The sequence below is a fragment of the Vibrio lentus genome, from assembly GCF_002875945.1.
Taxonomy (GTDB): domain Bacteria; phylum Pseudomonadota; class Gammaproteobacteria; order Enterobacterales; family Vibrionaceae; genus Vibrio; species Vibrio apostichopi.
In genome coordinates, this window is the sequence record NZ_MCZK01000143.1 from 1 (window position 1) to 57,671 (window position 57,671).

The 57,671-nt window shown below is 44.1% G+C and carries 42 protein-coding genes and 1 pseudogene (1 of these 43 running past the window's edge); 16 read left to right on the forward strand and 27 right to left on the reverse strand.

The window, feature by feature from the left end:
• Positions 1-63 precede the first annotated feature (63 nt).
• On the reverse strand, positions 64-426 hold the full coding sequence (locus tag BCT49_RS15775; protein ID WP_102436449.1) for a DUF3024 domain-containing protein: 363 nt from the start codon (positions 424-426) through the stop codon (positions 64-66).
• Positions 427-678: 252 nt separating this feature from the next.
• Here BCT49_RS15775 and BCT49_RS15780 point away from each other — a divergent pair, with 252 nt between their 5' ends.
• The gene (locus tag BCT49_RS15780) at positions 679-1,494 is read left to right on the forward strand and encodes a phosphate ABC transporter substrate-binding protein (RefSeq protein ID WP_102436451.1); all 816 of its coding nucleotides are present in this window, start codon (positions 679-681) and stop codon (positions 1,492-1,494) included.
• Between the two features lie 191 nt (positions 1,495-1,685).
• On the opposite strand, the gene BCT49_RS15785 is transcribed toward BCT49_RS15780, so the two are convergent.
• The 3 genes from BCT49_RS15785 to BCT49_RS15795 all read right to left on the reverse strand — a co-directional run bounded on the left by BCT49_RS15785 (position 1,686) and on the right by BCT49_RS15795 (position 7,016).
• The gene (locus BCT49_RS15785; RefSeq protein WP_065111383.1) at positions 1,686-2,372 is read right to left on the reverse strand and encodes a MaoC family dehydratase; all 687 of its coding nucleotides are present in this window, start codon (positions 2,370-2,372) and stop codon (positions 1,686-1,688) included.
• Positions 2,373-2,711: 339 nt separating this feature from the next.
• Positions 2,712-5,864, reverse strand: a complete 3,153-nt coding sequence (locus BCT49_RS15790) for an efflux RND transporter permease subunit (protein WP_102436453.1) — start codon at positions 5,862-5,864, stop codon at positions 2,712-2,714.
• A 12-nt stretch (positions 5,865-5,876) separates the two neighbouring features.
• Positions 5,877-7,016, reverse strand: coding sequence for an efflux RND transporter periplasmic adaptor subunit (locus BCT49_RS15795; RefSeq protein WP_102436455.1), 1,140 nt, complete (start codon positions 7,014-7,016; stop codon positions 5,877-5,879).
• A gap of 258 nt (positions 7,017-7,274) precedes the next feature.
• Between BCT49_RS15795 and BCT49_RS15800 the strand changes: the two genes are divergently transcribed.
• Entirely contained in the window at positions 7,275-7,718 is a 444-nt protein-coding gene (locus BCT49_RS15800) for a dCMP deaminase family protein (RefSeq protein ID WP_102436457.1), read from the forward strand.
• Positions 7,719-7,788: 70 nt separating this feature from the next.
• On the opposite strand, the gene BCT49_RS15805 is transcribed toward BCT49_RS15800, so the two are convergent.
• The 3 genes from BCT49_RS15805 to pepT form a co-directional block, all read right to left on the reverse strand.
• Positions 7,789-8,661, reverse strand: a complete 873-nt coding sequence (locus BCT49_RS15805; protein WP_102436459.1) for a mechanosensitive ion channel family protein — start codon at positions 8,659-8,661, stop codon at positions 7,789-7,791.
• Positions 8,662-8,808: 147 nt separating this feature from the next.
• Entirely contained in the window at positions 8,809-9,276 is a 468-nt protein-coding gene (locus BCT49_RS15810; protein WP_102436461.1) for a DM13 domain-containing protein, read from the reverse strand.
• A 76-nt stretch (positions 9,277-9,352) separates the two neighbouring features.
• The gene (gene pepT / locus BCT49_RS15815) at positions 9,353-10,585 is read right to left on the reverse strand and encodes a peptidase T (RefSeq protein WP_102436463.1); all 1,233 of its coding nucleotides are present in this window, start codon (positions 10,583-10,585) and stop codon (positions 9,353-9,355) included.
• A 349-nt stretch (positions 10,586-10,934) separates the two neighbouring features.
• On the opposite strand from pepT, the gene BCT49_RS25920 reads away from it, so the two are divergent.
• The 3 genes from BCT49_RS25920 (at position 10,935) to BCT49_RS15825 (ending at position 13,429) form a co-directional block, all read left to right on the forward strand.
• Positions 10,935-11,081, forward strand: a complete 147-nt coding sequence (locus BCT49_RS25920) for a hypothetical protein (protein WP_198595871.1) — start codon at positions 10,935-10,937, stop codon at positions 11,079-11,081.
• 349 nt (positions 11,082-11,430) lie between these two features.
• Positions 11,431-12,483, forward strand: a complete 1,053-nt coding sequence (locus BCT49_RS15820; protein ID WP_102436465.1) for an aldo/keto reductase — start codon at positions 11,431-11,433, stop codon at positions 12,481-12,483.
• A gap of 211 nt (positions 12,484-12,694) precedes the next feature.
• Entirely contained in the window at positions 12,695-13,429 is a 735-nt protein-coding gene (locus BCT49_RS15825; protein WP_017099786.1) for an RNA methyltransferase, read from the forward strand.
• Between the two features lie 96 nt (positions 13,430-13,525).
• Here the strand turns inward: BCT49_RS15825 and fdxA are convergent, their stop codons facing one another.
• The gene (fdxA, locus tag BCT49_RS15830; RefSeq protein WP_050650887.1) at positions 13,526-13,849 is read right to left on the reverse strand and encodes a ferredoxin FdxA; all 324 of its coding nucleotides are present in this window, start codon (positions 13,847-13,849) and stop codon (positions 13,526-13,528) included.
• Between the two features lie 258 nt (positions 13,850-14,107).
• Here fdxA and BCT49_RS15835 point away from each other — a divergent pair, with 258 nt between their 5' ends.
• On the forward strand, positions 14,108-15,739 hold the full coding sequence (locus BCT49_RS15835; protein WP_102436466.1) for an NAD(P)/FAD-dependent oxidoreductase: 1,632 nt from the start codon (positions 14,108-14,110) through the stop codon (positions 15,737-15,739).
• A gap of 119 nt (positions 15,740-15,858) precedes the next feature.
• Here BCT49_RS15835 and BCT49_RS15840 read toward each other — a convergent pair whose 3' ends face one another.
• The 3 genes from BCT49_RS15840 to bluB form a co-directional block, all read right to left on the reverse strand.
• The gene (locus BCT49_RS15840; protein WP_102436468.1) at positions 15,859-17,319 is read right to left on the reverse strand and encodes a hypothetical protein; all 1,461 of its coding nucleotides are present in this window, start codon (positions 17,317-17,319) and stop codon (positions 15,859-15,861) included.
• Between the two features lie 199 nt (positions 17,320-17,518).
• On the reverse strand, positions 17,519-19,174 hold the full coding sequence (locus BCT49_RS15845; RefSeq protein WP_102436470.1) for an ABC transporter substrate-binding protein: 1,656 nt from the start codon (positions 19,172-19,174) through the stop codon (positions 17,519-17,521).
• 136 nt (positions 19,175-19,310) lie between these two features.
• The gene (bluB, locus tag BCT49_RS15850) at positions 19,311-19,967 is read right to left on the reverse strand and encodes a 5,6-dimethylbenzimidazole synthase (protein WP_102436472.1); all 657 of its coding nucleotides are present in this window, start codon (positions 19,965-19,967) and stop codon (positions 19,311-19,313) included.
• A 167-nt stretch (positions 19,968-20,134) separates the two neighbouring features.
• On the opposite strand from bluB, the gene BCT49_RS15855 reads away from it, so the two are divergent.
• The 3 genes from BCT49_RS15855 to BCT49_RS15865 all read left to right on the forward strand — a co-directional run bounded on the left by BCT49_RS15855 (position 20,135) and on the right by BCT49_RS15865 (position 22,539).
• Complete coding sequence (locus tag BCT49_RS15855) at positions 20,135-21,331, forward strand: DEAD/DEAH box helicase (RefSeq protein WP_010431064.1); 1,197 nt, start codon at positions 20,135-20,137, stop codon at positions 21,329-21,331.
• Between the two features lie 112 nt (positions 21,332-21,443).
• Entirely contained in the window at positions 21,444-21,848 is a 405-nt protein-coding gene (locus BCT49_RS15860) for a PPC domain-containing DNA-binding protein (protein ID WP_102436474.1), read from the forward strand.
• 67 nt (positions 21,849-21,915) lie between these two features.
• Positions 21,916-22,539 (forward strand): 3'-5' exonuclease, encoded by a 624-nt coding sequence (locus BCT49_RS15865; protein WP_102436476.1) that lies wholly within the window; start codon positions 21,916-21,918, stop codon positions 22,537-22,539.
• A 70-nt stretch (positions 22,540-22,609) separates the two neighbouring features.
• On the opposite strand, the gene BCT49_RS15870 is transcribed toward BCT49_RS15865, so the two are convergent.
• Positions 22,610-23,446 (reverse strand): DUF6279 family lipoprotein, encoded by an 837-nt coding sequence (locus tag BCT49_RS15870; protein ID WP_102436478.1) that lies wholly within the window; start codon positions 23,444-23,446, stop codon positions 22,610-22,612.
• A 294-nt stretch (positions 23,447-23,740) separates the two neighbouring features.
• Here BCT49_RS15870 and BCT49_RS15875 point away from each other — a divergent pair, with 294 nt between their 5' ends.
• Positions 23,741-23,914: a hypothetical protein gene (locus BCT49_RS15875; protein WP_017077429.1), complete on the forward strand. Its 174-nt coding sequence runs from the start codon at positions 23,741-23,743 to the stop codon at positions 23,912-23,914.
• A gap of 84 nt (positions 23,915-23,998) precedes the next feature.
• Here BCT49_RS15875 and dbpA read toward each other — a convergent pair whose 3' ends face one another.
• From dbpA to BCT49_RS15920, 9 genes and pseudogenes are all read right to left on the reverse strand, one after another.
• Positions 23,999-25,378: an ATP-dependent RNA helicase DbpA gene (gene dbpA, locus BCT49_RS15880; protein WP_102436480.1), complete on the reverse strand. Its 1,380-nt coding sequence runs from the start codon at positions 25,376-25,378 to the stop codon at positions 23,999-24,001.
• A gap of 148 nt (positions 25,379-25,526) precedes the next feature.
• Positions 25,527-26,435: an aldo/keto reductase gene (locus BCT49_RS15885; protein ID WP_102436482.1), complete on the reverse strand. Its 909-nt coding sequence runs from the start codon at positions 26,433-26,435 to the stop codon at positions 25,527-25,529.
• A gap of 217 nt (positions 26,436-26,652) precedes the next feature.
• Positions 26,653-27,246: a hypothetical protein gene (locus BCT49_RS15890; protein WP_102436484.1), complete on the reverse strand. Its 594-nt coding sequence runs from the start codon at positions 27,244-27,246 to the stop codon at positions 26,653-26,655.
• Positions 27,247-27,456: 210 nt separating this feature from the next.
• Complete coding sequence (locus BCT49_RS15895; RefSeq protein WP_102436486.1) at positions 27,457-28,401, reverse strand: PstS family phosphate ABC transporter substrate-binding protein; 945 nt, start codon at positions 28,399-28,401, stop codon at positions 27,457-27,459.
• Positions 28,401-29,039, reverse strand: a complete 639-nt coding sequence (locus BCT49_RS15900) for an OmpA family protein (protein ID WP_102436488.1) — start codon at positions 29,037-29,039, stop codon at positions 28,401-28,403. The genes BCT49_RS15895 and BCT49_RS15900 overlap by 1 nt, the downstream gene beginning before the upstream one ends.
• Entirely contained in the window at positions 29,039-30,352 is a 1,314-nt protein-coding gene (locus tag BCT49_RS15905; RefSeq protein WP_102436490.1) for a TolC family outer membrane protein, read from the reverse strand. Before BCT49_RS15905 ends, BCT49_RS15900 begins: the two co-directional genes overlap by 1 nt.
• 34 nt (positions 30,353-30,386) lie before the next feature.
• Positions 30,387-31,711: pseudogene (locus tag BCT49_RS15910) on the reverse strand (HlyD family type I secretion periplasmic adaptor subunit).
• Positions 31,704-33,863, reverse strand: a complete 2,160-nt coding sequence (locus tag BCT49_RS15915) for a type I secretion system permease/ATPase (RefSeq protein WP_102436492.1) — start codon at positions 33,861-33,863, stop codon at positions 31,704-31,706. Before BCT49_RS15915 ends, BCT49_RS15910 begins: the two are co-directional and overlap by 8 nt.
• Before the next feature lie 33 nt (positions 33,864-33,896).
• A complete protein-coding gene (locus tag BCT49_RS15920; protein WP_102436494.1) occupies positions 33,897-43,067 on the reverse strand; it encodes a type I secretion C-terminal target domain-containing protein in 9,171 nt (3,056 codons plus the stop codon).
• Between the two features lie 254 nt (positions 43,068-43,321).
• Here BCT49_RS15920 and BCT49_RS15925 point away from each other — a divergent pair, with 254 nt between their 5' ends.
• On the forward strand, positions 43,322-45,169 hold the full coding sequence (locus BCT49_RS15925) for a M3 family metallopeptidase (RefSeq protein ID WP_102436496.1): 1,848 nt from the start codon (positions 43,322-43,324) through the stop codon (positions 45,167-45,169).
• Between the two features lie 106 nt (positions 45,170-45,275).
• On the opposite strand, the gene BCT49_RS15930 is transcribed toward BCT49_RS15925, so the two are convergent.
• From BCT49_RS15930 to BCT49_RS15940, 3 genes are all read right to left on the reverse strand, one after another.
• Positions 45,276-45,587 carry a hypothetical protein gene (locus tag BCT49_RS15930; RefSeq protein ID WP_102436498.1) on the reverse strand — a complete coding sequence of 104 codons (312 nt, stop codon included), beginning with the start codon at positions 45,585-45,587 and terminating at the stop codon, positions 45,276-45,278.
• 201 nt (positions 45,588-45,788) lie between these two features.
• The gene (locus BCT49_RS15935; RefSeq protein ID WP_102436500.1) at positions 45,789-46,820 is read right to left on the reverse strand and encodes a porin; all 1,032 of its coding nucleotides are present in this window, start codon (positions 46,818-46,820) and stop codon (positions 45,789-45,791) included.
• Between the two features lie 158 nt (positions 46,821-46,978).
• The gene (locus BCT49_RS15940) at positions 46,979-47,899 is read right to left on the reverse strand and encodes a DUF3187 family protein (RefSeq protein ID WP_102436502.1); all 921 of its coding nucleotides are present in this window, start codon (positions 47,897-47,899) and stop codon (positions 46,979-46,981) included.
• Between the two features lie 297 nt (positions 47,900-48,196).
• Between BCT49_RS15940 and BCT49_RS15945 the strand changes: the two genes are divergently transcribed.
• Positions 48,197-48,955, forward strand: coding sequence for a response regulator transcription factor (locus BCT49_RS15945; RefSeq protein WP_372166409.1), 759 nt, complete (start codon positions 48,197-48,199; stop codon positions 48,953-48,955).
• A 31-nt stretch (positions 48,956-48,986) separates the two neighbouring features.
• Here the strand turns inward: BCT49_RS15945 and BCT49_RS15950 are convergent, their stop codons facing one another.
• Entirely contained in the window at positions 48,987-49,820 is an 834-nt protein-coding gene (locus BCT49_RS15950) for a RecX family transcriptional regulator (RefSeq protein ID WP_102436506.1), read from the reverse strand.
• Positions 49,821-50,030: 210 nt separating this feature from the next.
• Positions 50,031-51,635 (reverse strand): mechanosensitive ion channel family protein, encoded by a 1,605-nt coding sequence (locus BCT49_RS15955; protein ID WP_102436508.1) that lies wholly within the window; start codon positions 51,633-51,635, stop codon positions 50,031-50,033.
• Between the two features lie 251 nt (positions 51,636-51,886).
• On the opposite strand from BCT49_RS15955, the gene BCT49_RS15960 reads away from it, so the two are divergent.
• The 4 genes from BCT49_RS15960 to BCT49_RS15975 all read left to right on the forward strand — a co-directional run bounded on the left by BCT49_RS15960 (position 51,887) and on the right by BCT49_RS15975 (position 56,633).
• Positions 51,887-52,135, forward strand: coding sequence for a hypothetical protein (locus tag BCT49_RS15960; RefSeq protein WP_102436510.1), 249 nt, complete (start codon positions 51,887-51,889; stop codon positions 52,133-52,135).
• Positions 52,136-53,157: 1,022 nt separating this feature from the next.
• The gene (locus BCT49_RS15965; RefSeq protein ID WP_102436562.1) at positions 53,158-55,221 is read left to right on the forward strand and encodes a protein-disulfide reductase DsbD family protein; all 2,064 of its coding nucleotides are present in this window, start codon (positions 53,158-53,160) and stop codon (positions 55,219-55,221) included.
• Between the two features lie 3 nt (positions 55,222-55,224).
• On the forward strand, positions 55,225-55,794 hold the full coding sequence (locus BCT49_RS15970; RefSeq protein ID WP_102436512.1) for a protein disulfide oxidoreductase: 570 nt from the start codon (positions 55,225-55,227) through the stop codon (positions 55,792-55,794).
• Between the two features lie 119 nt (positions 55,795-55,913).
• Positions 55,914-56,633 carry a DsbA family protein gene (locus BCT49_RS15975; RefSeq protein WP_102436514.1) on the forward strand — a complete coding sequence of 240 codons (720 nt, stop codon included), beginning with the start codon at positions 55,914-55,916 and terminating at the stop codon, positions 56,631-56,633.
• A 311-nt stretch (positions 56,634-56,944) separates the two neighbouring features.
• Here BCT49_RS15975 and BCT49_RS15980 read toward each other — a convergent pair whose 3' ends face one another.
• Positions 56,945-57,671, reverse strand: partial view of a succinylglutamate desuccinylase/aspartoacylase family protein gene (locus BCT49_RS15980; protein ID WP_102436516.1) — the 3' portion only. It continues 293 nt past the right edge of the window; 727 of the gene's 1,020 nt are visible here — the last part of the coding sequence; its start codon lies beyond the right edge, outside the window — the gene reads right to left on this strand; its stop codon occupies positions 56,945-56,947.

Genomic DNA, 57,671 nt, shown 5'->3' on the forward strand with positions numbered 1-57,671 from the left:
ATTCACTATGCCACTTCAGTTGGGTGAACCAAGACTCAACCACCGCCAGAACCAAGACCGTGACTAGGACCAAAAATAAGACTTAGGATCTTTTTCTATTTCAGACAGAATAGCATCAAGGTCCTTAGATTTAGGAAGGTAGGGATAAGGTCCCCAATTAACGGAATCGGTGCTGACTTCAGTTTCAAGTGGCACCATCACCAGCCAACAAGATAATGACTCATCAAAGGTAACGCAGGCGATCTCGTTGGTATAATCACTATGGGATGAGTCGAGCAGATAATGCGCCTGAGAGAACAGCACACCGCCCTCACACTCTTCAAATAGGGATTTGCCTAGCTCGACAGGTAAACTGCGATTTCGAGAAGTACAGAGCCTTTCAGCCCCAATTAAAAGCCGGTTAAGTTCTATATGAATGACGGACATAACACCCCTTCTAACTTCATAGAAATTCAATAAGTCGCTAATTTCTCTCATTAGCTTAGGACTCAACCAACATTTTAGCGAACAAGGGCGAACAAAATACCAACCTTGCTCTCATATCCTCTCTTATCTGGTAAAGCAGTCCTACGTTCATGAACCAGCCCAGCTCTCATAAAGCATGAGTATAGAATTTCACAAAAGTGTCATATAACCGACCTATCATATGCGACAAATGTTATTAATTAGGAGTTGTTTATGTTACGAGTCGCGCTTGCCTCTCTTTTATCCTTGGCCCTGTCTTCTCACGCTGCTTTTGCACAAGAAACCAATATTTCGGGCTCCACTTCTGTTGCGCGAGTGATGGATGTATTAGCAGAGGAGTACAACAAGACTCATCCTGATAATTACATCGCGGTTCAGGGCATAGGCTCGACAGCTGGCATTACCATGGTGAATAAAGGTGTGGCGGATGTTGGTATGAGCTCACGCTACTTAACTGATCGTGAACAGAACGAAAAGTTGAAGGTATTTCCAATTGCCTTTGACGGCCTAGCAGTCGTAACAAACCGTTCAAACGGTGTGAATAACATCACTCGTGAACAGCTGTTCGATATCTACAAAGGTAAGGTAACCAATTGGAAACAAGTGGGCGGAGCGGATCAACCTATCGCGGTTGTGACTCGTGAAGCTTCTTCTGGTTCACGCTACAGCTTTGAAAGCTTACTGGGTTTAACGAAAATCATTAACGACCGTCTAGTGTCTGACATCAACCCAAATAACTTGGTTGTAAACAGCAACAGCATGGTAAAGACGATTGTTAACCATAACCCACACGCCATTGGTTTTATCTCTGTTGGTTCTGTAGACCATTCGATTAAAGCGATTACGTTTGAAGGCATTGAACCAACATCAAAGAACATTGCTAACCACAGCTACGAATTGGCTCGTCCATTTTTGTTACTGCACAAAACAGATGAAGTTTCAGATGAAAGCAAAGATTTCATTAAGTTCGTGAAGTCAAAGCAAGGGCAAGATCTGATCGAAGAATACGGCTACACACGCATTAAGTAGCTACACGCGTATTAAGTAAGATAAGGGCTTTTGGGCTTTTGGGCTTTTGGGCTTTTGGGCTTTTGATTATGTGAATAACGCTGTGATGTCGATTTGATATGACACAAACAAAAAAGAGAGAGCATTAAGCTCTCTCTTTTTTTTGGAATCTATAATCTTCGTTTGAGAATCATTTATCTTAAAACAGAGTATTAGAAATGAAGTTGAATCACCGACACAATCACTGCACCAGGGCGACGAACCCCTTCGATTTCTACGCGGATTTCGCGTTCAATCTCTAGACCCTTTTTAATCGGCGTTACTTTTGTCAACGTGCTCTTAGCGCGAACGTTGCTGCCTGACTTAACAGGGTAAGGAAAACGAACTTGGTTAAGACCAATGTTCACAACCATTTTAGCCGTTGGGAATTGAGATTTATCTGGATCAACGCTGTCAGTCAATCTAGGAAGAAGAGACAAAGTTAAAAAGCCATGAGCGATAGTCGTTTTGAAAGGTGAATCCGTTTCTGCCTTAGAAGGCTCAGTATGGATCCACTGCATATCTTCAGTCACTAAACCAAACTGGTTAATGCGCTCTTGACTTACATTAATCCAATCGCCAGTATGAATAACTTCACCGATCTGCTGATTAAGCTCATTCAACACAAGTTGTGCTTCAGGCTTAATTTCGATCGGCTTCTCGATCGGCATAACTGGTGCATCTTCATTTACTGCAGGTTGGTGGTGATCACGAACCCATGCGAAGAAATGACTATTTTGCGTGCGGTTCAGGAAGTCGCCCCAATACTCTCTAAGAGCTGGAGACATCCATTGCATAAACTCTGAGTGTTGCGAAGAAACGCTATCGCCTCGGTGTTTAAATAAATCAATGACCTTCATAAGAACCTCAGTGCACAAAAAATTTCAATATAACGTGTTAATTTTGAAACACTTCACACTATTGTGCAAATGTTTTCGAGCGTACAAACGTTAGCTGAACCACCACTTCCAATTAAATATCAATAACTTAAAAATAAAACATCATTTTATTAGACACCTAATTTTAGAGTGTTAACTCCATCACATAATAAACATCTGATTATATAAACTACTTTTTTATTCACGTTCGGAATAAGAAAAAGGCTTAGCATCACACTAAGCCTTATTTTTCGTAAGGGAATAATTTTTATAAGGAAACGATTTCTATAAGAAAATCGTTCCTATGAGTAAAAGGTTTCTTTACTCATCATCGAGTGGAATCAACTTAGTGTTACCACCGTGTGCTTTTTCACGCTTACGCTGCACAAATGCATAGAAACCTGGAATCAAGAAGGTACCAGCCAGTAACACACATAGCAGACCGCCGATCAGGGAAATACCCAACGAGTTCTGACTCACGTGACCTGCACCAGCAGCGAAGATCAATGGGAAGATACCCAATATAAACGACCAAGACGTCATATTTACAGCACGGAAACGTAGCGTACCGCCCTTCACTGCCGCATCTTCAATTGACGCATCTTTGTCTTCACGCTCAACCTTCGCGAATTCCACAATCAAGATTGCGTTCTTCGCGGCCAAGGCTATCAAGAGTACCAAACCTATCTGCGCATAGAGGTTAAGCGGCGTTCCAGTCAGGTTCAAAGCTAAGAAGGAGCCTAACGTCGCGACAGGAACAACTAAGATAATCGCTATAGGGATCGTCCAACTCTCGTACTGAGCCACCATGAACAAGTAAATGAAGATCAATGCCAGTGCAAAAGCGAAAATCGCTTGGTTACCAGCAAGCACTTCTTGATACGCCATACCTGTCCATTCGTACTGATAACCCTGAGGTAATACATCTGCCGCAACACGTTCCATCGCTGCAATCGCATCACCACTTGAGTAACCTTCTGCAGGTTGACCTTGAATCACCGCACTGCGGTACATGTTGTAACGCCATGCCACATCTGGTTCAAAGATTTGGTCGTACGTTACTAATGTACTTAGCGGGATCATTTCACCATTAGACGAGCGTACGTGGAACCGTTGTAGGTCATCCATGCTGCTACGGTGTTCGCTGTCCGCTTGCATTGTTACACGGAAGTTCTTACCAAACATGGTGAAATCGTTCACGTAAAGCGAACCTAGATTACCTTGTAATGTTTGGAATATTTCCGACAACGGAATACCGAGTTGCTGCGCTTTCTCACGATCGATGTCGACATAGTAGTGAGGCACGTTGGCACGGAACGTACTGAATGTGTGTGAAATCTCAGGCTGTTTCGTCGCCTCAGCAATCACGTCATTCATTACCATCGCCAGATCAGTCCGGCTACGACCCAGTGTGTCTTCGAGAACAAATTCGAAACCAGAAGCTGCGCCCATACCTGGAACTGCAGGTGGCCCCATAGCAAAAACGATAGCTTGAGGAAGTTCAGTGGCCGCTCGACCGTTAATACGTTGCGAGATAGCTTGAGCTGAATGCTCACCATCTAACGCATTACGCATGTCCCAATCGTGTAGTTTGATAAATAGCGACGCACCATTTGACGCAGAAGCGCCTGTCATGAATGCATAACCATTAACCAAAGTCACACCATCAACGCCTGGCTCTTGCTCAACCATTTCAAGCAATTGCTCAGTCACGTCTTCTGTACGAGACAGAGACGCAGCATCTGGCAACTGAACGTTAACCAGCAAAATACCTTTATCTTCTTGAGGAACGAACGCCGTTGACGTTGTTTTCGAGAAGTAAGTCACCGCAGCCAAAGCAACCACGAAGAAAGTGAACAGCAGAACGCCTTTCTTAACTAAGAAGCCAGCAATTTGACCGTACTTATTGGTTACAGATTCTAGACCACGATTAAACGCTTGGTACCAGCGAGCCGTGTTACCACCACCCTGCTTAAGAACCAATGAACACAATGCCGGAGACAAGGTCAGAGCGTTAATCGACGAGATAACAACCGCGATACAGATAGTCAGAGCGAACTGACGATACATAATACCGGTAATACCTGGCAGCATCGCTACTGGGATGAATACCGCTAGTAGAACCAAAGTTGACGTAACAATCGGGCCTGTTACTTCTTTCATCGCAATAAGCGTTGCTTTACGAGGAGAGATCGTTGGATCTTTGGCCATCGTTGTATCAACGTTTTCGATAACCAAGATCGCATCATCTACCACGATACCAATCGCCAATATCAAACCAAACAGAGTTACCGTGTTGATGGTAAAGCCCGTCATCTGCATGATGGCAAAAGTACCGATCAACGACACAGGAATCGCAACTACAGGAATCAAGGTCGCACGCGCACTGCCCAAGAACAGATACGTAACCGCGATAACCAGCAAGATAGCTTCGATCAGCGTTTTCACTACGCCCTTAATCGACTCTGCAACGAAAACCGTTGTGTCGTAACTCGCTTCGTAAGCAACACCTTCTGGGAAGTTTTTGCTTAGGTTATCCAGCATCGCCATTACCGCTTTACCACTTTCCAATGCGTTTGCATCAGACTGTAGAGAAAGCGTTACGATTGAAGCGTCTTGACCACGGTATTTACCGTTACCGTCGTAGAACTTCTTACCCAGTTCAACACGAGCAACATCTTTCAGATAAACGGTTGAGCCATCTTGGCTTGCACGAAGTACCACGTTCTCAAATTCGTCCGCCGTTTCAAGACGACCTTTGGTCACTAAGTTAAACTGAACTTCTTGAGGGTTGGCATAAGGTGCAGCACCAATACGACCCGCCGCGACTTGAACGTTTTGTTCCGCCAACGCAGCATGGACATCTGATGTCGTTAGGTTCAAGTTGGCCATTTTTTCTGGGTCCAACCAAACACGCATCGAATATTCGCCGCCACCTAGTACGTTCACTTCACTAATACCCGACACACGTGCCAACTGGTCTTTAATGTTTAAGTTTACGTAGTTGATCAGGAATTGGTCATCGTACTCACCATTTGGAGAGTAGAAGTTCAATACCATCAAAAGGTCAGGAGAACGCTTCTTAACCGTTACACCTACCATTCTTACTTCTTGAGGAAGCTTCGATTCGATTTGAGCAACTCGGTTTTGAACGTTGACCTGAGCCATATCTGGGTCAGTACCAACGTCAAACGTCACGTTAAGGTTGTAAGAACCATCGTTCGCACTTTTCGAAGACATGTAGATCATATCTTCTACCCCGTTGACCGAAGTCTCTATCGGGTCGGCAATCGCTTGTTCTACTACCTCTGCACTTGCACCTGTGTAGTAAGCCATAACGCTTACAGAAGGCGGGCTAATTTTTGGATATTCAGCCACCGGCAAGATAGCGAGCGAGATCGCACCTGCCAGTGTCAATATAATGGATATAACAAGGGCGAATTTAGGCCTTTGTATAAAGAAACGACTTAACATAGATTAGGGCCCTTACTCACTTTTTTCTGAAGCTGCAGGTTGAATACGTACCGCCATACCGTTACGAACTCGCTGCAAACCCTGAGTGAGAACAGAGTCACCCTGCCCTAAACCAGAAAGAATGATCACACCATTGGCAACTTGGCGTCCCATTTCAATATTGCGACGCTCGGCAATCGGTGATTCACCACCTTCAACCAGCAGCATCACAAAATCACCCTCAAGGTCGGTTTGAACCGCACGTCTTGGGATGGTCACCACGTCGATAGACTGTTTTTCTCTAAGATTGACACGAACGTGTTGGCCTGGAAGCAGTTGTTGTTCAGGGTTATCAGCGATAGCACGCATTGCGATCGTACCTGTATTCAGGTTGATGCGGTTACCTAAGAAATCGAGCTTACCTAAGTGTTCGAATGCTTCACCGTTTTCCAGCATGATCTGCACTTCAACACGATCAGAATCGCTGCTGCCATCGCCTTCAATACGGTCCATACCTAACGCTAAACGTTCACGCTCACTGATACTGAAAGACGCATGAATCGGGTCTAAGCTCACCAACGTAGTTAATACGCCAGCCGAAGGAGACACTAGGTCACCGTGGCTCACTTTAGTATCACTAATACGGCCTGAGAAAGGTGCTACGATTCGGGTATGAGAAAGCTGGACATTCGCCGCATTCAATTGTGCGTTGCTTGCTTCAAGTTGAGCTTGAGAGCCCAATAAAGAAGCGGTTAAAGCATCAAATTCCGATTGAGAAATACTGCCTTTCGGAAGTAGATTCTTACCACGGTTGAAATCAAGTTCGGCTTTTTTAAGATTCGCATTAGCTTGAGCTACAGACGCTTTTGCACTGGCTACTTCAGCTTCGAATGATGATGGCTCGATCGAATACAGCAGTTGACCTTTTTCGACCATTTGGCCTTCATCAAAATGACGGCCTTTTAGGTAGCCTGAAACCTGCGCAGTGATCGCCGTGTCTTCAACGGCCTCAATACGACCGATGTACGACTTACTTTGCTGGTGAGAAATAACGCTAACATCCTGTACAGCTACGAGAGGTAAAAGCGCTTGCTTGGCATTCTGAGCATCTTGCCCACATCCAGCAAGAATTAGAGAGCTTGCAAGAGCCGTAAGGATTAACTTTTTACGCATGGTTATACCGTCACTTATGAGAAATTGAACAGCATAAAAGTTACGTAACACAAATGTCTAAAATGTCCGAGGAATATCAATTATCACTTGAAAAGTGTTTCAACGTGTAACCAGAAACCTGATGCTTATAAAACACTTACAAATAAATAACAAATTTATCCCAAATAGCCTCTTCGCACACTTAGTAGCTAGGTGTTTTGATTAACATCATGTATCTTCACACATAAGCATTCATATTTAATGACTAGGGTAATTCACATGATCTCAAAATGGGCTAAACGTTTTTATCAAATGGCTGAGCTTGTTGGTTCTTGGAGTAAAGACCCATCAACTCAAGTTGGCGCGGTGATCACCAAGCACAACCGTATCGTCTCAGTAGGTTTCAACGGCTACCCTCATGGCGTATCTGACAGTGCTGACACTGACGACCGTGAAATGAAATACCTCAAGACGCTGCATGCGGAAGAAAATGCGATCTTGTTTGCGAAGCGTGATTTAGACAGCTGTGAAATTTGGGTAACCCATTTCCCTTGTCCAAACTGTGCAGCAAAAATTATCCAAACGGGTATTTCTGCGGTTCACTGCCCAGAGCAAAGCGAAGACTTCCTCTCTCGTTGGGGAGATAAGATCAAAGTTAGCCAAGATATGTTCGAACAAGCTGGCGTACAAGTTGATTGGTTACCACTCGCTGAGCTGGATTAATCATTCACAAATAGCTAGACCCCAAATACAAAAAAGCCGAGAGTCGATATATTCGATCTCGGCTTTCTTTTTATTCAGACTTACTAGCTTCTAGCACAGTATTAGTCACTGGGGGAAATGCCAACGCGTAAGCTTCCATGAAGTCTTTACGAATATCTTGCTCTAGATGAATCGCCTTTTCTGTCGGGCAGAAAATCATAAAATGCACTTCTTGCTCACCGGTAGAACTGCTCGTGATATGAATATGAGGCTCAGAACCAGGAAGATCGACACCGGCATGTTTCTCGATCACACCATTATAACGACGGGCAACATCGATAAACTCTTCACAATGCTCTTCAATTTTCACGATAAGATCCGGCACCATTGGGTATAGATTGACAAAGTCTTTTACCGTCACAAAAAAGTTGTGATAAACATAGCGCTTCATGAAGTTGAGGTTCTTTACCGGATAAGTGAAGAACATGCTGTTAGGTAGCGTGGCGGTCTTGCCAGTGAAATGGTATTGCCCGTGATATAAATCGATTTCTTGAATCACAGTCGCCATCAAATTGTGCTCAATCACCTCACCACTGATCTTCCCTACCTCAATCCAATCACCAATTCGGAATGAGCGAGAACTGGCACGCTGAATAGAGCCTGTGAAACAGAGAATGATCTCTTTTGAAGCCACGACTATCGCCACCGCAATAGCCGTAACAGACAGCGCAAATTCGCTGATTTCAGATTTCCACAGCACAAACAAAGTGACCATAATAATGGCAAACGTACCGTTCTTGGTGCGTGACATCCAATTACGTTGGTCTTCACTTAGAAAAGCGACATCACCACGGATTCGAGACAAAGTGATTCGTCGGATTATTAAAATAATGCAGATGATCAGTGCACTAAAAATAAACTTATGAGCGAGTAGGAAATCTATTACTTGCCACATCTTTTCCATTACTTATTCCTTTAGCATTACATTTATAACGACGAACATTAAAACCATTAGCTTTACAACGATTGACGCAACTTAGAAACGCATTATAAAAAAGCGCTCAAAAATAGAGCGCTTTCTTTCATGCCTAAATCAGCTTAGGTAAGGCTATCATTTTATCTTGGCAGAAGTAATAAATTGGCCAAAAGTTTCACACCAAATCACAACCGTATTAAATCGATTAAGATCAGTACCTTCGGGAAGTTCAACCATAAACCGGTCAAATGTTTTCACGTCTCCGACTCGAAGTAACTCGCTCTTGCTGTCATTGAAGATTTGTTCGGTTTCGATAAACTTAGGTGATAGGTAAACCTTATAATCCGGCCCCGGCGCCAATTCACCTTCAAAAGCTATCGCACTTTCAGAGACAGAGACGATGCCCTCTCCCCAATGCAAAAAGTCACTGTCTTGTCGGTCTTTGCTGAACTCACCTGTATAGATCGCCTGCTGACTGATCGCTTCAACAGAACTTGAGGAAGGAGAATCAGGCTCAATCAAGATAGGTAGTGCGTAGACACCAAGCCCAAAACCAAAAGCACCCACGGCTAAGTGGGTGCAAAGTAAAACTAACTTTTTCATCGCGTACTCCCTTATGCTTAAAGAGAGTATTAATGAATACTCTCAAAAATACAAAGAGATATCGCGTTTTAGGCGGCTATTTTTGATAGTGAATAGCGGTACGTTGAGAGAGTTTCACAATCACTTCTACCGCTTGTTCCATGCCTTGAATGGTAATGAACTCATGAATACCGTGGAAGTTGTAGCCGCCAGTAAAGATATTCGGACACGGTAGCCCCATGAAAGATAAGCGAGCGCCGTCAGTTCCGCCTCGTATAGGTTTGATCATTGGCTCAACATCGCACTCAATCATCGCTTGTTTGGCCAACTCGATAATATGTTGATGTGGTTCAACCATCTCTTTCATATTGAAGTAACTATCGGTAAGCACTAACTCAACACGACCTTTTTCTAGACGTTCGTTCAGTTCATCGACTTTCTGTTGCATGAATACTTTACGAGCTTCTACGCCTTCACGCTCAAAGTCACGGATGATGTAACCCAGTTCAGAACGAGCAACGCCCATTTCAGCCGATTTCAGATGATAAAAACCTTCATAACCTTCTGTGCACTCAGGTGTTTCTTGTGCTGGCATCATCAATTGGAATTGCGCCGCAAGGTTCATCGCGTTGACCATCTTACCTTTTGCGGTCCCCGGATGAACGTTTACGCCATGACAGATAACATCGGCGCTCGTGGCATTGAAGTTCTCAAATTCCAACTCGCCGACTGGACCACCATCAATGGTGTACGCCCACTCTGCACCGAACCTCTCAACATCAAACAGGTTCGCACCACGACCAATTTCTTCATCTGGCGTGAAACCGATGCAAATGTCACCGTGTTTGATGTCTGGATTCGCTTTTAGGTGAGCAATCGAACTGATGATCTCAGCGATACCCGCCTTGTTGTCGGCACCAAGCAGAGTCGTGCCATCGGTTGTGATCAGGTCATGACCATGCAGGGCATCAAGGTCTGGGTATTGGCTTGGATTTAAACATTCGCCACTTGTGCCTAATTCAATCGTTCCACCTTGGTAATCTTTAATCACCTGCGGCTTCACGTTTGCACCTGAAGCATCAGGGGCGGTATCCATATGCGCGACAAAACCTATAGCCGGCACTAGATAATCAACATTCGACGGCAGTTTCGCCATCAAATATCCATTTTCATCTAAAGAAACATCAACTAGCTCTAATGCGATCAGTTCTGACTTTAAAGCTTCAGCAAACGTGATTTGACCCGGTGAACTTGGGCACTGCTGATTAGAAGGATCGGATTTGGTATCAAAAGTAACGTAATTCAGAAAACGTTCTACAAGCTTTTCCATAATTCATTTCACCATGGATTAAGTAATTGATTTACTGACTTAATACTTAATATAGGTAAGTATTTTATTGTTAGGGAATTACCTACGCAGAGTCAGTCGCGAGGCTTTTCATCTTACGCCCCTGACCATGTATGTAATTGCTCTAAATCATTATTGTGCGAAATTAGACAAGCTTCCTATACTTGAAATCAGAGGGTTTCGTCAGTTCAATATTGCATACGGATGATAAGAGATCGCTTTGTACGCATTCTACGCCCTCCGCTCTCAGCCTATAAAAAGTACAAAGTGGATGATGATCACAATTTATCCTTGATGCAGAATCTGTCATACGTTACACGGAGACACAGTTATGACGATTAATAAGTATTTCATTTTCTCTCCTCAAGCATCAGAGGAAACACTTCAACCAGTATTAACTGAGAAAGAAGTTCAAAGACAGGAAGCACTAAGGCACGCGCAAACCCAGGGTGGGCTTGATTCAAACGCGACCTCGTAACTTAATCAATACTCAGAACGTATTTATAGAACCCCTAAAAAAGAGCTCTACTTCACTATGATGTAGAGCTCTTTTGTCTCTGACCTTTTCCCCCATTCCCATGCCGTTCCATTAAAGCACCAACACTATTAACACCTTGTTATCTATCACGTCTTTTGTTTGTTGCTTCTCAATCATCCAGCTAACTCATTCGTTGCATTGAGAAATGACTCATTAAACTTGCCCAATCCATACCTTGTCGTGTCATTTTGTGCTAATAATTCATATTCGTTTTCATTCCTCACTCGCCCTCTTTTCAAACACTTTTATGCGAGAACCAGAGAACTTAACCACAGGAATCCCGAATTCAATGGAATACTCAAAACTAGGAAGTAGTCAAATTCCCGTTTCCCGAATCTGTCTTGGTAGCATGACTTGGGGGCTGCAAAATACGCAACAGCAAGCCGACCAACAGATCGAGTACGCGCTAAGCCAAGGTATTAACTTTATCGACACTGCAGAAATGTACGCAGTTCCGCCTTCCCCTGATACCTACGGCAAAACAGAAGCCATCATTGGTAACTGGTTATCGCGTCACCCGCAGCGTCGCCAAGAGCTGATCATTGCGAGCAAAATAGCAGGGCCGGGACTTCCTTGGGTTCGAGATGGAGCCCCGATAACGGGTGAAGCCGTAATCGCAGCAGTTGATGCGTCATTAAAACGCCTACAAACTGACTATATCGACCTATATCAACTGCATTGGCCAAATCGAACGACGCCTCACTTTGGCAAACAATTCCCAAATCAAATTCGCTTCAGTGATATCGACCGAAAGCAGCATGAAGCGGAGATGCTGGAGATCCTTCAAGCGCTAGCGAGCTGCATTAAAGCCGGAAAGATTCGTCATGTCGGCCTTTCAGATGACACTACTTGGGGCATCAATACGTACCTCAAACTGAGCGAAAAACACGATTTACCGCGTATGGTCTCTATTCAGAATGAATTCAGCCTACTTCACGGGAAAGACTGGCCGTATTTAATTGAAAACTGCGTGCATGAAGATGTCGCTTACCTGCCTTGGTCGCCTTTAGCCGGAGGAATGCTCAGTGGAAAATACATTGATGGAGCAAGACCGGAAGGCAGCCGCTGGACCTACATGCAACGCAAAGGCATTTTCCGTGACACTGAATCGGCCAATGAAGCAGTAAAAGGGTATGTTGAAGTCGCAAACACTCATGGATTTACACCAAGCCAGCTTGCATTGGCATGGTGTAACCAAGTTGATGGTGTTACCTCTACCATTATTGGCGCAACGACCATGGAGCAGTTGAAAGAGAATGTGGCGGCTTTCAGTAAGCCACTGTCAGAAGAGATCCTTGCTGATATCAACACCGTGTTTAAGCGCTACCCTGTTCCGTATTAAGCTGTCGGTTTACGTAGCCTTCACAGTTAACCTAACCTTCTCGGTTTAGCGAGACTTAGGTAAGTAAATCACATAAGAGCGCGCTATTTAGTGCGCTTTTCTTTTGTAAGTGGGTCGCTTTCGCTTTTTATGTGGATCGCATTGAGCTATCTCGCTTTTGGTTCTCCAACCTTTGCTCTATAATGCGCGGGCTTATATCTAGGATAAAAACATGATTTCAAAAAACCAATTAAAACTCCTTCGTGCTTTGGGCCAAAAGAAACAACGTAAAGCCCACGGCTTGTTTCTAGTTCAAGGTGAAAAGAACGTTCTTGAGCTGTTCAATAGTGACTTAGTCGTTAAGAACGTCTTTGCTACGGCTGATTTCTTATCTGAAAATCACGCATCACTGTTTGAGTTTGATTGTGTTGAAGCTTCGCTGGATGATCTGACCAAAGCGAGTACTTTGGTAAGTAACAATGCAGCGATTGCTGTTGTTGAGATTCCAACATTTGAACTGCCAAAAGCAACTGGGTTGATGATTGCACTTGATGGAGTTTCAGACCCGGGCAACCTAGGTACGATTATTCGTGTAGCAGACTGGTATGGCATCAAGCATATCGTTGCAAGCAGCGATTGTGCAGACCCATACAACCCTAAAACGATCAGTGCGACCATGGGCAGCTTTGGCCGAGTACACGTAAGCCAAACAGACTTACCTGAATACTTAGAGCAAGCGAACCTGCCTGTTTACGGTGCGTTCTTAGAGGGCGAAAGTGTTCATAAGACAGAATTTACTGCCAACGGCATTTTGCTGATGGGCAGTGAGTCTCACGGCATTCGTGAGCACGCCGCTAAATACGTGACTGATAAAATTACGATTCCAGCATTCGGTGGTGCAGAGTCTCTGAATGTAGCAATGGCGACAGGTATTATTCTCGACAACATGCGTCGTCAGCATAGCTAACTCTCATAAGCTAACGAGCCAGTCGACAGTGTTCAGATATTAAAAAGGCGTATTGATTAAATCAGTACGCCTTTTTATTTGAGTTCTTTTCAGCAATTACTTTTCTAGCATTGCCAACTTATCAGCGACACCATTCCACTTTTCAGCTTCATCCATCGGTGCTTTTACTTCCGTTTGTACCGGCCAGATCTCTGCAAGCTCAGCATTCACTTCAATAAAGATCTTTTGATCTTCTGGCAGTTCATCTTCTTGGAAGATCGCTTGAGCGTCGCATTCAGGTACACATAAACCACAATCAATGCATTCGATTGGGTTGATTACCATGAAATTCGGGCCTTCATGGAATGCATCTGCGGGGCATACCGCCACACAGTCTGTGTATTTACATTGAATACAGTTATCGCCTACGACAAATGCCATGATGCTCTGCTCTATAAGTTAGTCAAAATTGAAGAATGGAGGATAATACTCATCCCAAGGCAAAATTCAACATCATACGGCTCTAATATCGTGTCTATTTGCTCCATGTTTCCAAATTAGTATGACAGATAAATCAATTTCTCGTAAAATGCGCGCCATTGTGAGCTTACTGCTTCTTTGAAACCTCGGCTTTTACACTCAGCTTTACAGGTTCAATAAGCGGTCTAGCTAAGACACCTACAAAGACGAGACATCGAAATGATACGTTTAACCGAAATTAAACTCCCTCTAGACCACGAAGAATCAGCTGTTCAAGCCGCTATTGAAGCGAAACTTGGTATCAATGCTGATCAAATTATCTCTTTTAATATCTTTAAACGTGGCTACGATGCTCGTAAGAAATCGAAGATCCTGCTTATCTACACGCTTGATGTTCTCGTTGAAAACGAAGCTGAGCTGTTAGAGCAATTCATTAGCGACCCGCACGTAAAAGTAACGCCTGATATGGCTTACAAATTCGTGGCTAAAGCGGTTGAGAACCAAACTGAGCGCCCTGTCGTTATCGGTTTTGGCCCTTGTGGTCTGTTCGCAGGTCTAGTGCTTGCTCAAATGGGCTTCAACCCAATCATCGTTGAGCGTGGCAAAGAAGTTCGTGAACGAACTAAAGATACCTTTGGTTTCTGGCGTAAGCGTACTCTGAACACAGAATCAAACGTGCAGTTTGGTGAAGGTGGCGCAGGTACATTCTCTGACGGTAAGCTATACAGCCAAGTTAAAGATCCAAAGCACTACGGCCGTAAGGTAATCGAAGAATTCGTTGCTGCTGGCGCACCAGAAGAAATTCTATACGTAAGTAAGCCACACATCGGTACCTTTAAACTGGTTACCATGATCGAAAAGATGCGTGCTACTATCATTGAGCTAGGTGGTGAAATCCGCTTCAGCACTCGCGTAGACGACGTTCACATGGAAGATGGTCAAATCACTGGCTTAACGCTTTCTAACGGTGAAGAGATTAAATCTCGCCACGTTGTACTGGCTGTTGGCCACAGTGCTCGTGATACGTTTGAAATGCTGCACGAACGTGGCGTTTACATGGAAGCGAAGCCTTTCTCTGTTGGTTTCCGTATCGAACACAAGCAAGCGATGATCGATGAAGCTCGCTTCGGTAAGAACGCAGGTAACCCTATCCTAGGTGCTGCGGACTACAAACTCGTTCACCACTGTAAGAATGGCCGCACTGTATACAGCTTCTGTATGTGCCCAGGTGGTACTGTGGTTGCAGCGACTTCGGAAGAAGGCCGCGTAGTAACAAACGGGATGAGCCAATACTCTCGTGCAGAGCGCAACGCAAACAGCGCAATCGTTGTGGGTATCGACCCAGAACGTGATTACCCAGGTGACGCACTAGCAGGTATCCGTTTACAACGTGAGTTAGAAAGCGCTGCTTATGTTCTAGGTGGCGAGAACTACGATGCCCCTGCACAGAAAATTGGAGACTTCCTGAAAGGTCGCGATCCAAGTGAAATCGGTGAAGTAAAACCATCATTCACGCCGGGTATCCACCTAACGGACATTTCAAAAGCTCTGCCTGATTTTGCTATCGAAGCAATTCGTGAAGCAATCCCAGCGTTCGAGAAGAAGATCAAAGGCTTCTCTACGCCAGACGGCCTACTAACAGGTGTTGAGACGCGTACGTCTTCTCCTGTATGCATCAAACGTGGCAAAGACTACCAAAGCATCAACCTTAAGGGCTTCTTCCCTGCAGGTGAAGGCGCAGGCTACGCAGGTGGCATCCTATCTGCTGGTATCGATGGTATTAAAGCTGCGGAAGCACTAGCACTGTCTATGGTAGAACAGAACCAAGCTGAGAAGATTGAGATCGCGTAAGTACTTTCGATAAAGCGAAGATAGATAGCAACCAAAACTAAAAATCCAGTGTCTTGTAGACACTGGATTTTTTATTGCATAAAGGCATCTAGAATTATTAAGTAACGACTTCGTCAGCGTTACTTACAAGTGTCTTTTGACCAATTCACACCATCATATGAACATTCAAATCGACTTGTTCCATTCTGATAATAGTAATTTTTAGTCCAGTTACCTTGAGAGTCTTTAGACGTTATCGTTTGAGTATAATCAAACGGGGTATTTTCAATGTACGCATATTTATGTCTATTCCAACTATCAGAGCCATACGACGCATTATCATTGAAATCTACTGATAGGTAATCTAGCGCATCAAAGTCACTGCGAGATACGTTATCCAATGTATCCCCTAGATCAACCCACTCAGGGTGTGGTGCGTTATTCTCAAAATTAAATTTCGCTTGTACCTGAGTAGACTGATCTTTGTAATCACCGACAATATCTGCCGTCAAGGTTTGCATAAAGCCCGCCCCAACGTCTTGACCAGAGCAACTTTCCCAATCAGGTTGTTGAGACCACCCACGGTTCATCACGCCAAAGGTAGTCAATGAGTTAGGCAGAACTTGCTGCTTGATGGTCTCTTGCACCGAACATGAATATTCCGTTCCATCGCTACTCAATGAGAACCAAGCTTCCTTGTCATACTCTAAGCCATTTTTCTTCTGGCCATTGCGCTCAATATGTTTATTTAAAACCAGTTCTGTCTGCAGATCAGCTGACACTTCATGTTCAATAACAATCAGCTTGTCAGCGGTCATCACTGTTTTAACTTTATACCACTTATTTATTTCGTTCTTCTTAGCGTAATCCCAATGCTCCCAGTAATAATCAACATAAGCTTGTTGGGCTTTTGGATTCTCTTTTTGAATCTCTTTGGTCTCTTGATACGACTTTTTGATAGCCGGCATCATTTTTTGCGCTAAGTCATAGAGCTCAGTATCTTGGTCTTTAACGAAATCACCGTACAAGTCCTCAACTGCGATGTTGTATCGATTGGCAATTCGGAAGTCATGCTCTTTCACATTTTGGATAATGCTATTTTGGGTGTTCACAGCTTGCTTCAAAGCTGAACAACTGTTTAAGCCACCTTTGTGCAAATCAGCTTGAATCTCGTTCCATAACACTGTGGTTAATGGTGTCGTTGACTTGATTTCTAAATCAGAACTCACCGTCATGACTGGCGGAAATACTAACTGATAAGGTTCAGTAATCGGCGAGTTTGGGCTATCCGCATCAATTGCGCCGACCGGTACATTCACTACGATTGGTGCGTAGTCCATACAGTCCGAGTTAGAGCCCGTTAAAGACAATTCATAGCTGCCTTCATCGTCTGTGATGCTGCTTGGTTCACCTTCATCTAATACACCATTATAATTGATGTCCAAAAACGCGGTCGCCCCTGAAATATAACCATCGATAGCCACACCTTGTAAGGTTTTTGTTTGAGGAGCGGGAGCACTGGAACTGCTACCACCGCCTCCTCCGCCACAAGCCGTAAGGCCACCAACGATAAGTGCGATAGAAATAAGCTTAAGTTTCATTCGATGAGATCCTAATGAAATAGATTAATAAGTAGAACTGTCATTGGGGGGATGACCGAGAATGACTTTTATAGTCATGATGAGTCATAGTAACGATTGGTATTTAAAAGAAACATGAAAGGGTGATAGGCAATTCATGCATGTTTTCATTTTGACCAAGACGCTATAAAAGAAGGGAATACACTCAAAAATAGATTAATTACTTCTCGCTAGAAGATATCCAAAGCTTGTAAAAATCGCTGTAGCCAGTTTTGTTTATCTCTACGCCATGAACCTCAACACTGTTAGACACCTTCTCTTTACCATGAAACAACGGACAAAGTAGCTTCTGTTGATAAAGCGAATGTTCAATTTGTTTCAACCTGTCAATTGGATTATCGCCACTGACGGCTGATCGAACTATCTCGCAATGCTCCTTCATCTCAGAGCTATTAAAAATAAATCTGAGTCCAGATGCAGCAAGTAACCAATCGTAAAGGCCATAATCTTTTGGCTGTTCAATAATTTCTTCGATAAATAACAGATCTGCTGACTCACTCATTGAGCTAGGGTCACTAATATTAGGAAGCTCAACGACTTCCATAGTGATGCCAGTCTTTGCAATAGTTTGCTGCAGCCAGTCCGCCATATCTTGAAGCAAAGGAATCGTCATTTTAGGTCGTGTTAATACAACGGTTCCCGTCAAAGTGGGAGTGAGGAGACTGCTCGTTAATTTGCTAGGCGAGAAAGACAAGTCGTCCGTCATCATATCGGCGTCAAACTCTTTACTGCTGGATTTGATAAACAATACCAAGCTGTCTAAGTCATCAGAGGTAATTCCTGAGCCTTCCCTGCGATTAACCGCAAGGTACGAAAGTGCATTGATAGTGGTTTCTTCTGCAACGCCAGATCTATTAAAACTCAGGGTGTGATCGTTTAGGCCCTCGATGTCGGTAAGCGTTATCTGTTCTAACAAAGCATTTTGAGCAAAATAGCCACGATGACGTTTTAGAACGAGGCGTTCTTCGCTCCAATCGTCTAATGAGAAAGGACCCGTTCCCATATAGGCACTGCGCCCACTAGAGAAATACGTTCGCTTACAACGATAAATAGACGCGTGTGCACTACACAGCGCATATATAAACATAGGATTTGCATGTGCCAGCTCGATAGTCAGTTGTTTATCACCAACCACTTGAACATCACTGACCTGCTCAAATAAAGACTGTACAGGGCCATCGATACTTTTTAACCGTAACAAGCATTGAGCAACATCTTTCGCACTTAACGTATCGCCGTCATGGAATAGCACATTCGGCCTTAACCAAAAATGCAGAAAGCGACCTTCTATCTTCCAATGGTGTGCGAGGCTGGCTTGGGGGTTCCCCTCATGATCTTGAACTAATAAAGTATTGTAGATACTTCTTAATATTTGATGTTCAGCGATTCTGTATGTTCTAGCAGGTTCAAGATTATCAACCCACGGGTATTGAGTAATCAGCAAATGCTCATGCTGTTCATTGAACAGACTATGTTTTTCAGTCGCTAGTGTCAGTGCCTTTATCGCTGCTGCCCCATAGCTTTCTAGAAGGCGAGGAATAACGTTAAAGCGGCCGTGCTCTAACTGCAGCGCTAATACTTGCTCTAATGCTTCCGAGAAGCTAACCAAGATCTTAAATTGACTAAGTTTCCCTCTCCCTTTAGACGGAATCCAACAAATCCAGTGGTACTCAGATAAGCATTTCAGAACTATCGAGGTGTTTCTGCGCGAAGTCGACAGCGAATGCTCTAGATCATCGATCGTGAGATGGTACTCTTCACCTAATTCGTACTTTGTAGTAAGTTGTTGAAGTCTACGTAAGTTAGCGTCGTTCATTGGATTCCAGGCTAGAGCGGTGAATCAAGTGTCATTAATATCAGCACGGGTTTATAAATTCAACTTTATACTGAAATATCAGTAACGAGCTTTGGTATTTAATATCAATATATTACGAAGACATCAAAGCCTTGAATCACTCAGCTTTATTTGGATTCCACTTCCCTTCATGAATCGCTGAATTAACGTCCCTTCTTGGTAACCAACCCATGGTTTCGAGTTCAGGTTTATCTTTGAAGTGGTCTACGTATCCGATACACAGATACGCCACGATATCGATGTTTTCTGGGATATCTAATGCGTCTCGCAGTGTTGAGTCGTGAAGAATGCTCACCCACCCTAAGCCTAGGTTCTCGGCTCTTGCTGCGAGCCATAGGTTTTGAACCGCACACACGGTGCTGTACAAATCCATCTCTTGTTTGATGGTTCTACCCAACACAACCTTTCCTGTTCGGTTGCGGTCGCAAGTCACGCAGATACCAATAGGTGATTCGACGATTCCTTCAAGCTTTAGACGCTTATACATCGACTGCTTTTCATCGGTGAACATTTCCGCGGATTCCGCATGAGCCTGATTAAAACCGGCTTTAATTTGTTGCTTGGTTTCGATATCACGAACAACGACAAAATCCCAAGGCTGCATAAAACCGACACTAGGCGCATGGTGCGCTGCGGTTAGTACACGCATCAAAACGTCTTCTGGGATCTCATCAGGAAGAAACTGACCACGAACATCTCGGCGAGAAAAAATCGTTTTATATACTGCATCGCGTTCATTCGGCGTAATTTCCATACATCCCTGTCTTATCGTCGTCTTATTGAGCCAGTATTATCCAACTAAAGTGTCTATGTTACTAGCGGTACACAAGCAACATGGTAGAATGCCGCCATTAATCTTATCCTTGTATAAGATTGTTAAACCTTTCCATCGCTATTTAGCCAAATCATACCGAGAAACTTATGCCATTTTCCAAGCTTGGATTAAGCTCACCTATTGTTAAAGCCGTTGCAAAACAAGGCTATGAAAAGCCAACCTCTATTCAAGAAAAAGCAATTCCGATTGTGCTTTCTGGTAAGAACCTTATTGCTGCTGCACAAACAGGTACAGGTAAAACTGCGAGCTTTGTTCTCCCTATCTTAGAAATGCTAAGTAAAGGTGAAACACAACGTAAAAAACGCATTCGTGCTGTTATTCTGACACCAACTCGTGAACTTGCGATTCAGGTTGAGCAGAACATTACTAAGTACGCGAAGTTCCTAAACCTAACATCATTAGCGATGTACGGTGGCGTGTCTTACCAACACCAGAAAGATCGTCTTATTGAAGGCGTCGATATTCTTGTGGCAACACCAGGTCGTTTGATCGATATGTACGGACAGCGTGCCGTTCACTTTGATGAAGTTGAAGTTCTGGTTCTTGATGAAGCTGACCGCATGCTAGACATGGGATTCATCGAAGACATCAACAAGATCATCGCGCGTTTGCCACAAAACATTCAAAACCTGTTGTTCTCAGCAACGCTATCAACGCCAGTTCGTGCGCTAGCGAAAAGCGCAATCAGTGAAGCGGAAGAGATTTCTATCGCCAAAACTGACGCTTCTAAAGCGAACATCGAACAATGGCTAGTTACTGTAGATAAAGACCGTAAATCTGCGCTATTAAGCCACATGATCACTGATGGTGAGTGGGACCAAGCGCTTATCTTTATCGAAACTAAGCACGGCGCGGCTAAGTTGGTTGCTCAACTTGAAAAGCGTGGTATCCAAGCTGAAGCTTTCCACAGTGGACGTAGCCAAGCGATTCGTGAAAAGATTCTGGCTGACTTCAAGAAAGGTCGTCTAAAATATCTCGTTGCGACAGGTGTTGCTGCTCGTGGTATCGATATTGATAATCTAAGCCGCGTAGTGAACTACGACATCCCATTCCCTGCGGACGACTATGTTCACCGTATTGGTCGTACAGGCCGTGCTGATGCGTCTGGTGAAGCGATCTCTTTCCTATCGAAAGATAACTTCAAGAACCTGTGCATTATCGAGAAACGTCTTGGTCACTTGATTGAGCGTCGCGTAGTTGAAGGTTTCGAACCACGCAAAGAAGTACCAATCTCTGTATTGAACTTCGTGCCTAAAAAGAAAAGAGAACAGCAACAAGACTAAGTAATTTCAACGACAGAAATGCAAAAGTCGCGTTAGCCAAAATGAAAATAAAACGAAGCCACATAGGGCTTCGTTTTGCTCTTAGAAATACAAATAAAATTGAGGCCATAAGATGATCACTCCTATCGCAACGAGATTAACCCGCGGCCAAGATCTAAAACTTGAACTCCAAAAGCTTGTGACAGCGCACAATATCTTAGCGGGCTCTGTCGTGTCTTGTGTCGGGTGTGTTTCTCAACTCAATATTCGTCTGGCTAATGCGAACAATACCAAGCTAATCACAGCTCCGTTCGAAATTGTGTCTGTAATGGCGACACTAACCCCAAACCACCAGCATGTTCATATATCCGTTGCTGATGAAAATGGCAATGTGATTGGTGGGCACTTACTTGAAGGGACGATTATCGCGACCACTGCTGAATTGATTGTTCACCGCTACGATACCTTGACCTTCAACAGAGAGCATGACGATTCGACAGGTTACACTGAGCTCACTATCAGCGAGAACACGCAATAGACTCAACCATAGCAACACTAAGCGCCCCATATAAAGCGATACAACCCAATAGTAATTAGGAAACACGATGGATCCAAACTCCGCAGACTCCGTTATCGTTCTCGATTTCGAAACCACAGGCTTATCACCAAACATGGGTGACCGAGCGATTGAAATCGGTGCGGTTAAATTAGCTAACGGCGAAGTCGTCGACACCTTCCAGCAACTCATGAACCCAGGATTTCGTGTTAGCGGGTTCATTGAAAGCTATACAGGGATCAGTAACCGTATGTTAAGCACGGCGGCCAGTTGCAGCGAAGTGATGGATGAGTTTGCAGACTTTATCCAAGGCAGCCAACTTGTTGCTCACAATGCGTCGTTTGATAAACGCTTTCTTGATGCGGAATTAGACTTTATTGGCCGAGACTATACGGGCAAGTTCGCTTGCTCAATGTTGATAGCTCGCCGTCTCATCCAAGACGCGCCGACTCATAAGCTAGGCGACCTTGTGCGTTTTAAGAATATCGACAACGACGGTACTTTCCACAGAGCTTTAGCCGATTCAGAAATGACAGCACGGTTATGGTTATTGATGATTGATGAACTGCAAAGTGATCACGGTATTCAACAGCCGAGCTTTCAACTGATGCAGAAAATATCTAAGACCGCTAAAGGCTCGATTCCAAAGCTGCTGATGAGTAACAGAGGCTAACTCTCTGCATTCGGTTTGGGGTTTGTCAGAAGGCTAGTAGCAAACAGTCACTAGCCTTAATATAGCGACCCTACTCCTGCAGTGTCACCAGCGTTGACTTGAGGCTCTCTAACTCATTCATGAAATAAGCCCATTGTTTATCACTACTCGCTGCCGCGATATCCACCAAGAATTTCGCTGATGTCTGCATATTCTTATCAAGCTTAGACCCCAGATCTTGCGGATAATAAGCTTCATTGTTCAGAAGCAGGTTCATAATAATTGGCTGCGCAATATGTAAGTCAGTCTTCTTTTTCATGAGAGTGGTGAGATCTTGGTATGTATTATTTTGATATTGGCGCCAGTTATCGTTGGTATTTACCCACTCTTGAGACCAAGTCGAAATAATCTGTTTTTGCTCTTTCGATACCGACCCTAGCCATCGCTCTAGCCTATCTTCTATCCGACTTCGATATCGCTTTCTCGAATCTTCATCATTCAATGATAATCTTTCTCCGTAATACTCTTGCTGCTTTTCTCTAAAGCTCTTTAAGAATTCGTTATCTTGCTCAGGGGTAAGCTGCATACTTAATGCGTAAATATCGGGAGAGAACTTATTAACGATTGAGCGAATATGATTTTTAGTTTGTTCACTCTGGTCAATGATAAAAGCAGGGTTCATATCAGAACGGTCTAGATTTTGAATCGCTTCTAATTGCGTAATATACAGCGGTAGTTGAGTTTCTTTATGCCATTGCTGTAATAAGTCGAGGCGATCTTCGAGCTCTGATTCTTGACTGTTAGATAGAGAAACAAAGTCTTCAATATAGCTAACTGCAAACCAGCTTATATTGTTATAGGCAAATTTAGTCCCGCAACCAGCGAATACAAAACAGACTAACAAGACCAACCATCGACACTTTCTCATTAAACCCTCTCACGATATTCAGAAAATCCATTAACTCACCCTTTTAAGGTAGATCTCGTTCTTATAACGCCAATTCTAGCTCTTATAAAAGTAGCCTTAATAAGCAGTGGCCGTAAAAACTTTGAGATAAATTGAGACTCAGACTTGCTAATCTCGCTATTTCGGCAAATGATTAAACTAAAAATAATTAATGGCAGTGATGTAACTTGATTTTTATTGCTCATTTGACGTAAACGAACCCTATAAACGAATGGTTTATTTATTTTCAAATGATTAATATTTGGGAGGTAAGCTATGGCCGCTACTCCTCATTATACAAGCGAGTTAGAGTACGAGCTTTGTTATTTTGACGATGGAAGACTAACCACAATTACGATATCCGCTAATAATCGACAGGAAGCGATGACTTGGTATCTTAGCGAAGGAAGACATATCAACGATTTCTATTCGATCAGACCTGATGAATAAACGTTTGATACGTTACTGACTGTGGAACACCCTTTACTGCATTATCACTAGCATGACTTAGCAGTAAAGGGAGACTATCTCGAATTACTTCAGAATTCGGGCGCGGAATTGACGACCCTTCATTTTACCTGATTCGATTTTACCTAATGCTTTCTTAGCCATTGATCTTTCTACAGCCACGTAAGCACGCATCGCGAACAAGTTGATCTTACCTACTGATTTACCATCAATGCCGCCTTGGCCAGTCAACGCACCTAAAATATCACCTGCGCGAAGTTTCGCTTTCTTACCACCATCAATCTGGATGGTTACCATGTTTGAGTAGTACGGCTTAGCGATTGGTTTAGCTGGCAACTGAGATGGTTCGATTGGCATATCCATGTACTCATCAATTTGAGCAACACGGTGCATCTCTTTTTCGCTAAAGAAGCTGATAGCTACTCCTTTGCTTCCTGCACGTCCAGTACGACCGATGCGGTGTACGTGAACTTCAGGATCGCGAGACAACTCAAAGTTGAACACAGCGTCTAGGTTATCAACATCAAGACCACGAGCAGCAACATCGGTTGCAACCAAGATAGAGATGGTTTTGTTTGAGAACTGAACCAAAGCTTGATCACGTTCACGCTGTTCCATGTCGCCATGAAGCTCGATAACGCTGAAGCCACGATGGCTTAGCTCGTCGTTTACGTTCTGTACTTCTTTCTTAGTGTTACAGAACACAACCGCAGATTCTGGTTGATGATGAAGAAGCAGTAGTTCTAGTGCGTCATCACGAGCTTCAGTACCTTCAACTTTGTAGAAATGTTGTTGGATGCTTGAGTGATCGTGCGTTGATTCAACCTTCACCATTTCTGGGTTACGCATGATGCGGTCTGCAACAGATTTAATCTGTTTAGGGAAAGTCGCACTAAACAGTAACGTTTGACGATCTTTTGGTGCCGCTTCAATCACTGCATCCAAAGCATCTTGGAAGCCCATTTCTAGCATGCGATCGGCTTCATCTAACACAAGTGTGTTCAACTCAGACAGGTCAATACGATCTTTCTCTAGGTGGTCAAGAATACGACCAGGAGTGCCCACAAGAATGTGTGCACCATGCTCTAGTGAACCAATTTGTGGTCCCATTGGCATGCCGCCACAAAGTGTCAGCACTTTAATATTGTGAATACCACGAGCAAGAGTACGGATCTCTTTTGCTACTTGGTCTGCAAGCTCACGAGTCGGACATAACACTAAAGACTGAACACGGAAACGCTTAACGCGTAGGTTCTGCAGCACGCCTAAACCAAAAGCAGCTGTTTTACCTGAACCCGTTTTACCCTGACCGATAACATCCTTGCCATCCAGAATAGTAGGAAGACTTAACGCTTGAATAGGCGTCATTTCAGTATAACCAAGAGAATCTAACGTATTTAGAAGCTCTGGCTTAAGGGCGATTGAAGAGAATTTTGAAGTGCTCAATGGAAATATCCAACTGGTGAAAAACAGAGTGCATTATGAGTGTTTTTGAAAAATATTCCACTCTAATCACAGTTTTGAAGAAACATGTTAGGCGAACACAAAAAAGCCAGCTTTGTTAGCTGGCTTTTGCTGCTATTCGAATTGCTTTCTATGGCACACCGTGGCCTTTAGATGCAACCCATACGCGATACCATTGCTCGCGAGTCAGTTCGATTTTCAGTGCATCAACGGCCGTCTTCACACGTTCAATCTTACCTGAGCCAATAATCGCAATTGGATTAGACGGTAAACGACGAACCCAAGCGTAAATCACTTGGTCGATGCTATCTGCACCCACTTCTTGGCGAATTGCTTCTAGCTCATCACGAACGCGAATCGCTTGCGCTGAATCGCCACTGAAGATGCTACCACCACCGAGACAAGACCACGCCATAGGACGAGTACGGTTCATCTGCAGTTGATCCAGCGTGCCATCATGGGCTACTTCGAAGTTCAATGGGTTGATTTCAACTTGGTTAGTCACCAGTGGCTTACCTAGTCGAGATTGCAGTAAGTCGAACTGGCGCGGTGAAAAGTTAGAGACACCGAAGTGCTTAACTTTGCCGACCTTATGCAGTTCAGCGAACGCTTCTGCTACTTCATCCGCATCCATCAGTACATCTGGGCGGTGAATCAGTAAGACATCAAGCTCGCTTACACCCAAACGCTCTAGAGAATTATTTACCGATTGGTAAATATGGTGCGCGCTGGTGTCATAGTGATTGACCTTGCGATCAGGAGTGTGGTCACCACACAAGTTGATGTCGCACTTGGTGACGATTTGGATATCATCACGAAGGCTTGGCTCAAGCGCTAATGCTTCACCAAACAACTTTTCACATTGGTAGTTACCGTAAATATCCGCGTGATCAACAGTTGTGATGCCAAGATCAATGTGCTGCTTAAGGAAAGTCAGGCGTTGTTGCGGGGTCATACCCCATTCTGCTGTACGCCAGTATCCTTGCACCAACTCAGAAAGTTCTGGGCCTTGTGGCGCTGTCGTTACTCTTGCAACCATGGGTTGTCTCCTTTATCAATACTGAACGTATCCTAAGCTCGTTTTACCGAAGGCTCAACGTATAACAAATGGCAAAGGTAAACGCTTACTAAAAATGTGAGAGCCACAGAAAAACGAACACTTAAATAAAGAATAGCTTGCTGTCTGCCCGTGAACCGTTATTCCAAAAGGCTTGTTGACTCTAATGAATTACGAAACCATCTATAAATTGGAGCAATTAAAAGCGATTTAGTTCAACCGTTAAATTGTCACCATCACTATGTAGCTGAATCCAAGGAGCTGACGAACGAGAAGAAGATGAGGAAGAACTAGGCACATTCCATAAACTCATTTGCTCAGAGGAACGATGTTGTGAGTTGATGAATTCGACAAGTTGTTTATCTACCTTATCGTAACCAACGCCCTCACGTTTCGCTTGTTCAAGTTGAGCGAAGACATCGAACTCATCCTCTCCAATGCGAATAGAGCTGAGAGCAAAGCCATCTTGGCGAAGGTATGCCTGAAGCTTTGTGTAATTTAGGTTCGAATATGGCAGGTTAAGGCGAACCACCTCTACGCTTGAGTCACCCAACTCCAGTTCAACATAAACATCCAAATCGTAATATTGAGTGAGATCACTGCACAGAAGAGTGCCTTCAACTTCGCCACAATCCATGAGATCGATATCGTTAATATAGTTTTGAGAACTCGGTTGAATTGGGCTGCTATTGAATACCGTTCGCAACCACCAGCTTTCACTCGCTTGCGCAGAGAATGAAAGGGTATTCAGAACCAATAACAAAGGTAGGATTAAGACAGGAAGAGTTCTCATTAATTGTGCTTATTCGCGCGGTATGAAGCGCCCATTATACGTGACCAATCAACAAACAACCGATCAAGGCACAAATTTTAGGCGAAAAAAAACGGGCATACATGCCCGCTAGATAAATTCTATCGCCGAATAACGTAATCCGCCACGTTGAGAACCATTACGAAACTAACAATACCATTCCGATGACCCACATACAATACATCATACCAATTATTTATAACCACCTTCGATCGCAGGCTCTTCAAGCGATAATCTTACTTTATTCCGTTGGATTGCTTCTGGTGGCAAGCTGATGAAACCGTATTGGTTCAACACGCCTTGATGCTCTTCCGACAGGGTCAGCCCAACAAAGAACTTCTCTTGTTCCGTAAAGCCTTTGCGATGCGCTGGAATATTCAGGTACATATAGTAAACCGTTGCCAATGGGTAACGACCTGAGAGAATCGTTTCCTTGTTTAGGTCGTAGTTCACCCCTAGGTTATCAACCACGCTCAGCCATTTCACATCAGATATTTGATCCGAGTAAACGGTGTAACCAATCGCGGCATCTTCGTCCTCAATCTTACTAATCAGATCCGGCAGATCTGCTAAGAATTGAGTATTCGCATATTCCCCGTCAGCTCCACATTCAACCCAACTTGAAAAGGTGGTATGGCCTTGCAGGTTGTGGTCGATAGCGAAAGGCAACATGTGTGTGTCTAAGCTTTCTCCGTCACGAGTGTCACTGCTTGGCGTCCATTTAGGATGCTTAGGGTCGCTAGAACAACCAAACACATCAATAAGTTCAGCAACGCTGATGGATGTGGCTGGGTTATTCTCGTTCGCCAGAATCGCTATTACGTCTGCGGTAAACATCAGCTCGGTCGGTCTGTAGCCGTAGCGCATGTCGAACCTAGCCATCTCTTTGTCAGTCCACTTTTTGGAAGTAATACCAACACGCGAACGTTGCATGATCATCTGCTCAGGGACACTGTCACTCAACAAGATCTCTAAGTCGATCTCTTGACTCTTAAGCAAGTCTTCAACAAGGCCCTGCATATTCGGCTCAATCGCGACCAAACCAATATCACTGGCGTCATTCGCTAACGTTGATACAGAAAAAAACGCAGGTACAGCAGCAAGCAGTAAGCCCGATTTATTAGATAGATGTTTCATTACTGGCCTCCTACTGGGTCAATCGATGTCTTAGATTCAACATCGCTATTGCTGTCGAGCTGCATTTCTGAGGTGAAGATATTCCAAGATGGATTCACTTCCATGCTCTCTGTTTTTAAGACTGCAATGGTTCTACGCTTACGCTTGTGAAGGTGCTGAGTTAAGCTGGTTATCTGAGTAAATTCTTGTTCGAAGATTCGCTCCCCATCGATGCCTCTGTCAATCAGGGCGTCTCGAATCACGCCAGTCCTTTTCTTGGCCAATGCTTTGTTATAAACATTGGTGCCTTCTGAACTTGTGTCGCCCACTAAGGTAACGGAGGCATCTGGTTGTTCGCCAAGCAAACGCACTAACTCGTTGAGAACAGCCGTGTGTTCTGGTTTAAGCACATATTTATCGAAATCAAATGCCACGCTTAAGACTTCAACGTCCTCGACAATTTTCCAGTTTGCACACCCTTTAATGTCTACCGTCACACCTTCTGGCGTATCAGCACAAAGGTCTCGTTGGTTAATCACACCGTCACGGTCATCATCCGCCAGATCATCAATTTGATGACGAGTCATCGTCGTATCGGGCGTTTCCGCACACCCCATCAGCAAGATAGAACTAAGTAGCGCTAGTTTAAAATGTCTCATTACTTGTTCTCCCCTTGCCATTCTTCTGGGTGTTCAACCCTTAGTGCGTAAGTCAACATGCCCATCGCGTTTAACACTCGGTATGCCGCTAACGTTTGATCGTATTCAGTGCTGATAAAGTTTCTTCGAGCCAAGAACACTTCCACTTTTGCATCAAGCACATCAAGCAAGCTTCGTCTGCCAACATTGAATTGTTGGATATAACCAAGCTCTGCGATTTTGGCTGCATCCACGTTCTGTTGAAGAAGGGACTTTTGTTGTTCAAGCATCTTGTAGGCATTCCAAGCGAGCTGAGTGCCCTCTTTAACTTCACGCTCCGTTCTTAATCTGATCGCTCTTGCTTCTTCCACTCGCCACGCAGATGATTCCACGCGAGAGTCGGTAGAGAAGCCATTAAATAAGTCGTAATCCATGGTCAACATGATACGAGCATCCTCATCAACACCACCCGGAGGGTTAGACACGTTGTCATTTTTGTTGGCATGAAGCTCGAGTTTTAACTCTGGGTAGTAATCCCCTTTCTCGCGGCGCATTTCTTTACGAGCGGCATCGATATCAAGCAAAGAGGCTTGGATTTCAGGGTGATTCTCGACAGCCTGTTCAAGCGCGACCTGTGCTGAACTTGGTAACAGAGCATAATCAAAACGAGGATAAACCAAGTTCACAGCAGGCTTGCCGACTAAGCGTAGGTACTGAGTTTGTAAATCAAACAGGTTGTTCTGAGCAGCGATTAATGAAGATTGCGCCGTCGCAACACGGGCAGAGATCTGAGCCAGATCCGAGTTACTGCTCAAGCCTTTGCTCTTCTTGTCTTGGATATCTTGATAGATCTCTTGGTGTTCTTTTACGTTACGTTTAGACAGTTCAAGTAACGTCTCTGCCTTAAGAATATCGAGATAGTTTCTCACCACATCTAACGAGACATTTTCAGCGCGTGAAATCAGGGTTAATCGTTCAGCTTCAGCTTCGAAGGTTAATCGGTCGACATTCGACGTCGTTTTAAAACCGTCGAATAGTAACTGAGATACCTTAACGCCAATCTCTGTTCGCGTTAGCCCACGATCATCAGTGTCGAGTTTACTTCCGCTGTTATAGCGCGTCTCTTCATAACCTGCCGCCGCGTACAAATTGACTTGTGGCATATACAAACCACCCGCAGCGTCTCCGTCTCTGACCACCGATTGGTATCGGGAGTACTGCGCCAATATCTCTGGGCTATAGTCGATGGCAAAGGCCACGGACTCTTCTAATGAGGCTGCTTGAGACAGCCCGCTCATGAGTAAGCAAGAAGAGAGTAAGAATTTTGAATGCATTACACTTCCTTTTATATTTATGCTTTAACCCACTTCATCGTTCGCGAAGTGAGTTTTCCTTAGCTCGTAAAATAGGTTTTAACCAATAACTCAATACTGTTTTTTCTCCGGTCAAGATATCAACCGCGACTGCATCCCTGGGATAATGCTAAAGGCAGAGTTTTGTTGCTGGTCTTCGTTTAACTGAATATGGGCGCGATAATAGGCATTACCGTCTTCTGTTTGTAAGGCATCGGCACTCACATAAGTGACTTTACCTTTCAGGCCACCATAGATAACAAAGTCATACGCCGTAAATTTAACGGTGGCACCTAATCCATTATGAACAAACGCGATATCTTGCGGAGAGATCCTCGCTTCAACAATCAAATCACTATTTGATGGAATGATCTCAATAATCGGTTCGCCGGGACGAACAACACCACCAATAGTACGAACGAATATCTCCTTCACCGTGCCGTCAACTGGCGCTAAGATTTGAGTTCGTTTCAGTTGGTCGGCGATCGCCTGTTGGCTTTCATTCAATTGCGCGATTTTACTTGCCACTTCATTCAATTGACCTTGTACTTTGGCGCGAAAATCTAACGCGATGCTGCGGTGATCGGCTATCGATTCTGAGTAAGCAGCAATCTGTTTCTGAGCCGCCACTTTTGAGCTGGCAATATCGCCTTTCAGCTTGACCACATCACGGTTCAGTTTCAGCAGCTCAACTTCTGCAACTGCGCCGCTAGCAACCACATCTTTCAACATGTTGCGCTCTCGAATAACAATATCGAGGCTGCTTTCTAAAGTCTGAATATTATTGAGCGTATCGACACGCGCTTGGTCTTGTTGTTCAATGCGAAGTGCCGCTTCTTCCAGTTCCGATTTCAACTGACCTAAACGTTCTCGATAGTTGGCTTTGGCGTTCATTAATGCCGGATGGCTCGATACATCGATGACAATATCTTGTGGCACCAAGACCACTCGTTCAAACCACTCTTTTGCATCGTTATTTAAAACAACAGTCGACAGCTCTGCTTTCAATCTTAATTGTTGGGCCAGTAAGGTATCCGCTTGTTGAGCCGACTCTAAAAAAGCCGCTTTAAAACGAGTGTCTTCTAACTTAGCCAAAGGCTGTCCTTTCACAACAGATTGACCTTGTCGCACCATGATCTCTTGAACCAAGCCGCCCTCTAAGCTCTGAATCGTTTGTACTGAAAGGCTCGGTACGACTTTGCCCTCGCCAATAACCACTTCTTCCAATGTTGCCCATGACGCCCAACCGATAATCGATACAATCAATAACGCACTTAGCCAGATCAGCTTACGAGAACGGAATGCCAAGTGGTTGTTGGTCCATTGAATATCATTACTCATGACGACCTCCCTTAACCACCGAAACCGTTTTAAAGCGACTGGTTCCTTTGGGTGCACTTTTCTTCTGTAGAGAGAGAATGTCTTTTGGCTCACCCTCTGCCACGATCTGACCTTTATCCAATACAACCACACGATCACACATCATCAAAAAGGAAGATTTGTGCGAGCTGATCAGCATCGAGGTTTCTCTTGGCATACTTTGCAACGCATTGAAGAACTGTATCTCGGCTTGATTGTCAAGTGCGCTGGTTGGCTCATCCATGATCAATAGTTTTGGACATCGATAAAGCGCCCTTGCGATAGCCACAGCTTGTCGTTGTCCTCCAGAAAGCAATCGGCCACCTTCACCGACAGGCGTTTCTAAGCCATTGCTTAAGCGCCCCATGTAACCGTTAAGGCCAGACTGTTGCAGCGCTTGTCTTAGCTTTTCTTCATCAACGTTGGTCGCACCCAAAGTGACGTTGTCGTAAACACTGCCAAAGATAAGATTAGTGGTTTGCCCTACCCAGCCCATTCCGCTACGCAAAACACTGGTTGGCCATAACTGCCCATCAATCTCTTGATAGAAAGCTTGTCCTGTTGTAGGCAAATACTGTCGAGCAACAATCGATAAAAGCGTGGTTTTTCCTGCGCCAGCCGCACCAACAAGGCCAACTCGCTCACCCGGTTTTATCTCCAAAGAGATTTCCTTTAGCGCTGGGCTTTGAGTCTCTGGATAAGTAAACGTGACTTCATCTAGCCTAACCCCGCCGTCAAAGTCTCCCTTATCAATCACTTGATGTTTAGACTCTTCTTGCGGTAAGTCCATGATCTGATTTAGGCCTTCGACTGCAGAACGGGTTTGTTGAAACCTCAGCAATAGAAGAGACAGTTGATTCACCGAGCTTGCGGCACGCCCACTCAACATCACCACCGCTATCAAGCCACCCATGCTCAGCAAGCCTTCAGAGATCTGATACACGCCGAAGATGATGAGAGTAATGGTGACGATCTGCTGACTCGACTGAATGGAATGAGTCACGATATTGGAGTAGTGACGAGATTGAGTCTGCCATTGAGAGAGCGATGAAATCGTCTGTTCCCAACGTTTCTGAGTAATACCCTCAGCATTGTTTTGCTTGATATCCGGAAGTGTTGTTAAGCAATCAAACAGCTGTGCTTGTCTTTGTGTCGACAAACGTGCGGTTTCATCGAATGTTTTCTCGACTTTGCCTTTCATCGCAATGCTTAGCACGATCAATACCAACATGATCGCGACAGGGATGAACATCATCGCGCCACCGAGCCAGCCAATAAGGAACAGGAACAGCAAAGTGAACGGTAAGTCGACTAACGTGACCAAAGAGATGGAGGTGAAGAAATCTTTCACGCTATCGAAATCTTGAAGCTGTCTGGCAAATGCGCCTACCGATTGCGGTCGGTTTTCGAGCTTCATACCGAGCACTTTAGAGAACAGTTGAGAAGACAACTTGTTATCAATATAGCGCCCAGCCATGTCAGTTACAGAACTTCTTGAGCTTCTCAACACCCAATCAAAAATAACGACAATACCAACGCCTGCCGCCAGAACCCAAAGCGTGTTAAACGCTTGATTCGGGACCACACGGTCATACACGTTCATGGTAAAAAGAGGCACGACTAGCGCGAGCAAGTTGATCAAGAATGAAGCGATAAACAGGTCTCGATACCAAGGTTTGACTTCTTTGACGACACGCCATAACCAACGGGTATTGGATTTATTCTCGCTGCGTTCATGGGATTGAACACGTGCATCATCAAGAGCTTGAGCTCCAACTTGCCAAACATACGATTCGACTTGAGTAACCAGTTCTTTTAATGAAGTTTCTTGGCTTGAGTTGGTTTCGCAATCCAATACTTGAAAGTCGCCGCCGGAGCCTTGAGTGACGACAACAGGATTCCCTGTCGCAGAATTAACGGCAACAACGGGGAACTGACATTGAGTCAGTAATTCTTTTTTCACATGGCTCAGAGTTAACCCCGATTTCTCAATGGCTCTTGGAAAAAGGGATTCATTGAGCCTTCCTTCATTTAAAGGTAGGCCAGACACTATTTTGGAAGGATGGCTGCGAACATTAAAATGCTCACATAACCATTCAACACAACCTAGCCAGCTGTCTTTTTGTTCTACCAATCTAAACTTCCTTTTATAGACTGTACATCTAACTTACAGCGTTAAATTATTGTCATCTATCATTTTTTGTAAAATTTGTGCTTCAGTAATTCCACTACTATCCCCTTGATACAGATCGTCGAACGTAACATCAGCTAACAAGATGTTTTGTTGAACGTCTTCGTCGCCATTAGGTTTAATAGAAATGGTCACGCCTTCATCAGATTCATTTAAGTCTAAGAAATTATCCGGATTCAAGGTACTAGCTACTGTATCTAAAATACCTTTTAGATCAATGATGTCAGTATCTTTAGTCGTGTCAAAATCTTGAATTACATCGTAGCTTGGGGCTTCTGCACTCCCTAAGCCTGAAGAGGCGAACACAAAATTATCTGAGCCCGTCCCACCAATCAGCAGGTCGTTATCATCTGTCGCGGTAATCGTAGAGTCCCCTTCAGCAACAAATTCAACCGATAGCGTTTGAGGTAACCCTACTGCTTGGTTATTGCCTATCTCTGCAGAGGGTTCGATCGTTAGATCAAATTGATCACCACTGTTGTAGCCCCCTGTTATCGCTAGGTTAGGCACATCTGCCAAGTCCACCACGTATTGTCCGCTGACCATCGAACCATGTGAGAAGGTCAAACCTGCGGGAATATCATAAATTGTAATGAAGCCCACTTCTGAATCGGCAGGGTTTACAAGAGAAAGGTCTAAGCCAAGAGGAATCGTGCCGCTTGCTTCCGCGACAATTGAATAGTATTCAACACTCAATAACGGCGCATCAGGCTCTGGTGTAATAATAAGCGTCATGTCTTGCGAGCTCGGGTCACCCGTGTCGACTACTAACTCTCCGAGTACGGTATTTTGATCAACCGTTCGGCCTGTAATCGTAATATCGAGGTTACCAAACGCATCGCCCGCAAAGAATTCGAGCTCATCAACAGAACTTGCTTTAACGAGGATCGTCGCCTGTATGATGCCACCAACACTGGTGAAAGAACTGGTTTCTGATCCAATTCGAATTCGATCTAGCCCAACTAAACCTGATGGATCCGAAGTCGAATTAACCGTTACGGTAATTGATAAGAACTCATCACTGTTGGTTTCAAAGCTATTAGCATCAAGTGGAATCACGATACCGTCATCCTCACTTCCGGTGAGCTGTTCTGGTAAATCGAAGAACTCAACTTTATCACCAATAGGATTCACACCAACGGTAAATTCAGATTCTGTATAGCGGATTTCTGTGGTGCCGATTTCTTGAGTAATCGCCTCAAGAACTAGATTCATATCACCACTAAAATCTCGTGGCGGCAGAATAACAAGATTAGCAAGCTGACTAGGATCAAGCTGCCACTCGTAAGTAGGGTTACCATCAAAGGTACCGCCATCGACGCCATTGTTAGGAACTAATTCGTAGCTGTCGCCGACCTTTATCGCAACAACCGCACCTTCAGGCACGCCTTTCAATGCCAAGGACATATTTTCAGAGCCATCTTGGTCAATCAGCTCCGCGCTGAGTGATGACAATGAAATGTAGTTGTCTTCGTCACCAACTATATCCTCTGTCACCAAGTTCGCCGCATCAGCAACAGGTTCAACGGTGATCGTCACCACGGTAGTCTTGTCTTGCGTATCCGTTTCAGTTACGCAATCAGCTTCATCGGTAATATTGGCCGTTACCGTTAAGGTAATTTCGCCGCTGTAATGTTCTGGTGGCGTTACCAACACATCACTCAAGCGGCTAGGATCCGTTACCGTCCAAGTACCATTGCCGTTATCCACCAACAAACCGGTATCAGCAGGACTCTCCGATAGTGTCACACCATTTGATACAGTAATCGTCAGAGAGTTAACGGTTTCTTTGCCGGTAGCGCTGTTACCTTCACCCGTGATTAATTGACCATCTTCAACGCTATCTCCAAGAACAAGCTCAAGATTCAGATCCGTGGCAATGTCTTCTTGGATTGTTGTCGAATCCGTGGCGACGGTAATGTCATCCACGACAGGAAGCACTTGAATACTAATGGTTTGAGCTGTCGTTACGGTTTCACCATTACACGGTGAGGTTTCAATAGTCTCTATCGTGAAATCAATACACCCAGCGAAGTCTTCGTCCAATCCTGTTAACGTCAGTTTCGAGAGACCATCGGCAGTAATCGAGTAACCGACCACTTCGCCAGCCGCGTCATATTCCGCAATAACACCATCACCTGAAATTTCGACGCCTTCAGGAAGAGAATCAGCAGGAATATAGAAAGAGATCGTATTGTCTGAGTCACTGGCTACATCGGTATTGAGCAAGCCCGTTAAATCGATATCTTCGCCTTCATTAGTCTTAATATCACCACCCGGTTGAATGGGACTTGGTGGGCCAACGGGGTCACAAGTACCGCCGCCGCCATCATGGCCAGTGATCTGGATTTGGAATGAAGTATCAATATACTTCGAATCTTCGCCATCAATGACACGAGCACGAACCACAATATCTAAAACGGGAGTATCGCTTGGGCTGGAGATCGTCATACCGCTCAAGATTTCTTGCGCCAACTCTTGGATAGAGTCACTCGTAAGACCGTTAGCAGAGATGATCCAGTTTCCTGAAACATCTTGAGCGGCTCCGTTCGGGTGATCGATAATCAACGAATAACCATCAGGCACATCGATCAAGATATAATCTAAGTACTCTGAGCCATCCATATCAGCGTCAACAAAAGTAACGGCATCAGACACATTGACTGGAGAACCATCCTCACTAATGTATAGCTGACCAGAACTTTCCAAACGAGTGTCTGACTCGACCCTCGCATCAACGGTGACACTGATTGAACCCGAGATATCTTTTACATCAGCCGCGCCTGTTGGCGACGTGTCGGTAACTTCGTAAGTAATTGGGATCGAAAATGTACCGCTCAAATCTTCAGTAGCGGTTACTGATAGTCTTCCGCTACTTAAAAGCTCGGACAGTGTTGGCGTCGTAGAGTCTAATAAACTTTCTAAATCTAACCCTGAAGCTGGTACGGCAATAACACTGCCATCGAAATAAAGAGTCAGGTCAGCGGGAAGGCTATCAATCACATATCCCGTTAAAGACTCACTTCCATCAATATCTTGATTCACAGATGGTTCAAGATTCAATCCAATTTGACTGTCTTCAATACCTTGAGTACTCACCGTTTGGCCATCTTCTTGATCGACAATCGGTGCTAATTCTACCTTCAACGTCATCGGGAATTCGCCCGAATCACCATCAGGCTCTGTCGAGATAGCAATAACAGTTAGCTCTAGCTCGCCACTAAAATCAGTAATTGGCTTGAGATACAAATCGTTCAGTTGGGCGTTAGAAACCTGGAATACAGGGCCTGTTACATCATCAATGTAGGCGATGGTTAGCGACACTGGCTCGCCCAATGAGTCCACCAGCAAGGTGCCGTCAGGAATATTGGTCAGGAGTATATTAATCTCTTCTGAGACATCGTCATCTGAGGTTTGGACTACAAAATCGAGACGAATCAAACCATCTTCATTAAGAACAGATTGGTTGCTGATGACTTTGGTATCGCTGTCATAATCCCAATGCGCATTTCCGCCATCCACAACAATGGGCTCATCGACGACACCCTTGAGGAAAATATTGATGGTTTTAGTATCGCTAGAGGCTTGCCCATTTATAGGAATAAGTGAATCAACCGTCGACTCAGTAGCGACCGCCGTGACGTTTATATATAGATCTTCAGTAAATGAACTGATGTCCTCTTTTGGCTGAATGTAAGCAACACCGTTAGCGATGGCACTCGCAGGAACGAAGTAAGTATTTGTCCCGATTAAAGCAGTACCATCTCCCAGAATCGACCAGCCTTCCTGAACTTCAATAATATAACTTAACGATTCAGAGCCATCAGTATCAGCAAGCACACCATCAATCACCTCATTCAAGACGATTTTTTCATCTTCTAATCCTTTGTAGTCCTTAACCGATACATGTGGAGTATCAGCATCCGGTGAAATCTCGACAACTACGGTATTAACAATATCGGCTGTTTTATCATCGGGGTCAGCGAAGGTGTTTCCCGCTTCGGTTGCAATCGCAGTAATCTCAAACTCGAATCGACCCGCAAGGTTTTCATCGGCTCTGATTTCCATTTTGTCGATTTGGGTCTGGGTGTACTCTTTACCTTCTTTAACGGCGTTTCCGTTCAAGGTGATATTCAGCCCATCTGGAATCCCACTAATGGTATAAGACAGTTCTTCAGATGTATCTTGGTCAACCAACTGAGCGGTGATATCTAATTTAATTGGGTCCGCATCATCTTCTACGGATTGGTAAGTAAATACAGAATCTGACCAATCCGGGGCATCCGCTACGGGTAAAACGGAAACGGCAATGTCGGCCGTGAGTTCTTTTGGAACCGTATCAGTACTAATAATAGCGTTGATCGCTAGAATAACCGTTGAGGTCGTATTCGATTCATGGAGGGCAGGTCGATAAGTCAACTGACCATTCGGGCCGGTAAACTGACTGTCAATCGCCGTTAACTGATTACCTGAAAGCGTCACCTTGCCATCAACCACTTGAAGCAATACACCATTTAAATACAGGCTACCGCCTTGCAAAGAAGCTTCTGAGAATTCGATAGCCGTAACGGTTTCGCTTTGGTCCACGTCTCCAGTAGAAACACTCACTACAATAATGGCGTCGTTATCTTCTGTGGTTTCTGAATCTTCATAGCGAATAAAGCCTTCGTTATCATCCAGTATGAGCTCCGCGTTACTAACGACTTCATCGCCATCGGCATCTCGCACCAAATAGTCAATATCATCGACGATCTTAGGATCCGCAGGATTAGTCGTTACATTTGGGTTCGTGGTTAGCTGATAGCTACCATCAGGTGAAAGGGTAAATTGACCATAAATTGAATTACTGTCGTAAACATTAATTAGGTCAATCGTTATCGGGGTATCAGCATCCACAAAGGTGTAGGTAGTACCGCGATAATCGAAACTTACAATAGTTGCGCCATCGGCACCTGCGAACTCTTCTGTCAGGAACTGTCCATTTAGGTTATCACCCTCAACCATTTCAATTGATCCTGAACGCGCAACCGGAATGGCATCTTTCACATTCACTACATAGATGGCAGGATCTGAACTATCTCCATCTGCGTCGTTAACAGTTAGTTCAAAATTAAGAGCCAGATTATTCTCTCCATCAGCATTGGCGTGATCGAGTGGTGCATACAGGTCAAACTCCGTCGTCCCATCAGTATTAAAACGGATTCTAAATACGTTGTTTCCATCAGAATCTTGACCATAATACCAACCATCAGAATCAACATCTTGAAGTGAAATGTCTTTTCCTGCGCTGCTGTAACCAAGCGCATCAAAAGCGGATGTATTGATCGTAACAGAAACGACGTCATCAGACCCCTCAATGATCCCTAGTGAAGGACTAGAGACTTCTGATCCTGATGGCTGACCGTCCCCCAATAAACCATCTTCATCAACAGAAATACTCCCGATGACAGATATTTCAGGGTCTTTACCGTCATAGATCTTAATATCTGATTCTTGCGTATCTCGAGAACCATCTGAGTCAATGGTGACAATAGAGGCCGGAATGGTCAGCTCGGTGTCTTTAGAGCCTGAGCCGTGATCAATGGACTGATATAGCTCAATAACAACATCAACATTTGTCGAACCATTGGCTTCTAGACTAAAATCATCGGGTAGTTTGATTTTGAAGACAGCATCGCCATTACTAAGGACAGCATCAAAGGTACCATTACCGTTATCACGCCAAGTCAGTGCTTCACCATTACTGGTTACCGCTACACTATCGCTATCAAAAACAGCTTGGCCCGTGGTCACGTCCAAACCTAAGAAAACCAGAGGGTCATTACCCGCAGTAACAGCCAAAGTCACACTCGCTGTTGAACCGACTCCCGAAGGAGTGCTATCAGCGACAGGAATTTCACTGAGCTCAACTGTCCCTGAACCAATCGTCGGCTCACCGCCATCAGTCACTGACACGTTCAAAGTTAATTGAGTTTCATCGTTATCATCATCTCTTGCAGTAACAACGAAAGGGATTTGATCGGTGGATGAGCTTTGATCTAAACCTTTATTGAGAGCAAAGGTATACGTCACATCAGAATCAACTTGGTTATCTGTCGGTGGGAAACTAAGCGTAAAAGCAATGTTTTCAGCACTAACAGAGCCGACGTAACCTGTCAGCAGCTCACCACCCGGCGAAACTGTATAAACGATTTGGACGCCGCCACTAAACAATAACGGTTGATCAGCTGCGGAAAAGTACAGTGCTCCCTCATAGTCACTACCAAGATTGACACTGAAAACACCCGTGCTCGATGTAATTCCACTTGTAAGGTTAGATTCATTGACGGCGGCATCACTAACACTCACTAATTCCGGGTCAGCACCATCTTTTACTATCCATTCAAACCGACCCTCACCTAATGGCGTGCCATCAAGATCACTACCTTCAATGATCATTGGCAAAGTAAAAGAGTCTTTAAACAATTCGTGATTAAGTGGCTTGTTCAACACAAGCGTCACATTAGCCAATACATCATCACCGCTTGAAGAGCCAGCTAACGTCAACGTAAAGATCGTTTCACCACCGACTTGAGCGGTAATAACCTTTCCGTCAGCAGATAAGGTGTAGGACAACGGAAACAGGATTTCACTGGTTGTGAGGTTCAAGGCATCCAGCTGGTTCAAGGTGCCGCTATTGAAAACCAATGAGTCTGGGTCTGGGTTGTCAGATTCACCTAAAACGGTAAATTGTCCAATTACGGTTTGTACACCGTCCGCAACATCCGTTTCTGTCGTCGTCGCATTTCCATCAAGTATCTGCCCGGCATCACCATCGAAAATATCGATGACCGCTGTGCCATTTCCGAAGTCCGTACTGCTGTCGCCTGCAACATAGTTGAAAGTGATGTTTTGAGCTACTGTGTGATCCAAATTTCTGTTGGCGACGAACGTCCAGTGGCCATTTGCGAATACGGTTAAAACACCTTCATCCAAAGTAAAAGAAACTGGCGCACTACCGGATATTGTTTGTGTCGTCCCATCAACTTCAACACTTTTTATTGTCAACTGTGTATCGAGGTCGATATCATTATTCAGTACATTTCCTGACGTGACCTCGCCTTCTATCACATCATAAGACTCATCGAAAATTAACGGCTCCGAATCTTTGATTACAATGGGTAGATGACCAATTACTAACTCTGTGGTGTTGTCCGCGTCAGTTTGTAAACCCTCAATAACCAAAGCTGTCTGAATTGAATCTAACCCTGCCTCTTGGTCAATCGCCTTATAGAAGTTGATATTTACGTTGCTGCCAGATATAGCAGCATCGAATACAATTTGACCATCGCTTCGCGTACCCGTTAGGCTTTGTTTGTCACCTGATACGGCAATCGTTATTGACAAACCTTGAGAAGTTAGCGACTCAGCTAAAGTTTGATCTGCGCTAAACGAGAAGTCCGCAAAATCAATTCGAATATCAGAAGTTTGTGTTTCGTCTCCAAAAATACCGATGATGTTTTCTGAAAACACAACAGATTCAGGAAGAATAATCGTCGGCATGTCATCGATGGCTTCGTTGCCGACTGTATTGAAAACTTTTGCGTCGATCGTCCATTCCGCAGACGAATCTAAGGTAGATATATCAATATTCTCCACCACCCAATTACCCGCGGAATCAACAACGCCCTCGAATACCAGTGTCTGAGTCCCGTCGCTTACTTCAATGTAAACCGGTAAACCTTCTGCAACATTGGTCGCGCCCTGCATGGTTGTAAGTTGGCCACTACGAAATGCCAAAATGCTAAAGCCATCTAGCGTATCAATATCAATCACAGGCGAAACGGTATCAATAACAATTACCCCTGCACTATTTACCGCAGTAGCCGGGTTCCCAGCGACATCAACAGTGTCAGCCTCGATGGTAATACTACCGTCAGCAAAACTTGTTAAGTCCACGCCTTCAACTGACCAAGCGCCATTCACAACCGTTGCCGTCAACATAATCACATTGGTAGTGCTGTCTGAAATACGGATATTGACCGTTTGGCCATCCTCGACATTTTGAACCGTGCCAAAGAACTTAGCCGATTGAATTTCGAAACTGTTGAGAACGCCATCCCCACCGTCATCAACACTCGCTGTAATACTCGCCAACGTATCCTTAACAATGGTGTCAGTCGCTGTAGTAGGGTTTCCGGCAATATCGATGGTGCTAGCGACGACGGTAAGTTCACCTTCAGTAAAGTTAGAATAATCTTGAGAAACGAGTGTCCATGCCCCGCCAGAAACGGTAGTTGTGTATTCCTGAGTAACACCTTGGCTATCAGTAATAACGATCGTAATGACCTGTCCATCTTCTACATTTTCGACGGTGCCTACTAGAGCACCACTCGCAACTTCAAACTGGTTATAAAACTCATCACCAAAACCATCAAAGTCGACATCGATTGTCGCTAGCGTATCTTTGATTGTGGAATCGTTAGCAGTGATGCTATTACCAAAGTCATCGGCAATGATCGCACCAACTTGGAGATCGCCTTCCGCGAGCGAAGAAAGATCGACGCCATTAACAACATAGGTTTCGTCATTGGTGATTGCGGTAGTGGTAACTGTGTTGCCATTGATGTCGGTTATCGTCAGAACAACGGTACGTCCATCTCGAACATCAACTGCAGTACCTGTAATCGTGACAGAAGGTACTTCGAATTGGTTTTCGTAACCGTCTCCGCCATCCAAAATATCGACGGTTAATATTGCGCTCGGTAACAATACATCGAGTTCGCCATCGTTGGATGTGGTGTCTTCTTCTTCATATTCTGTGGGACGAGTATCAAAGCCCGCGTCTGCGAGAGTTTCGTCTAATGTGGAGCGGACATAAGCAATAAAAGAAGCACTGGAGCTAGGCTGATCGTTGGCAGAGTTCTGTTGCTGAGGCGCGCTTTCGATATTATTGACAAGCTGAGTCACCACCTCTTCCAACTGTTGTTCAACAGCGGCTATTTGCGGCTCAGTGAGAGGTTGAGTTTGGTCCAAATTCTGAGGCTCAATGCTCACAACTTGCACACCTTCAACTTTGGGTTGTGATGCGGGCACTTGAAGCCAAGTACCATCGGCCAGCACCTGCCATACAACGCCACCAACTTCGATATATAAAATAGGATCCATCCTAAACCTCTTCCTTACAAAAACGCTGACATTGAGAACATCAATTTACTCAATAAAAGGGGATAAAAATCAGCGAACATTCCCTAAACAATACTAGCAAAAAACAAATTATTAACAGTTAATTAATTAACACTCATACGCCGTAATGTAAACCGATATCCTGTGACTTACATTCCGTTATATGTAATGTCACAAAATACATCTTGTAAATGTGTCATAATCTTGAAATTCAAGCGTTATTTTCAAGGAATCTCATGACTGCTACGAACTATCTCAACGAATTAAATCAAAAGTATCTTGCGACTCATAAAGCAAAAGAAGACTTCTTTTGGGATACTTACATGGGGATAAGTGACGACCATAATGGGTCAACACAAGCGCAAACTCAGTGGACCGAATTTCTTAGCGCAGCTGAACAGATAACCACTATCGAAAAGCACATTTCTGCCATTGACGAAATTCAAGATACGGAAGAAAAAGAGAGCACATTAACTGGACTGAATGGCTGGTTATCGACCTTTAAATCTCACGCGATTGAATCTCAACAATCTCAGAAACTGAAAGCAGACCTCATCAAATTCGAAGCGGAACTGTTTGAAAAAAAACAAAATCACGTAATGACTTACGTCAATGAGGCGGGTGAAGAAACAGAAGGCTCGTTGCCCGTTCTAGGTTCAACAGTTAGAACTAATAGTACTGAAAAGGTAAGGCTTTCTGCACACCAAACATTGCTCGATTTAGAACAGTGGCTGCTGGTCAATGGTTTCATTGAGCTAATCAAAAAGCGTAACCAATTTGCTCAGTCACTTGGTTTTAAAACCTTTTTTGATTACTCAGTCGTTAAAACCGAGCAGATGACAACAGAGCAGCTGTTTACGATCCTGGACGACTTCGACGCACGTACGCGTGATAGCCATCAACAAAGTCTAACGAACTTAGCTAAGCAGAAAGGTAAAAGTGCACTGCAAGCTCATAACTTTACCTACTCTTTTGCTGGTGACGTTATGAATGACTTAGACCCTTATGTTCCCTTCTCAAAATCACTGAGACGCTGGATAGAATCTTTTGGTCGCCTGAACATCGAATACTCTCAAGCGACATTGAAATTGGATTTACTTGATCGTAAAGGAAAGTATCCTAATGGCTTCTGTCATGGACCGATCCCTTCTTTCTACGACCAAGGCGCTTGGGTTGCAGCTCAAGTTAATTTCACGAGCAACGCTAAGCCCGATCAAATAGGCAGTGGTTATGATGGGATTAACACCTTGTTTCACGAAGGTGGACACGCGGCGCATTTTGCTAATGTAAAAATGAACGCGCCTTGTTTCTCTCAAGAGTTTGCCCCCACCTCGATGGCTTACGCTGAAACTCAATCTATGTTCTGTGACAGCTTGTTGAACGACGCCGATTGGTTAAAACAGTACGCGCTCAATTCAGAAGGCCAACCTGTGCCAGACGAGTTGATTAAAGCGATTATTGATAACAAACAACCGTTTAGATCCTATCAAGAGCGCAGTATTCTTGTGGTTCCTTACTTTGAGCGAGCACTTTACGAGCTAGCAGATGAGGATCTAACACCTGAAAAGATCACGGCACTTGCACGTAGCAGTGAAAAGACAATTCTTGGATTGGCTTGCAGTCCTCGCCCACTGATGGCGATCCCACATCTATTGTCAGATGAAGCATCTTGTTCATATCAAGGCTATCTATTGGCTCACATGGCGGTGTATCAAACTCGTGCTTATTTCACCGACAAGTTTGGGTACTTAACGGATAACCCAGAGATCGGGCCTTTGTTAGCGAAACACTATTGGCATAAAGGCAATAGCGTGAACCATAACGGAACAATAGAAAGCCTGACCGGGGAAGGCTTCAATGCCAAATACCTTGCAGATGAATGTAATTTATCACCAGAACAAGCTTGGGCGATTGAAGAGAGAAAAATCAAACAACTGGCTTCTCGAGAACGTACAAAAGTCGCTGATTTGAATGCCAAGATATCAATCGTCGATGGTGCAACTGAATTAGCGAATAATGAAAAGTCGAATGACCAAATGTGTGACGATTTTGAAGGCTTTATTGTGGAACAGTATGGACGATAAATATTGCTTTAATGGAAGCTGAAAAAGTTAGCTCTAATTAAACGCATTAACGCAAAAAAGGACGATAATATCGTCCTTTTTATTATTCAACTTTCAAGTACTCACTCTATACGGCAACGCAAGCTGACCGAATTTCGGTATCAAACTCAATATCAACCGACTCAATGCTTCTCAAAGACTTTCTATGGATGCCGTACACCTGCCCCGTCAAAACAATATAAAACTTCTCAGTTTTAAGTAGCTCCCACGCTTCATCTAAAGATTCAACATAGACCTTGTTTTGCGAGTCTTGCGGGCGAGTACCAGCAACTCTTCCATGCTTACGTGCTAATTCAAACAGTCCATTACGATTAGGTTTACACATAAACAGAGTGTCATTGCCATAAATGACACCCTTGCCAGTCATGCTCTTAACCATTGTATTTCTCCAAATAATAGTTCCACTCATTAACGCTGAGTGGCATACCACATGTCGAACAGTGGATGCTTAAGCCGCACAGAGAAGAGAATATGGTGTAAAGACCGGGCAGCATTACACCATAGCGTTCAATTTCGAGTATTTGAGTTCTACGGGCATAGACTCTTCAACAGATCTAAGCTCATAGAATTGCTTATGTTCTTAGAAGTAGTAGTAAGCAGCAGCGAATACGTGTGTTTCTTCGTCGTATTGCGTGTTACCAGTTGAGCGTGCGCCTTCAATGTCTTGCTTGATATCGATACCCATATCTGCGTTATCGGCAATACGGTACATCGCTGCGATGTTGATGTACGAAGAATCTACATCTGATAGGTTGTCTTCTTCGTTAGTATTGAAAGCGTAACCAGCTGCGATAGTCAGATCATCAGACAGTGTGTAACCGCCAGAGAAGTAGAAACCAGTATTCTTCATTTCATCGTTCTGATCGATCCAAGAGTTAAGGCCTAACTTCATTGAGCCCAACTTCATGTTGCCAGTTACTGTGTATACTTCGTAATCTTTCTCATCGTCACGAGCTTCGTAACCTGCGTATACGCTAAATACTTCTTGCTCGATACCGATGTAACCGTTCACGCCTTTGTCTGCGTCGTTATGATCGTCATCAGTCTCAAAGTAAGAGATCGCGTAAGCGATACCGTTAGTTGTACCTTGGAATTTAACTACGTTAAACGCATCTGATGCATCACCAGCAGAAGCACCGAACTCGTAAGTAGTGTCGCCAGCGCCATCGACTTTATCTAAAGCCGTGTCGTTTTCCCAACCAAATGAAGCGATACCGTAGCCAGTGTCAAAACCAATCCAAGCTTTGTCTACGTGAGTTGCTGGACCGGTATCAATACCGTTAACCCAAGCAGAAGTTGCAGCGTCAGCATCCGCTACGTTGTTGTCTGTCGTGTACTGAAGCATTAAGTCTGTTTCTACGTAAGCCACTACGCGGTTGTTGCGGTAGTTAAGAGCCAATGTTAGACCTGTAGCCCAGTCATCGTAAAAAGCTTTAGAGCCCGTATCGTAGTAACCACCAACACCGAAAGAACCAGACACTGAGAACTGATCTTTGTGCATTGGGTTAAAAGCAAACATCTCTTCATTCTGGCTGTTTTGACTGCTTGTGTTTACAGCAAACGCTGAAGTTGAAATGCTTGCAATCGCAAGTGCTACTAATGTCTTTTTCATGATAACCACTACCTATATATATTGATTCGGCCTTGTTAGTCCGGCCTTTTGGAGTGGCGCTATTGTTCAAAAAATTACGTTATTGATATACCGTAAAATTACTGAAAATTTTATAGCCTCGGTGAATTAAATTACATAATGATATGTTGATATGGCTTTTATATTGAGAATCGCAAGCCGAGCGTAAATCCGATGTCGGTACTGTTATCCATATTACGAATGTTTTCGATCATCAAGGCTTCAATGGCGAGTTGGTTAATGCGGTATCGATAACCCACTACGACTTCGTTAGAAGGTTCCGAGAAATCGGGTTCATCTGTTGCCCACCCTTGATAATTTAAAGACTCAAGTAACAAGCTGTGCCGAGCATTAAACCTATACTCATACCCTATCGCCCAACTTGCGCTTACGTTTTCAAAACTTAAGTCTTCTAAACCAACTAAGTAGTCATCACCGTTACGGTGAACCAAGCCTACCGTCGAAAAAAAGTTATGCCTTGATGTGATATAGCTATAGTTGAGTTGAACACCTTGCTCGAAGCTCGTTCTGGCAAATTCCCCACTTCTAACATTGTTGTAAAACAAAGAGCCACCAGCAGAGAGCGACATCGGTCCTCTAGAATACAACAGCAGCTCATTGTAAAAAGTCAGCGCATTGGTTAAGTCATCACCCTCAAAATCGGATACATGAACCCCGGCATTATTAAAATCCATGGTGAACTGATCTTCAGCCACTTCATCGCGGCCATTCTGTCCAATACCAAACAGATCGTGAAAACCCATCACAAAGCTGTCTAAGCCGTTATCCTTTGCAGTGACCACTCGATAATCCAACTCCGTTTTCCAAACAGGAGAGGCTTGCCATTGAATTGCGATATTCGACTGATTTTGGTAGTAGTCGAGGGCGTACGCGTCCGTATGAGCCCATATACTGGCTTGGGTGTATGAAGATTTGAATTCAACGCTTCCCGCTCTATTAGGCTGAGCAGAACGAAGCTGTGTTGAAAGCACATTGGAATGAATCGGGGATTGAGCATAGACGAACATGGGAGACGCTATTGCAGTACGGAAAGTTAGCATCAATACTAATAAAGACAGTAATACTCTTAAAACAATCACGGTTTTCACTCGGCAATATCAAACGCCTCGATTCTCTTAAAAACACTGTTCAATTGATGCAGTAAAACTACGGCTTTTCTCTATCAGGTATATAACAAAGCGTTATAAAAACGGAAGATTTAGAATCCCTTGTTTATCTGTTCTTGTTACCTTGCACTATCCAGCATGAGAGAATATCTTCTTCCGGTGAATGAATGAGCCACTAATTGATAAGGGAAAAATGTGACAGATTCGAGTCAGAGCTTTGAACAATTATTAATGAAGCAATCTGCAACTTTGATCAATAGCGATCCAAGGGACTTTAATGCCACTTGGTCAGAGGCAAGCTTTGATGTTTTAGATTGGTTCGATATTGATAGGCTCACACTCTACCCAAATTCTATGGTGCTGTTGGAAGATGGGAAAACATGTTCCGTATCCAAGTCGCACATTCCATCGATCAACAAGAGAGACTTCGTTGGTTGTAATCACTTAGAATATTTAAAGCTTCTCAAAACCAACGAAACTTACTTGGAGTTTTCAGAAGCGGAGCTCGCTGTCAGTCAAAATGATGTGTTAAGTGAGTTGTACGATCAAGGTGGAAAGTGGCACTGCGTCATTCCTCTTCAGTTATTTAACCAGCGCTGGGGCGCATTATCCTTTACGAATTTTCACGACAATAACAAAACATTAGGGTTAGAAGACATTAAGCGATTGAAGCTGGTGTGCGAGATCTGGCTTTGCTACTGGCAGCACTCGACCTTAGCAAGAACGCTAAACCAGAGTGAAAACTTGTGGGAAGATGATAGCGACAAATTATTGCTGTTGACTCAAAAACAGACCAAGGTACTGTCTCTTATTGCTCAAGGGTTTAGTGCCAAAGAGTGCGCTGATAAATTGCACTTGAGCCCCCGAACCATTGAATCGCATAAATACAGAATGCTTGGTTTAATGGAGCTCAATAACCACAACGAATTAGTACAGTTTGCCTTGCGTAACGGCCTCGGTATCTCGGAAAATCAACACACCACACGATAGCCTTTTATAGCTTAATTCTTTTGTACAACCGCTATTCGTTGCCTTCACTCAACGCAAACTTAATCTCATCAGACGAGAAACCTTTACGACTCAACATTGCGTAGGCCTTTGAACGTTCCTTGTGATCGTTAAGGTCATAGGATTTTTTCTGCAACTGTTCTAAACAAGAAGAATAAAAATCCAATTGCTCTTCGTTAATTAATCGGTCGATTAACGATGACAACTCGCTGGTGTCAATTTGTCGTTGTCTTAGCTCTTGCTGGATAGCGGTCAAGCCTTTGCCTTTACGAGCATACTTGAGCACTTCTTTTTCCAAATCCGCTTTCTCAGCTTTGATTTGGATATTACTTTTCAGTTCATGCGCTTGTGGGTGCTGATCAATCGCGACTTTTACTTGCTGATAGCTAAAACCACGCTTTTGCAGTGTCGCAACCAACTTTTCACGGCTCATGGTAAAGCTGGTGTAATAGTGGTTGATTCGGTCTATCAAGATACTCTGCTCATCAATAGACTTGTCGAAGGACACCTTATGGATAGCATCAGAAATCACTGAGTCCGTCAGGCCCTTCTTCTTCAGTTTTTCGACAATGTATCGAGAACCAAATTCACCAGAGAATGCTTGTTCCACGAATTGTTCTGCAAACACTTGGTCAGACTTGAGATACCCAAAGCCTTTCAGAGTACCCAAAGTTTCATCGATCCATTCTTGATTGTCGGTTTTCACTTTCAGCTTTGCAATCAGCTCGCTTTCCGTCATATCTCTCTGGGTTAAATGCCACATCGCAGAGTTCATGACGCTTTCGATTCGCGTCGCTTTTCTTACCGTAGTATTTCTAGTATTCGTTTTTTGCTGTGAATCATCCATTAGATTTCAACTGTCCAAACTAAGCCTACCCCATCATAACGTAATTCTAAGGTGGGTGAAGTGACATAAAAGAATGAAGCTCAATATAAACTGACAGCCAATAAAAATGGACGCTAATTCAGCGTCCATTTAATTTCACATTAAGAGGTCGACGATACGCCGAACTTAGCTTTTTCGCACTAGCCTTTTTCCGTATTAGCTATTTTCGGATTAGCTCTCTTCGTGGTTGTAAACATGCACATCACGTTGAGGGAATGGAATCGTGATGCCTTCTTCATCGAAGCGTTTCTTCACGGTTTCCGTCACATCCCAATACACATCCCAGTAATCGTCAGTTTTAACCCAAGGTCTTACCACGAAATCAACAGAAGACGTATTCAAGGTATGAAGCTTGATCATATGTTCTGGCTTTTTAAGTACTAGAGGGTGCGCAATGATGATGTCGTTCAATACCGCTTTTGCTTTATCGATGTCATCGGAATAACCAATGCCAAACACCATATCCACACGTCTCACACGCTCTGCTGTGATGTTGTTTATAACGTCACCCCAGATCTTGTTGTTCGGGATCACCAAGCGTTGGTTATCAATGGTTTGAACCGTTGTCGACACTAAACTCATGTCTTTTACTGTGCCTTGAACGCCAGCTACTTTAACCATATCGCCAACATCATAAGGACGATAGATCAAGATCATCAAGCCTGACGCAAAGTTAGACAGCGTATCTTGCAATGCGAAACCAATGATGACACCCGCAACACCGAAACCCGTTAGTAGTGGCGCTAGCTCAATCCCAATTTGAGACAGGGCGATAAGCAAACCAATAAACACGACCGCTTTAGATGCGATGGATACGAAGAACTCCTGCATCAATACGCTGAAGTCCATTTTAGAGTGCGAAACACTCTTACGAACGGTCTTACGAGCGACGTTAGCAATAAGACGAGTTATATACAAAATACCGAGAAACAGAGCGAGTTTAACGATAAAAGAAGGGGTATTTTCGAAAGCCCATGAGCTAAACGAACGTAACCAACCATCTAGCAGTTCGAGTGCGACATCAACATCCAACACGTCAGCGTTGATATCACCCGTCGTTGCTAAAAGCACGCGCTTATAAGAAGTCACATCCACGCCGTACGGTTCCATTAGCGTGATGGTCTCTTCCAAGCTCGCAACCATAACACTGGTTCGCTCGCTGAAACGTTCAAGCTCCTTTTTAATGGTCGCTTTCTCTTCTTCATTCACAAAAGACAAACGCGCTTCTAAGTCTTGACGCTGTGTGTCTGTGTAAAGGATGGCGTTAGTCAGATATTTAGAACGTTCAACAAGCGCCGTTTTGAGTTCACTTTCAGGAACAGCAACATCAACACCACGCTCTTTCGACCAATCTAATGTCGTAGAAAGTTGTTGATAATAAACATCCATCATCCCGATTCGTTTTTGAATCCGTAACTCAAGACGCTTTTTAGCATCACCTTCAGCCGAACGGTTTTCTCTGCTCATTGAAACGATTTTAACTTCATTCAATGCCAGTAGCTTTTGTAAGAGTTCGACCTGCTGAGCAAGAGTGACATCAAGCCCCTCTTTCTTATCTGACGATAGCTGCGAAAAGATCTCTTCACGTAATGCTTGGTTTTTACGCCTTAATATATCTTCTAAAAATGGCTTCTCAGCATCATGTGCCGATTCTAATGTTGTTAGGTCCAGCATTAGCTGGTCTTGTACTTCTGCTATTTTATCGACACTTTGTGCAAAACTCCCTGATGCAACAAACGCCAACATTAAAAATAGACAACGCCAAACCTTTATCATGTTAATTCCTATGAATGTCTAAATTGACCCTATAAATAGTAGTAAAAAGAATATGGATAACAAGCATTTAAAAGTATGTTGTGTTAAATATTCGCAAAATATCAGCTCGGATCTAATATTTGAGAGTTCCAATCCCTTCTTATGACCTGTAGAGTACGCATCCAACAAAGAATAACGGCCAAAATCATCAATTAGGCACATGCACAAAAATGCCTTTAATCCGATGTCGGCTCATAGCAAGAGAATAAAAAATGAACAACGAACTTGATATTATCGATTCCTTAGAAGAACTGGAAAAGTTCCTAATCTCAGTTGAAGCTGGCGGTTTGGGTCTTGAAGGCGTTGAAGGCGTAGGCATGGCAACCAATAATTCAGATGGTCGTCATTTCGTTGCTGTATTTGATAGCAACCACAAGGTTCTACTTGCTCGCTGGATCACTAAAGAAGTCTTTGAAAATGGTAAAGACCTAGTTCGTAACGGACCTCGTCGCACTCATTAAGACGTCCGAATAGAGCCTAGAACACCTAAGACTAATAGATTGAGCCCAATTAAGTTTCTAACGAGCGATTGGGCTTTTTTGTGCCTGCTGTTTAATTAACGTTTTCAAACACAGCCACGCTGCACCTCATGTAAGCGTAGCTGGCTCGCTTAGAACGTTACTTTGAAACTGTCACCTTGAAAAATCATCTTGGTTAGAAAAAAACCACCTTGGTAAGAAATACAGTCACGTTGATGAGAAAAACAGCGGTCAGATAAAAAGAGCAAATTATTATGAACTTAAGCCAAACCTTGATGCCTCACTCGCTAGGTTTGGTATTTATGCATCCCTTTTGCTTTGACAATTTTATGACTTGTAGCCCAGAGCAAAGTTATCTAAGCTAGCCACAATTCAACGAGCTCGCTTTAGCTGCTAACAACTAACAACTAACTGATTCGATTACTGACTGATTTGCTGAATACACCATTACTTTTCTTATCCAAACAGAACCGCCGACAAAAGCATTCGCTTTGGGCGCTTTTCCTTACCGGACTGGTTATCGTAACCTGTCTGGCAAGTACGCTGTCTGCAAACAAAGTAACCACTTCGGCTTCCTTAATTGGACAATCAATACTTGTCGGCGCGGAAACCAGCCACCCACAAGCAAACGTCGCATCTTTCGATAAAATGTCTGAGCTCTATGCCAGTGTTTTCGGGTCAGAAGCTTCTAAAACTCTGTCAGCGCCAAATTCTAGCGCGTGCAGTCTAAGCTCAAAAATGCTCACCTTCGCGACACCTAAAACAGGTTGGCTGATTCCTTTTATCCTGTTTATTGCTGTTGCGTACAGCTTATCACCTCACATATCGAGATTGTCTAGGGATAACCATCGCTCTTCTCGACCTACAAAACACCGCTTACATCTAAAGCACTGTATATTTAGAGAGTAAATAACCGGGCTACTACACCCTTTTATTTATTTTTTGGAGATACATTTGTGTACAACACACTACTAACTAAGTTTGTCGATTCGTTGGCATTCTGCATGCGTACATGCGCGAAAACGCTAGTCACGGCCCTTTTGGTTATGACGTCATTTACAGCTTTAGCACAGACTACGGGCTGGCTCAGCGTGCCTGAACATCCACCCGTCAAAATGCGAATGATGTCGACAGGTGAACAGTCGGATGACGGTTCTAAGATTCAAACCGTGCTGGATGTCGTTCTCGACGGCGATTGGAAAACCTATTGGCGTAGCCCAGGTGAAGGTGGTATTCCACCAAGTTGGGACTGGTCTGGTTCAACAAACATAGAGTCGGTAGAGTGGCATTGGCCGATCCCTAAGTATTACGAACAACTGGACGTGATGACGCTGGGCTACAAAAAACACGTCAGCTTCCCAGTAACATTGACACTGAAAGACAACACGAAGCCGGCGCTGTTCAAGGCGTCGTTCACCTTTCCGTCGTGTACCAATATCTGTGTTTTAACCGATTACGACATCGAACTGCCCATTGATCCGCAAACATTAGAGCTCGATGAAGAAGCGATGTTCTTGTTCAATCAAGGCATGAGCCAATCTCCACGAGAAGCTAACCGCACTTCAGTGAACGGCCTATTCTGGGATAAGAGCAAGCAACAACTGGTGACTCAGCTAACAAGTAAAGAAGGCTGGGATAAACCAATGGTGTTGATTGATGGTCAAGAAGTGCTTGATGACTTCTTCTCTCAACCTACCATCCACATCACAGACAATACAATGACTGCAGTATTTGATGTGAGTAACTGGATCGGTGACGTCGACTTAACGGATCGTACGGTGAGAGTTACCGTTTCAGATACTAACTTTGCTGAAGAGATGACCGCGCAAGTTGGCTCAGAACCCATCGTTTACCAAACAAGCAACAACAGCTTTCTAGTCATGCTTGGCTTTGCGTTAGTGGGCGGTTTAATCCTCAACATCATGCCGTGTGTGCTTCCCGTGTTAGGGATGAAGCTAAACAGCATCATTCAGAACCAAGGTGCTTCAAATCGCCACATCCGACTCTCATTCCTAGCGTCTGCTGCGGGTGTTATCACTTCGTTTGCGCTGTTAGCGCTAGGCATGACCGTTCTAAAAATGGGTGGCAATGCGATAGGTTGGGGAATCCAGTTCCAAAATGTTTGGTTCATCGGATTCATGCTGATCATTACCCTACTGTTCTCAGTTAACCTACTCGGCCTATTCGAATTCAGACTTCCGTCAGGCTTAAACACTTGGATGGCCACCAAAGGCGATGACTCACATTCAGGTCACTTCATCCAAGGCATGTTTGCGACACTATTGGCGACGCCTTGTAGTGCGCCATTCCTAGGAACCGCAGTGGCTTATGCTCTGGGCGCAAGCTACCAAGAGTTGTGGGCTATCTTTATCGCACTCGGCATTGGTATGAGCGCACCTTGGTTGATCTTCGCCTTATTCCCAAGCCTAACGAAGCTGCTACCAAAACCGGGCGCATGGATGTTCAAAGTTAAGTTGGTATTCGGCTTAATGATGTTCATCACTAGTCTGTGGTTAACAAGCCTACTGAGCCCATTCATTGGCAAGTTCCCAACCATCTTGTTGTCACTGTTTATCGTCGTTTCAGTTCTAATTTGGATTGGCATGAAGTTAGGTCGCAAGGTACTGATTCCTATCATGGCAACCACAACCTTGGTATTTGGTGCTGCATTGATCGTCGGCAGTGTTACCGCTGATAACTGGGCAACGCCAATTGTCGATAACCTTGATTGGCAGAAGCTGGATGCGAAAAAAATTCCTCAATTAGTCGATGAAGGCAAAACGGTTTTTGTTGATGTGACCGCAGAATGGTGTATCACCTGTAAGGCCAACAAAATTGGCGTCATTCTTCAAGATCCTGTCTACAGCCACCTACAGCAAGAAGACATTGTTTTGATGAAAGGCGATTGGACAACACCAAGTGAAAGTGTCACTCAATACTTACAAAGTAATGGGCGATTTGGCGTGCCATTTAATATCGTTTATGGCCCGAGCTATAAAAATGGTATTCCATTGCCCGTGATTCTAGACAGTGACACTGTTATTCAAGCCATCGACGCTGCGAGATAATTGATGAAGACGCCCAACAATGAACAAAAGCCTAGCTCTGCTGAAGACAACGCTGTAAAGGCTGAAACCAAAAAGCCAAGTTGTCTTAAGAAGTGGGGAAAGGAACTCGTTTCAATGATACTGATCGTTGGCGTGGTTTCGCTGGCCATGGATTTTTACCACAGCAGAAGCATGCCTCAAGGAGACGCGATTCCAATCGTGGGTCAGTCGCTCCAAGGTGAGGATATTGATGTTATCGAGCTAAGCAAAAACGGTAAGCCCGTTATTGTCTATTTTTGGGCGACTTGGTGTAGCGCATGCAAGCTAGTGAGCCCAACGGTCAATAGCTTCAACGACTCCCATCAAGTAGTTTCTGTCGCACTTTCATCTGGCCCAGACGAACGTGTTCAGCGCTTCTTAGACGCCAAAGAGTATGACTTCCCTGTTATCAATGATCTCTCTGGATCGATCAGCAGAAGTTGGGGAGTCAATGTCACGCCAAGCATTGTCATCATCAAAGATGGAAAGATCAGCAGTATCGCAACCGGCGTTACTTCCCCTATCGGCCTGTGGTTAAGAACCTACTTTGCATAACTCGCTTACAAAGAAAGAGCAAAGCAAACAAGCCGATTTAAGAAAATTTAACAAACAATAATACCGTGAGCGCGACCCAAAACGCGTTCACGATTATCAAGAATTAGAGAATAAACAACATGAAAAAACATTTGATAAGCACACTGATTTTAGGCTCACTAATGAGCACGAGTGCGTTCGCTGAGTTAAGCACAGAACAAACCCAGCAACTTGAAGAAATTAATCAATTCCTGAAGGAGAATCCTTCTACGATTTCAGGGCTGCATACCAGTTTAGAGCAGTACGTCGCAGGCCAAGCGCAAGCAAAGAAAGCTCAAGCTGAAAGTCACGACTGGTTGTATAACAATGACGCTCATCCAATCACGGGCAACCCTGACGGCAAATCAGTAATCGTCAACTTTACTGACTACAACTGTCCTTTCTGTAAACGCTTAGAGAAAGGCTTAGTTAAATTAGCTTCTGAAAATAGTGATATCAAAATCATCAATGTGTACTTGTCATTTAAACAGCAACAAGTAGATGGCCTTGATACCAATGCAGCTCTATACGCGATGAAAGTATGGAAAGATAATCCAGAAGCCTTCCCTGAAGTCGATAGATTACTGATGGCGAAAAGCGGTAGCCACACCAAATCTTCATTACAAGCTGTGGCAAATAAAACAGGAACAGAAGCGCAATTGGACACGACCTCAGAGCAAAGCGACATACTCATGACCAACCACCAAACCTTTAGTGCTCTAGGTTTAACCGGCACTCCAACCATGATGATGAACGGAAATGTGTTACCGGGATATGTACCTTACGACCGACTGAAAGACATCGTAGATGACGCTTTCTAATCGAATCTAGAAAGGTTGTGAGTCTTAGCAAAAATTGAAGATGAAATTGATAAAGCCTACTGGCGTTAACCCGCGGTAGGCTTTTTTATGGCTTTGGAATAATCGTTTTGAAACATAAAAGCAGTCGAAGTGTCACCATCTCGCAATGGGTTCTTAATTTATCCTCGTTACTCTAAGAGCAGTTCTGTCGATGAGTCAAAGACGTGTTAACTCTAGACAACTGTCCTTTGACCGAGCTTAGCTCGGTCTTTTTTTTACGTTTCGCATAGCGGTAGCGTTCGCGAATACCTCGCTCTACTACCTAGCAGTTACTAACTCAGCAAGCGACAAACAAGAGCACCCGGCTCCCTTAATGCATCCACATTATAGCTAAGTACACGCCCTGCAGACGGTGCGTGATAGCGACGGCATTCGTTACCAAATGCATCATATTGAATGGCTAACAATTCGCCTTGCTCTACGCTTTGCAGGAGTTCAACCTGAGGCAGAACAAAACCACCGATATCGGCACGAATAGACACAACATTGTTGCCCTCGATCCAATCAAGAGCGGGAAGTTGCTTAGGCTCTGTTATTTGCTCACCGACAGCCTCGGACATCTCATAGTAAGACAGCATATTAAACACACCGTCGACCGCCCTTTGAATCATGTCAGGCTGAGTAAATTTCCCCATCCCTACTTCGACCGTGATACTTGGGATACCACTTCGGTTCCATACTGTTTCTAAGATACCTGGGTCACCGGGATCGTTGAGCACACAATCGGGCTGCATTAATCTCGCCATCTCCAAGCATTGATCAATCCGGTAATCAGCAAAAACATAGAGAGGATAAACCGCACCGCGCGTTTGGGTATGAAGATCAACCGCGAACGTTGCATTATGCTTGAGTAAGCGCTCCCACAATGAAGCCACAAAACGCTCGGCAGCCAAACCATGGGCATCACCAGGAAAAAGTCGATTGAGGTTAGCAGGGCATGAACCCGGATCAGAAGAGATAAAGTCACGGCTATGATTTAACAAACCAGACAGGTTGACC

Coding starts and splice junctions, on each gene's coding strand:
- BCT49_RS15775 (WP_102436449.1), bottom strand. CDS start 426: ATGTCCGTCATTCATATAGAACTTAACCGGCTTTTAATTGGGGCTGAA.
- BCT49_RS15780 (WP_102436451.1), top strand. CDS start 679: ATGTTACGAGTCGCGCTTGCCTCTCTTTTATCCTTGGCCCTGTCTTCT.
- BCT49_RS15785 (WP_065111383.1), bottom strand. CDS start 2,372: ATGAAGGTCATTGATTTATTTAAACACCGAGGCGATAGCGTTTCTTCG.
- BCT49_RS15790 (WP_102436453.1), bottom strand. CDS start 5,864: ATGTTAAGTCGTTTCTTTATACAAAGGCCTAAATTCGCCCTTGTTATA.
- BCT49_RS15795 (WP_102436455.1), bottom strand. CDS start 7,016: ATGCGTAAAAAGTTAATCCTTACGGCTCTTGCAAGCTCTCTAATTCTT.
- BCT49_RS15800 (WP_102436457.1), top strand. CDS start 7,275: ATGATCTCAAAATGGGCTAAACGTTTTTATCAAATGGCTGAGCTTGTT.
- BCT49_RS15805 (WP_102436459.1), bottom strand. CDS start 8,661: ATGGAAAAGATGTGGCAAGTAATAGATTTCCTACTCGCTCATAAGTTT.
- BCT49_RS15810 (WP_102436461.1), bottom strand. CDS start 9,276: ATGAAAAAGTTAGTTTTACTTTGCACCCACTTAGCCGTGGGTGCTTTT.
- pepT (WP_102436463.1), bottom strand. CDS start 10,585: ATGGAAAAGCTTGTAGAACGTTTTCTGAATTACGTTACTTTTGATACC.
- BCT49_RS25920 (WP_198595871.1), top strand. CDS start 10,935: ATGACGATTAATAAGTATTTCATTTTCTCTCCTCAAGCATCAGAGGAA.
- BCT49_RS15820 (WP_102436465.1), top strand. CDS start 11,431: ATGGAATACTCAAAACTAGGAAGTAGTCAAATTCCCGTTTCCCGAATC.
- BCT49_RS15825 (WP_017099786.1), top strand. CDS start 12,695: ATGATTTCAAAAAACCAATTAAAACTCCTTCGTGCTTTGGGCCAAAAG.
- fdxA (WP_050650887.1), bottom strand. CDS start 13,849: ATGGCATTTGTCGTAGGCGATAACTGTATTCAATGTAAATACACAGAC.
- BCT49_RS15835 (WP_102436466.1), top strand. CDS start 14,108: ATGATACGTTTAACCGAAATTAAACTCCCTCTAGACCACGAAGAATCA.
- BCT49_RS15840 (WP_102436468.1), bottom strand. CDS start 17,319: ATGAAACTTAAGCTTATTTCTATCGCACTTATCGTTGGTGGCCTTACG.
- BCT49_RS15845 (WP_102436470.1), bottom strand. CDS start 19,174: ATGAACGACGCTAACTTACGTAGACTTCAACAACTTACTACAAAGTAC.
- bluB (WP_102436472.1), bottom strand. CDS start 19,967: ATGGAAATTACGCCGAATGAACGCGATGCAGTATATAAAACGATTTTT.
- BCT49_RS15855 (WP_010431064.1), top strand. CDS start 20,135: ATGCCATTTTCCAAGCTTGGATTAAGCTCACCTATTGTTAAAGCCGTT.
- BCT49_RS15860 (WP_102436474.1), top strand. CDS start 21,444: ATGATCACTCCTATCGCAACGAGATTAACCCGCGGCCAAGATCTAAAA.
- BCT49_RS15865 (WP_102436476.1), top strand. CDS start 21,916: ATGGATCCAAACTCCGCAGACTCCGTTATCGTTCTCGATTTCGAAACC.
- BCT49_RS15870 (WP_102436478.1), bottom strand. CDS start 23,446: ATGAGAAAGTGTCGATGGTTGGTCTTGTTAGTCTGTTTTGTATTCGCT.
- BCT49_RS15875 (WP_017077429.1), top strand. CDS start 23,741: ATGGCCGCTACTCCTCATTATACAAGCGAGTTAGAGTACGAGCTTTGT.
- BCT49_RS15885 (WP_102436482.1), bottom strand. CDS start 26,435: ATGGTTGCAAGAGTAACGACAGCGCCACAAGGCCCAGAACTTTCTGAG.
- BCT49_RS15890 (WP_102436484.1), bottom strand. CDS start 27,246: ATGAGAACTCTTCCTGTCTTAATCCTACCTTTGTTATTGGTTCTGAAT.
- BCT49_RS15895 (WP_102436486.1), bottom strand. CDS start 28,401: ATGAAACATCTATCTAATAAATCGGGCTTACTGCTTGCTGCTGTACCT.
- BCT49_RS15900 (WP_102436488.1), bottom strand. CDS start 29,039: ATGAGACATTTTAAACTAGCGCTACTTAGTTCTATCTTGCTGATGGGG.
- BCT49_RS15905 (WP_102436490.1), bottom strand. CDS start 30,352: ATGCATTCAAAATTCTTACTCTCTTCTTGCTTACTCATGAGCGGGCTG.
- BCT49_RS15920 (WP_102436494.1), bottom strand. CDS start 43,067: ATGGATCCTATTTTATATATCGAAGTTGGTGGCGTTGTATGGCAGGTG.
- BCT49_RS15925 (WP_102436496.1), top strand. CDS start 43,322: ATGACTGCTACGAACTATCTCAACGAATTAAATCAAAAGTATCTTGCG.
- BCT49_RS15930 (WP_102436498.1), bottom strand. CDS start 45,587: ATGGTTAAGAGCATGACTGGCAAGGGTGTCATTTATGGCAATGACACT.
- BCT49_RS15935 (WP_102436500.1), bottom strand. CDS start 46,820: ATGAAAAAGACATTAGTAGCACTTGCGATTGCAAGCATTTCAACTTCA.
- BCT49_RS15940 (WP_102436502.1), bottom strand. CDS start 47,899: ATGCTAACTTTCCGTACTGCAATAGCGTCTCCCATGTTCGTCTATGCT.
- BCT49_RS15945 (WP_372166409.1), top strand. CDS start 48,197: ATGAAGCAATCTGCAACTTTGATCAATAGCGATCCAAGGGACTTTAAT.
- BCT49_RS15950 (WP_102436506.1), bottom strand. CDS start 49,820: ATGGATGATTCACAGCAAAAAACGAATACTAGAAATACTACGGTAAGA.
- BCT49_RS15955 (WP_102436508.1), bottom strand. CDS start 51,635: ATGATAAAGGTTTGGCGTTGTCTATTTTTAATGTTGGCGTTTGTTGCA.
- BCT49_RS15960 (WP_102436510.1), top strand. CDS start 51,887: ATGAACAACGAACTTGATATTATCGATTCCTTAGAAGAACTGGAAAAG.
- BCT49_RS15965 (WP_102436562.1), top strand. CDS start 53,158: ATGCGTACATGCGCGAAAACGCTAGTCACGGCCCTTTTGGTTATGACG.
- BCT49_RS15970 (WP_102436512.1), top strand. CDS start 55,225: ATGAAGACGCCCAACAATGAACAAAAGCCTAGCTCTGCTGAAGACAAC.
- BCT49_RS15975 (WP_102436514.1), top strand. CDS start 55,914: ATGAAAAAACATTTGATAAGCACACTGATTTTAGGCTCACTAATGAGC.